We start from the raw sequence: 56,091 nt of genomic DNA, 5'->3' as shown, positions 1-56,091 counted from the left end.
ACCGGATGTCCGTCAAGCCCGCCGCCATCGGGCAGGCCAAGGAGCACGGCCGCCCCGTCTCGGCAGGTGAGCCCGCGAACCTGACGCTGGTCGATCCGGCTTACCGTGGTGTCGTGGACCCCGCCGCCTTCGCCTCCCGCAGCCGCAACACCCCGTACGAGGGCCGCGAGCTTCCGGGGCGCGTCACCCACACGTTCCTGCGGGGCCGCGCAACGCTCGTCGACGGGAAGCTGGCGTGACACCACTCATTCAACTGGCCGAGCAGAAGTCGGCCGAGGTCACCGACTGGGCCGGCCGCCTCGGCTGGGTCGCGGGACTGCTGGTCTTCGTCGTCTTCGTCTACTGGCTGATGCGCCAGGGATGGAAGTGGCGCGGCAGCCTCCAGTCCGGCCTCCCGGCCCTGCCCGAGCCGCCCGCCGAGCCCGGTGAGGCGAGGCTCACGCTGGCCGGCCGCTACCACGGCTCCACCACCGCGGGACAGTGGCTCGACCGGATCGTCGCCCACGGCCTGGGCGTCCGCAGCCGGGCCGAGCTCACCCTGACGGACCAGGGCATCGCGGTCGTACGCCCCGGGGCGAACGACTTCTTCATCCCGGCCGCCGCCCTGCGCGAGGCCCGCCTCGACAAGGGCATCGCCGGCAAGGTCCTCACCGAGGGCGGCCTGCTGGTCGTCACCTGGGAGCACGGCGACACGCCGCTCGACTCCGGCTTCCGCTCCGACCGCGCGGCCGACCACGCCGCCTGGGTCGAGGCCATCAACTCCATGAGCTCCACGAGCTCCTCGAACCACGCAAGCACGACGGAAGGCACCGCACGATGACGACCTCCACCAGGGGAGCTGCCAAGGTTCCCGCCGTACTCGTCCTGGAGGACGGCCGCATCTTCCGCGGCCGCGCCTACGGGGCCGTGGGGGAGACCTTCGGCGAGGCCGTGTTCTCCACCGGCATGACCGGCTACCAGGAGACCCTCACCGACCCGTCGTACCACCGCCAGGTCGTCGTGATGACCGCCCCGCACGTGGGCAACACCGGCGTCAACGACGAGGACCCCGAGTCGGCCCGCATCTGGGTCTCCGGCTATGTCGTCCGCGACCCCGCACGCGTCTCCTCCAACTGGCGCGCCCAGCGCTCGCTCGACGAGGAGCTGCGGCAGCAGGGCGTCGTCGGCATCCAGGGCATCGACACCCGCGCCCTCACCCGCCACCTGCGCGAGAGCGGCGCCATGCGCGTCGGCATCTTCTCCGGCAGCGCGCTCCCCGACGAGGGCACCATGCTCGCCGAGGTCCGCCAGGCGCCCGAGATGAAGGGCGCCGACCTCTCCGCCGAGGTCGCCACCAAGGAGACGTACGTCGTCCCCGCGATCGGCGAGAAGAAGTTCACCGTCGCCGCCGTCGACCTCGGCATCAAGGGCATGACCCCGCACCGGATGGCCGAGCGCGGCATCGAGGTGCACGTGCTGCCCGCCACCGCCACCGTCGAGGACGTCTACGCGGTCCGGCCCGACGGCGTGTTCTTCTCCAACGGCCCGGGCGACCCGGCCACCGCCGACCACGCGGTCTCCGTCATGCAGGGCGTCCTCGCCCGCAAGACCCCGCTCTTCGGCATCTGCTTCGGCAACCAGATCCTGGGCCGCGCGCTCGGCTTCGGCACGTACAAGCTGAAGTACGGCCACCGCGGCATCAACCAGCCGGTGCAGGACCGCACCACCGGCAAGGTCGAGATCACCGCGCACAACCACGGCTTCGCCGTCGACGCGCCGCTCGACAAGGTCTCCGAGACGCCCTACGGGCGCGCCGAGGTCTCCCACGTCTGCCTGAACGACGACGTCGTGGAAGGCCTCCAGCTGCTCGACCAGCCGGCCTTCTCCGTCCAGTACCACCCCGAGGCGGCCGCGGGCCCGCACGACGCCGCGTACCTCTTCGACCGCTTCGTATCCCTGATGGAGGCCGAGCGTGCCTAAGCGCACCGATATCCAGTCCGTCCTGGTCATCGGCTCCGGCCCGATCGTCATCGGCCAGGCCGCCGAGTTCGACTACTCCGGTACCCAGGCGTGCCGCATCCTCAAGGCCGAGGGCCTGCGGGTCATCCTGGTGAACTCCAACCCGGCCACGATCATGACCGACCCGGAGATCGCCGACGCCACGTACGTCGAGCCGATCACCCCCGAGTTCGTCGAGAAGATCATCGCCAAGGAGCGCCCCGACGCCCTCCTGCCCACCCTCGGCGGCCAGACCGCGCTCAACACCGCGATCTCCATGCACGAGCAGGGCGTCCTGGAGAAGTACGGCGTGGAGCTCATCGGCGCCAACGTCGAGGCCATCCACAAGGGCGAGGACCGCGACCTCTTCAAGGGCGTCGTCGAGGCCGTCAAGGCCAAGATCGGCTACGGCGAGTCCGCCCGCTCGGTCATCTGCCACTCCATGGACGACGTCCTCAAGGGCGTCGACACCCTCGGCGGCTACCCCGTCGTCGTGCGCCCCTCCTTCACCATGGGCGGCGCCGGCTCCGGCTTCGCCCACGACGAGGAGGAGCTGCGCCGCATCGCCGGCCAGGGCCTGACGCTCTCCCCGACCACCGAGGTGCTCCTGGAGGAGTCCATCCTCGGCTGGAAGGAGTACGAGCTGGAGCTGATGCGCGACAAGAACGACAACGTCGTGGTCGTCTGCTCCATCGAGAACTTCGACCCGATGGGCGTCCACACCGGCGACTCGATCACCGTCGCCCCGGCGATGACGCTGACCGACCGCGAGTACCAGCGGCTGCGCGACATCGGCATCGCGATCATCCGCGAGGTCGGCGTCGACACCGGCGGCTGCAACATCCAGTTCGCGATCGACCCGACCGACGGCCGGATCATCGTCATCGAGATGAACCCGCGCGTCTCCCGCTCCTCCGCGCTCGCCTCCAAGGCCACCGGCTTCCCGATCGCGAAGATCGCGGCCCGGCTCGCCGTCGGCTACACGCTGGACGAGATCCCCAACGACATCACCGAGAAGACGCCGGCCTCCTTCGAGCCGACCCTCGACTACGTCGTCGTCAAGGCCCCGCGCTTCGCCTTCGAGAAGTTCCCGGCCGCCGACTCCACGCTGACCACGACCATGAAGTCGGTCGGCGAGGCCATGGCGATCGGCCGCAACTTCACCGAGGCGCTCCAGAAGGCCCTGCGCTCGCTGGAGAAGAAGGGCTCGCAGTTCGCCTTCACCGGCGAGACCGGCGACAAGGCCGAGCTGCTCCGCGAGGCCGTCCGCCCCACCGACGGGCGCATCAACACCGTCATGCAGGCCATCCGCGCGGGCGCCACCCCCGAGGAGGTCTTCGAGGCCACCAAGATCGACCCCTGGTTCGTCGACCAGCTCTTCCTCATCAAGGAGATCGCCGACGACCTGGCCTCCGCCGAGAAGCTGGAGCCGGAGCTGCTCGCCGAGGCCAAGCGCCACGGCTTCTCCGACCAGCAGATCGCCGAGATCCGCGGCCTGCGCGAGGACGTCGTCCGCGAGGTCCGGCACGCCCTCGGTGTCCGCCCGGTCTACAAGACGGTCGACACCTGCGCCGCCGAGTTCGCCGCGAAGACGCCGTACTTCTACTCCTCGTACGACGAGGAGACCGAGGTCGCGCCGCGCGAGAAGCCCGCGGTGATCATCCTGGGCTCCGGCCCGAACCGCATCGGCCAGGGCATCGAGTTCGACTACTCCTGCGTCCACGCCTCCTTCGCGCTCAGCGACGCGGGCTACGAGACCGTGATGGTCAACTGCAACCCCGAGACCGTCTCGACGGACTACGACACCTCCGACCGCCTGTACTTCGAGCCGCTGACGCTTGAAGACGTCCTGGAGATCGTCCACGCCGAGTCCCTCGCGGGCCCGATCGCCGGTGTCGTCGTCCAGCTCGGCGGCCAGACCCCGCTGGGCCTCGCCCAGGCGCTCAAGGACAACGGCGTGCCGGTCGTCGGCACCTCCCCGGAGGCCATCCACGCCGCCGAGGACCGCGGCGCCTTCGGCCAGGTGCTCGCCGACGCCGGGCTGCCCGCGCCGAAGCACGGCACCGCCACCACCTTCGCCGGTGCCAAGGCCATCGCCGACGAGATCGGCTACCCCGTCCTCGTACGCCCCTCGTACGTGCTCGGCGGCCGCGGCATGGAGATCGTCTACGACGAGGCGCGCCTGGAGGCGTACATCGCCGAGTCCACCGAGATCTCCCCGACCCGCCCGGTCCTGGTCGACCGCTTCCTCGACGACGCCATCGAGATCGACGTCGACGCGCTCTACGACGGCGAGGAGCTCTACCTCGGCGGTGTCATGGAGCACATCGAGGAGGCCGGCATCCACTCCGGCGACTCGGCCTGCGCCCTGCCCCCGATCACCCTCGGCGGCTTCGACATCAAGCGCCTGCGCGCCTCCACCGAGGCCATCGCCAAGGGCGTCGGCGTGCGCGGTCTGATCAACATCCAGTTCGCGATGGCCGGCGACATCCTGTACGTCCTGGAGGCCAACCCGCGCGCCTCCCGCACGGTCCCCTTCACCTCGAAGGCGACCGCCGTGCCGCTCGCGAAGGCCGCCGCCCGCATCTCGCTGGGCGCCACCATCGCCGAGCTGCGCGCCGAGGGCCTGCTGCCGAAGACCGGCGACGGCGGCACCCTGCCGCTGGATGCGCCGATCTCCGTCAAGGAGGCCGTGATGCCGTGGTCGCGCTTCCGCGACATCCACGGCCGCGGCGTGGACACCGTCCTCGGCCCGGAGATGCGCTCCACCGGCGAGGTCATGGGCATCGACAAGGTCTTCGGCACGGCGTACGCCAAGTCGCAGGCCGGCGCCTACGGCCCGCTGCCCACCAAGGGCCGCGCCTTCATCTCCGTCGCCAACCGCGACAAGCGCTCGATGATCTTCCCGGCCCGTGAGCTCGTCGCCCACGGCTTCGAGCTGATGGCCACCTCCGGCACCGCCGAGGTCCTCAAGCGCAACGGCATCAACGCCACCGTCGTGCGCAAGCAGTCCGAGGGCGAGGGGCCGAACGGTGAGAAGACCATCGTCCAGCTCATCCACGACGGCCAGGTCGACCTGATCGTCAACACCCCGTACGGCACCGGCGGCCGCCTCGACGGCTACGAGATCCGTACGGCGGCGGTGGCCCGCTCCGTCCCCTGCCTGACCACGGTCCAGGCGCTGGCGGCGGCGGTCCAGGGCATCGACGCCCTCAACCACGGCGACGTGGGCGTCCGCTCGCTCCAGGAGCACGCGGAACACCTGACCGCGGCCCGCGACTAGCAGCCCGTACGAAGCAGGGGGACACCGGCAACACCCGCGGTGTCCCCCTCTTCATGAGCGCAGAAGGATATTTCGGACGAATGTACAAGCTGTTCTTCACCCTGTTCTTCAAGCGGATGGACCCCGAGAAGGCCCACTACCTGGCCTTCCGCTGGATCCGCCTGGCCGCTCGCACCCCGGTCCTGCGCACCCTCGTCGCGGCCGTCCTCGCCCCCCGCCGCAAGGAGCTGCGCACCGAGGCCCTGGGCCTGCGGATGCATGGCCCCTTCGGCCTCGCCGCGGGCTTCGACAAGAACGCCGTCGCCATCGACGGCATGGCCATGCTCGGCTTCGACCACGTCGAGATCGGCACCGTCACCGGCGAGGCCCAGCCCGGCAACCCCAAGAAGCGCCTCTTCCGGCTCGTCCCGGACCGCGCCCTGATCAACCGCATGGGCTTCAACAACGAGGGCTCCGCCGCCGTCGCCGACCGCCTCGCGGCCCGCAACCCGGTCTTCCGGACCGTCGTCGGCGTCAACATCGGCAAGACCAAGGTCGTCCCCGAGGCCGAGGCCGCCGCCGACTACGTGAAGTCCACCGAGCGGCTCGCCGGCCACGCCGACTACCTGGTCGTCAACGTCTCCTCGCCGAACACCCCGGGCCTGCGCAACCTCCAGGCCACCGAGTCGCTGCGCCCGCTCCTGACCGCCGTCCGCGAGGCCGCCGACCGCTCCGTCACCGGCCGCCGCGTCCCGCTCCTGGTCAAGATCGCCCCCGACCTCGCCGACGAGGACGTGGACGCCGTCGCCGACCTGGCCCTGGAGCTCGGTCTCGACGGCATCATCGCCACCAACACCACCATCGCGCGCGAGGGCCTGGGCCTGACCTCCGACCCCGCGCTGATCAAGGAGACCGGCGGCCTGTCCGGCGCCCCCGTCAAGCAGCGCTCCCTGGAGGTCCTGAGCCGCCTCTACGCGCGCGTGGGCGACCGGATCGTCCTGATCGGCGTCGGCGGCATCGAGAACGCCGAGGACGCCTGGCAGCGGATCCTCGCGGGCGCCACCCTGATCCAGGGCTACAGCGCCTTCATCTACGAGGGCCCGTTCTACGCCCGCGCCATCAACAAGGGCCTGGCCGCGCGGCTGGCCGCCTCCCCGTACGCCACCCTCGCCGAGGCCGTCGGCGCCGACCACCGGAAGGACGCGAAGTGACCGACGCGACCCTGGAGAACCTGGCGCCGTTCGGCGCCCGCCTGCGCGCCGCCATGGACGAGCGCGGCCCCCTGTGCGTCGGCATCGACCCGCACGCGGCCCTGCTGAGCTCCTGGGGCCTGGCCGACGACATCGCGGGCCTGGAGCGCTTCACGTACACCGTCGTGGAGGCCCTGGCCGGCACCGTGGCGGTCTTCAAGCCCCAGGCGGCCTTCTTCGAGCGCTTCGGCTCGCGCGGTGTCGCCGTCCTGGAGCGCGCCGTCGCCGATCTGCGGGCGGCCGGCGGCCTGGTGGTCATGGACGCCAAGCGCGGCGACATCGGCTCCACGATGGGCGCCTACGCGGAGGCCTTCCTGCGCAAGGACTCCCCGCTGTTCTCGGACGCGCTCACGGTCTCCCCGTACCTCGGCTACGGCTCCCTGAAGCCGGCCGTCGACCTGGCCCGCGAGTCGGGCGCGGGCCTCTTCGTGCTGGCCCTCACCTCGAACCCGGAGGGCGCGGAGGTCCAGCGGGCCGTCCGCGAGGACGGCCGGACGGTCGGCGCGACCATGCTGGCCCACCTGGCGGCCGAGAACGCGGGGGAGGCCCCCATGGGCTCCTTCGGCGCGGTCGTCGGCGCCACGCTCGGCGATCTGTCCGCCTTCGACCTGGACATCGCCGGGCCGCTGCTGGCCCCCGGCATCGGCGCCCAGGGCGCGACCCCGGCCGACCTTCCCCGGGTCTTCGGCGCGGCGGTCCGCAACGTGGTCCCGAACGTCAGCCGGGGCGTCCTGAAGGAGGGCCCGGACGCGGCCTCGCTGCGCGCCGCGGCGGAGCGTTACGCGACCGAGATCCGCGAGGCGGTCGAGGGCCGCTAGCCCCCGCGAGGTCGATTTCGGCCGGTTCTCGCCAACCCGCAGGTCGGGTGGCGTGTCCCGGCCGTCTCACTCCTTGACAAAAGTTGGCCCAAAACCGCGTCGTTATGCCGGAAATGTCCTGGTCGGTCGATGCTGACCAGGACTTTTCGTCTGTTCTCGCTGACTGGAGCGGCCATGGCCGCTAGTCTCCGGGGCAGAGGCGGCGTTCGGCGTACTCCACGTCGGTCGCTGCTCCACTGGTGTGGGGCGCACAGCTTCCCACCGGGTCCGTATCCGACAGTTCGACATCCGAGGTGACGTAGGCGTGGCTCTTCCGCCCCTTACCCCTGAACAGCGCGCAGCCGCGCTCGAGAAGGCCGCCGCGGCTCGCCGGGAGCGGGCCGAGGTCAAGAATCGACTCAAGCACTCCGGCGCTTCCCTCCACGAGGTCATCAAGACGGGCCAGGAGAACGACGTCATCGGCAAGATGAAGGTCTCCGCCCTGCTCGAGTCCCTCCCGGGCGTGGGCAAGGTCCGCGCCAAGCAGATCATGGAGCGCCTGGGCATCTCCGAGAGCCGCCGGGTCCGCGGCCTCGGCTCCAACCAGATCGCCTCCCTGGAGCGCGAGTTCGGCAGCACCGGCGCCTGACCCGGGGTCCCGCGTCCCGGTCCTCCCGGGGCGCGGGTCCCGGGCACTCCGGTAAAGCTGGAATAATCGCTGCATGGCAGCAGAGGTACGTCCGCGGCTGACCGTGCTCTCCGGCCCCTCCGGGGTGGGCAAGAGCACGGTCGTCGCTCATATGCGCAAGGTCCACCCCGAGGTCTGGCTCTCGGTGTCGGCGACGACACGGAAGCCCCGCCCCGGCGAGAAGCACGGCGTCCACTACTTCTTCGTGACGGACGACGAGTTCGACAAGCTGATCGCCAACGGTGAGCTCCTCGAATGGGCCGAGTTCGCGGGCAACCGCTACGGCACCCCGCGCGGCGCGGTCATCGAGCGCCTGGAGGCCGGCGAGCCGGTCCTCCTGGAGATCGACCTCCAGGGCGCCCGCCAGGTCAAGGAGTCCATGGACGACTCCCAGCTGGTCTTCCTGGCCCCGCCGAGCTGGGACGAGCTGGTCCGCCGGCTCACCGGCCGCGGGACCGAGTCGCCCGAGGTGATCGAGCGCCGGCTGACCGCCGCGAAGGTCGAACTGGCCGCCGAGTCGGAGTTCGACACCACGCTCGTCAACACCTCGGTCGAGGACGTCGCTCGCGAGCTGCTAACGTTGATGAACGTTGTCTGATCTTTTTTCCATCTTCGGAAGGTAGAGCGTGTCCTCTTCCATCACCGCGCCCGAGGGCATCATCAACCCGCCGATCGACGAGCTGCTCGAGGCGACGGACTCCAAGTACAGCCTCGTGATCTACGCGGCCAAGCGTGCGCGCCAGATCAACGCGTACTACTCGCAGCTGGGCGAGGGCCTGCTCGAGTACGTCGGTCCGCTCGTCGACACGCACGTCCACGAGAAGCCCCTCTCGATCGCGCTGCGCGAGATCAACGCGGGCCTGCTGACCTCCGAGGCCATCGCGGACCCGGCGCAGTAGAGCACCAGATCTTGTAACGGTTGTCACCACAGGCCCGGCGGAACATCCGCCGGGCCTGTGGTGTCTCATGGAGTCGTACGCATCCGAGTACGCAGCCGAGCACGCATCCGCATGCGGGGAGCAGGGGAAGTCGTGGCCAAGCCGAAGGTCGTCCTGGGAGTGAGCGGCGGCATCGCCGCGTACAAGGCGTGCGAGCTGCTGCGGCGGCTGACCGAGTCGGGCCACGACGTCCGGGTCGTGCCCACCGACGCCGCCCTGCACTTCGTCGGCGCGGCCACCTGGTCCGCGCTCTCCGGCAACCCCGTCTCCACCGAGGTGTGGGAGTCCGTCCACGAGGTCCCGCACGTCCGCATCGGGCAGGCCGCCGACCTGGTCGTGGTCGCCCCCGCCACCGCCGACATGCTGGCCAAGGCCGCCCACGGCCTCGCCGACGACCTGCTCACCAACACCCTGCTCACCGCGCGCTGCCCGGTCGTCTTCGCCCCGGCCATGCACACCGAGATGTGGGAGCACCCCGCCACCCAGGAGAACGTGGCGACGCTGCGCCGGCGCGGCGCCGTCGTCATCGAGCCCGCCGTCGGACGTCTGACCGGTGTCGACACCGGCAAGGGCCGGCTCCCCGACCCCGGCGAGATCTTCGAGGTCTGCCGCAACGTGCTGGCCCGCGGGGTCGCCGCCCCCGACCTGGCCGGCCGCCATGTCGTGGTCAGCGCGGGCGGCACCCGGGAGCCCCTGGACCCGGTCCGCTACCTGGGCAACCGCTCCTCCGGCAAGCAGGGCTACGCCCTCGCCAAGGCCGCCGCCGCCCGTGGCGCCCGGGTCACGCTGGTGGAGGCCAACACCGGCCTGCCCGACCCGGCGGGCGTCGACGTCGTGCACGTCGGCACCGCCGTCCAGCTGCGCGAGGCGGTCCTCAAGGCCGTCGCCGACGCCGACGCGGTCGTGATGGCGGCCGCGGTCGCCGACTTCCGGCCCGCCGCCTACGCCACCGGCAAGATCAAGAAGACGGACGACGGCGGCGCCCCGACCATCGAGCTGGTCCGCAACCCCGACATCCTCGCCGAGCTCTCCGCCGAGCGCGCCCTGCCCGGCCAGGTCGTGGCCGGCTTCGCCGCCGAGACCGACGACGTCCTCGCCAACGGGCGCGTGAAGCTGCGCCGCAAGGGCTGCGACCTGCTCGTCGTCAACGAGGTGGGGGAGCGCAAGACCTTCGGCTCCGAGGAGAACGAGGCCGTGGTCCTCGCCTCCGACGGCACCGAGACCCCCGTCCCGTACGGCCCGAAGGAGGCGCTCGCGGAGACGGTGTGGGACCTGGTGCTGCCGCGACTGCGCGTCCAGCCCTCCTGACAGAGTCGGGTGTGACGTGAGTGGCAGACGTGGCGTGGCGGAGGGGCCGTCAAGGGAACTGACCGTCCGGTTTTCGTCGCAACGGCGTACCCAAATCAACTGATACCGGACAATCCCCTGGTGGTGACGGGTGATTTCCCCCCTCCTCCGGGAATCACGTGCCAGGAGTCCTGGCCAGATACCCGATCGTGACCGATAGACTGTTCTCGGAACGTCGCGGGGCGCAGCCCCCTGCCGGTCCGCATACGAGTAGCCAGCAGCCGCTGCAACCCCAGGGAGCGTTGTGTCCCGTCGTCTGTTCACCTCGGAGTCCGTCACCGAGGGTCACCCCGACAAGATCGCTGACCAGATCAGTGACACCATCCTCGACGCGCTGCTCAAGGAGGACCCCACCTCCCGCGTCGCCGTCGAGACCCTGATCACCACCGGCCTCGTGCACGTGGCCGGCGAGGTCACCACGAAGGCCTGGGCGGACATCCCGACCCTCGTCCGCAACAAGATCCTCGACATCGGGTACGACTCCTCGAAGAAGGGCTTCGACGGCGCCTCCTGCGGCGTCTCGGTCTCCATCGGGTCGCAGTCCCCCGACATCGCGCAGGGCGTCGACACCGCCTACGAGTCGCGCGTCGAGGGCGACGAGGACGAGCTCGACAAGCAGGGCGCCGGCGACCAGGGCCTGATGTTCGGCTACGCGTCGGACGAGACCCCGGAGCTCATGCCGCTCCCGATCCACGTCGCGCACCGCCTCTCCCGCCGCCTGACCGAGGTCCGCAAGAACGGGACGATCCCGTACCTGCGCCCCGACGGCAAGACCCAGGTCACCATCGAGTACGACGGCGACAAGGCCGTCCGCCTCGACACGGTCGTCGTCTCCTCGCAGCACGCCTCCGACATCGACCTCGAGTCGCTGCTCGCGCCCGACATCCGCGAGTTCGTCGTCGAGTACGTGCTGAAGCAGCTCGTCGAGGACGGCATCAAGCTGGACACCGAGGGCTACCGCCTCCTGGTCAACCCGACCGGCCGCTTCGAGATCGGCGGCCCGATGGGCGACGCCGGCCTCACCGGTCGCAAGATCATCATCGACACCTACGGCGGCATGGCCCGCCACGGTGGCGGCGCCTTCTCCGGCAAGGACCCGTCGAAGGTCGACCGCTCGGCCGCCTACGCCATGCGCTGGGTCGCCAAGAACGTCGTCGCCGCGGGCCTCGCCTCCCGCTGCGAGGTCCAGGTCGCGTACGCGATCGGCAAGGCGGAGCCCGTCGGCCTCTTCGTCGAGACCTTCGGCACCAACACCATCGAGACCGAGAAGATCGAGCACGCCATCGCCGAGGTCTTCGACCTCCGCCCGGCCGCGATCATCCGCGACCTCGACCTGCTCCGCCCGATCTACTCCCAGACCGCCGCCTACGGCCACTTCGGCCGCGAGCTGCCGGACTTCACCTGGGAGCGCACCGACCGCGTGGACGCCCTGAAGAAGGCCGCGGGCGTCTGAGCCCCAGCCCCACGGCAGCCGTAGCAGGGCCCGGGACCCCTTGGGGGGTGCCGGGCCTTCGCCGTGCCCGGGGGAGGCGGACTACCAGCGCCCGTCGTCGTAGCCGCCGTCGTCGAACGGGCCGTCCGACGACGGGCCCGTCCCGGGATTCCCGTCGTCGCCCTCCTTGGGCGGGTCCTCGCCCGGCGTCCGCTCCTGGAAACCGCGCTCCAGGTCGTCGGCCAGGTCCGCCAGGGTCTGTGCTCCGGGCACACCGGTGGCCATCGCGTCGTCGGCGACCCTCCGGGCGAACAGGAGCCACCTCGGGTCGTCCTCGTCGAGACCGGCATCCTGCATCAGCCGGGTGAAGCGGTCGGCGAACGTCTCCTCCGCGTCCTCTCCGGCAGCTCCGGCGTCCACGAAGGCGCCCGCGTCCCCTTCCTTCTTCGGGGCGTCGGCAAGGAAACCGTGCAGCCGCTCGGGCACCGGCTCGTCGTTGGCGACCGCGGTGAGCTGGGCCAGCAGACCGATGTCCGCCACAGCCTTGTCGACCTTGTCGTCGTTCTTCGCGAGCCACCACACCACCGCGCTGCCCGTGGAGGTCAGCACGTCCTCACCGAGATACGCCCGCTTGCTCTGCTCCCATTTGCGCTCGTGCTCCCAGACCGCCTCGTCCTTCCGGACCGTGGCCAGCTTCTCCAGTCGCTCCCGGTCGGCGTCGGAGAGCGTCACCACCAGGTTCTCCGCCATCGCGAGGACCCGGCCGCTCGGATCGGGGAGCATCGTCGCCAGCTCGCCGCTGAGCTGGTGCTGCACCAGGCTGCTGCGCTCCGGCGGCTGCCCGGCCGTGACCGCCCGGGCCCGGGACAGCACGGCGTCCACCGCGAGCCCCGCGCTGCTCACCTCCGGCGCGCCGTGGGGCACGTCGACGGGGACCCAGCGGACGAGGGCGGTGACGAGGAAGTCGTAGTTGGGGGAGAGGCTCGGCAGAGCGACGTTGCGCACGACCTTCTCCCAGCGCTCGACCGGCGGGATGGGCAGGTCCGGTTCGAGGGCGAACTCGCGGGGGATCAGTGGTCGTCGTCTGCGTACGCCGACGAGCGCGGCGCCGGCCACGGCCAGGAGCGCGCCGAGGGCGGCGGGCCAGGCCCACCAGGGCCATCGGACGCAGAGCCCGGTGATCACGATCACCAGGGCGCCGATGAGCGTGAGGAAGGCCGTCATGGTCTTGTGTCCAGAACTCATGGGGTGTCTCCGATACGAGCGTCAGAAGCGGGGTCGGCCGGTCGGCCGGAGCCCTTGCACGGCGTCCAGCCGTCGGCGCAGGCGCAGGCTGCACGAGTGCCGCAGGGACAGGACGTAGAGCCGCGCCACCACGGACGGGCTGGGCCGGGCGGCCCGCGCGAGGACATCGAGCAGCACATCCGCGTACCGGCCGTCCGCGCCGGCGGCGCTCAGCCAGTCCTCCGCCTGGGGCGACCAGTCGGCCTCGGGGCGCCGGGTGAACAGCGAGCCCCAGGCCGAGACGAGGGTGTCGCGGACGTCGTCGCGGGCGAGGAGCGGCGGGCGGTCCTCGCGGGCTGTAGTGAGGAGTGGCGGTGCGGCGCAGGAGCGGAAGAGCGTGGCGTCGGCCTGCCAGGTGTGCTGGGACAGGCCGGCGTCCAGGCGGTGGAGCATCTTCCGGTGCAGGCGCTCCTCGGACAGAGCCAGCTCGTACAGGCGGGCGTCGGCCTGCTGCCGGGGTCCGGCGGCTTGCCGCGCCAGGTGGTGCAGGCGTACGAGTGCCTGGTCCGGAAAGCTCGGCGCGATGACCTCGGCCGAGACGGAGACGAGTGCGCTGAGGAGCCCGGAGGAGATCCGCTGCTCCAAGGACCAGCCGTACACCTGTACGCGGAAGTGGCGCCCGGCACGCGTATCGCTCAGCCCGTGGCCGAGGGCCTGGACGGCGGCCTGGATCAGCCGGGGGTCTTCCCGGTCGGCCCACCGCCGCGCCGCGGTCAGCAGACTCCGGTACTGGCCGGTCCGCAGGGATTGCTCGGCGAAGCCCGCGATCAGCACGTCACGGTCGCCGCTGGCCAGCGCGGGCAGGAGCACGGCTCGCTCCACCCACTTCCCGAACTGGGCCCACATCCCGGGCCGGTGCGCCCAGAAGTGCTGGCGGACGGCGGCGGCGTAGTCGGGACGGTCGAAGGCGACCGACCCGTCGGGGCGAAGCTCCGCCTCGATCTCCTTGAGCCGCCGCGACAGGTCCTCGCGCTCGAGGACGGGCCGCTCGTCCGCCGGATGCCCGACGATCCTCAGGAGTGCCTCGCTCGCGGCGTGCAGCGCGTTCGGGCTCGCACCGGGCAGCATCGCGGTGGTGAGCAGGAGGGCGCGCTGGCCGCCTTGAGTCAGTTTCTCCACGTGCTCGGCGACGTGGCCGCCCAGTTTGCGGAGGCTCGTGAGGGCGACGTCGCACCAGTGCTCCGGGGGCGTGTCCGGCCGGGCGCGGCGGGCTTCGGCGAGGAGCCGCGCGAGTGCCGCGATGTCCCGGACCGGAGGGTCGCCGGCGACGTACGCGTGGATCGGCTCCGCCAGCCCGTCGGGCCCGTCGGGGTCGTCGCCGAACGGGAAGCCTTCGCGACGGAGGTTCCGTCGCAGCACGGACATCCCGTCCGGTCGGACGATCGGGTGCCGGTGCGCCTCCAGTTCATTGCTCAGCCCCTGGGAGCCGTGCGGGACGATCACCACCAGGAGGGACCGGCGCTCCCTCACGACCTGGTGGAGGGCGGACAGCTTCGTGCGCACCTGGCTCCACGCCGGGCCGTCCGCGTCGGCGAGGTCGAGCAGCAGCCGGTCCCCCTCACCGAACTGATCGGGCCGCAGATCCAGGCCGCCCGCGTCGTTCTCCGCGAGGAGCTGACGCGGGGCGCGGGAACCCGGGGCCTTGTACAGCAGCATCCGGGCGGCGGCGTTGCGCCCGCTGCCCGGTGCGGCGTCCAGCAGCAGCGTGCCCATGTCCTTGAGGCGTTCGCGGGCGGTCGCCATGCCACCGGGTTCCACGAACCGGTGGTACAGCCACAGCAGGTGGTCCACCGCCAACGGCCGGATGGGAGGTGCACCCGGCGGGTGCTCGTAGTGGAAGTGGTAGTCGACGTACTGCGGACCCGGGCCGGTGTGCACCGGCCCGCCCTCGCTCCGCACCCCCGTGAAGAACGCACCGTTCATCGGCCGTCGGCCTCGTCCCTCTCCGCGCGGCCGAAGCGGTGCGAGATGCCTCCGTGGTTGTCACCCGCCACGTACGCGGCCCCGTCGCCGGACAAGTGCGGACGGTGAGTGTGGTTGTGCTGGGCGCCCGAGCCGGTGTGGACCGGGCCGGTCGGGCCGGTGATGACCGTGCCGGTCGTGCCCGTGACGTTCGTGCCCGTGACGTTCGTGCCGGTGCTGATCGTGCCGATCTCGCCGACGTTGCCCGCCTGCAGGCTGATGCCGCTGTTGTCGCCGGTGATCGAGTTGTGCGTCGTGTCCGGGGCTCCCGTGGCGGGGGCGGAGGGCCGGGTGTCGAGAGCGGCGAGCCGGGGCACCAGCTCGGCCACCGCGTCGCCGATGTCCCGCAGGTCCCGGTCGTGCGTGGGTGAGTCGATGCGCAGCGACTGCAGCTCCGCCAGGTGGGCCAGCTCCGGCGGCAGGTCCACGGCGCTCAGCCGGTCGGTGCGGCGGCCCCGGATGACCGGGATCACCGGGATGCCGCACTGCCAGGCCTCCAGGAGCTCCCTGCGGACCCAGTCGGTCTCCTTGTGGAGGTCCGGGTGGCTCGCCCAGTCCGGACCCATGACGGAGAGCACGACGCCGCTCCGCCGGACGTGCGTCAGTAGCTCACGCGAGAAGGTCTGGCTGGGGCGGATGGACAGCCCGGCGAAGAACACGGCGTCCTGCCCGAAACGGTGGGAAAGGCCCTGCTTGAGCAGCGCGGCGATCTCGTTTCCGTCACCGGTCCGGTAGTTGATGAAGATCTCAGACACGCGGTACTGCCTCTCGTACGACGACGGGGTGGACGGTGTCGTGCAGTGCGGCCGTGAGCTGCGGCGAGAGCGCGCGCACGGCGGCGTTCCTGTGGTGGCGGGCGAGGACGCGGGAGAGCCGGTGCAGATCGACGCGGATCGTCGCGAAGGCGAGCGCCTCGCCGCCGGCCAGCAGCGGCTGGGCGATCACGCACGCGTGGTCCACCTCGCCCGCCACGGCGTGGGCCAGCGCGCGGCGCGCCCCGTAGCGCACCCGGGTACGCAGGGCGTGCTCCGGGATCCTGGCGACCTCACGGTCGAGGGCCTCCGCCGCCTGCCTCGGCAGGCCGAGGTCGAGCAGGCACCAGCCCGTCGTCATCGCTGTGGGGTCGCCGAGGTGGGTGCTGCCGACCACTGGCAGGCCGTCGGAGCCGGCGGTCGCGGCGCGGTCGAGCAGGGTGCGGGCCCTGTCCAGGGCACGGAAGCAGGCGTCACGGTCGCCCGCGAGCGCATGGCCCTGGGCTTCGCGCTGCGCGGCCAGCCCCCGGATGCGCGCGGGTAACCGGCCTGCCTGCGCGCCCTGGACCAGCTCGATGGTGGCTTTGGCGTCGCCGCCGTAGAACGTGATCAGCCCCCGACGCACCAGGGCGTACGCCGCCAGGTCCCGGTCGCCCGCCGCCTCTGCGAGCCGCACCGCCGCGTCCGTCCATTCGAGGGCGGACCTGTCGTCGCCGCTCTCCTGCGCCATCCAGCCCGTGAACTCCGCGTACCGGGAGGCGAGGACGTACAGGCCGCGCGCGGTGCGCGCCCCGGAGGTGCGGGCGAGCGAGGGAAGCGCGCGGGCCTGGGCGGCGAGTCCGGGCAGGACGAGCGCCGCCGGGGCGCTCTGGCCGAGCCGGCGGAACTCCGCGAAGAGGGCCAGCACACCGTCGAGCAGCGGCCCGCCGACCGCGTCGGCCGTCCCTGCGGGGTCCGCAGCCCCGAACGCCGCCGGCTGCCCGGCGGTTCCCGCTCGTGAGGCGGGCTCCGTCGCGGCGGAGGGCGGCGCGCCGAGCGCGAGCGCGGACGCGGCGCCGGCCGCCATCACCAGGCGACGGCTCGGCCGGGGTACACCCGGCCCGTACGGCACCAGGGCGGCCAGCTCGCCGCCTGCTCCGACCGCGCCGTCGCACAGCCGGGCCAGCTCGGGGCTCGGCTGCTGCCGGCCCGTGTCCACCTTGCTCAACTGCCCTTTGCTGTAGTGCACGCGTGCCGCGAGACCGTCCAGCGTCATACCGGCCGCCAGCCGCCTGCGCCGCAGCTCGGGGCCGAACTTCGCCAAGCCGTCCACCTTCGCTCCCCTCCTCGTTCCGCGTGACAGCCTGGGTCCGGTGGCGAGGCGGCAACAAGGCGGTCGGAGCTGTTTCACGTTTCCATTCGCGTCGGCGTGGCGGACAGAGCGCCGATTCGGCCAGCGAGTGGCCGATCCCTTGCCGCCGGGACTTGTCGGTGCCGTCTGGTAGGTATGAGGCTGTGAGCAGCGAGAACGAGAAGGTCGGGGGCGGGGGCGGGCAGGGGGAGCCTGAGCAGCTCGCGTTCCTTCGGGAGACCGTGCGGAAGGCTAAGGCGCCGCGGGCCAAGCCGCGGACGTGGCGGGGGGCCGCGCTGGCCAAGGAGCTGCCGGTGGCGCGGGTGGTCGTGAACAAGGGGGTGCTCCACCTCGACCAGTTCTTCGACTACGCCGTGCCCGAGGAGCTCGACGAGGCCGCGCGGCCGGGGGTGCGGGTGCGGGTCCGGTTCGGGGCCGGGGCGCATCAGGTCAGGGGCGGGCGGCGGGAGGGCGGCAGGCTCATCGACGGGTTTCTCGTCGAGCGGCTCGCCCAGTCGGACTACAACGGGCCGCTCGCCGCGCTCGCCGACGTCGTCTCGCCCGAGCCCGTGCTCGGCGCCGAACAGCTCGGGCTCGCCCGCGCGGTGGCCGACCGCTACGCCGGAAGCCTCGCCGACGTGCTCCAGCTCGCCGTGCCGCCGCGCAGCGCCCGCGCCGAGAGCAGGCCCTCGCCCGCGCCGCTGTCGCCGCCCGCCGCGCCCGAGGCGGGCAGCTGGGGGCGGTACGAGCGGGGGGCGGCCTTCCTGGAGTCGCTGGCGCGCGGCGGGACGCCCCGGGCCGTCTGGAACGTGCTGCCGGGGCCGCACTGGGCCGAGGAGATCGCCCGTGCCGTCGGCGCCACCCTCGCCTCCGGGCGCGGCGCCCTCGTCGTCGTGCCCGACGGGCGCGCCGTCGACCGCGTGGACCAGGCGCTGACGGCGCTCCTCGGAGAGGGGCGGCACGCCGTCCTGACCGCCGAGGCCGGGCCCGAGAAGCGGTACGCCCAGTGGCTCGCCGTCCGGCGCGGCGCCGTCCGGGCCGTCGTCGGCACCCGGGCCGCCATGTTCGCGCCCGTCCACGACCTCGGGCTCGCCGTCATCTGGGACGACGGCGACACCAGCCACAGCGAACCGCACGCCCCCCAGCCGCACGCCCGCGACGTCCTGCTGCTGCGCGCCGCCCACGACCGCTGCGCCTTCCTGCTCGGCTCCACCAGCTGCACCGTCGAGGCCGCCCAGCTCGTCGAGTCCGGCTGGGCCCAGCCGCTCGCGGCCGGCCGCGAGCAGGTGCGGGCCGCCGCCCCCCTCGTACGGACCGTCGGCGACACCGACCTCGCCCGCGACGAGGCCGCCCGGGCCGCCCGGCTGCCCACCCTCGCCTGGCAGGTCGTGAGGGAGGGGCTCAAGACCGGCCCGGTGCTCGTGCAGGTGCCGCGCCGCGGATACGTGCCCCGCCTCGCCTGCGAGCGCTGCCGCACGCCCGCCCGCTGCCGGCACTGCTCCGGGCCCCTGGAGGCGCCCGAGCAGCAGGAGCTGCGCTGCGGCTGGTGCGGGCGGGGCGCGGACGACTGGCACTGCCTCGAGTGCGGCTCGAACCGGCTGCGGGCCCAGGTCGTCGGCGCCCGGCGCACCGCCGAGGAGCTCGGCCGGGCCTTCCCCGCCGTGCCCGTACGCACCTCAGGGCGCGACCACGTCCTCGACCGGGTGCCCGGACGCCCGGCCCTGGTCGTGTCCACCCCCGGCGCCGAGCCGGTCGCCGAGGGCGGCTACGCCGCCGCGCTGCTCCTCGACGGCTGGGCCATGCTCGGCCGCCCCGACCTGCGCGCGGGCGAGGAGGCGCTGCGCCGTTGGATCGACGCGGCCTCCCTCGTCCGGGGCCAGCCGGACGGCGGCACCGTCGTCGTGGTCGCCGAACCGACCCTCCGGCCGGTCCAGGCCCTGGTCCGCTGGGACCCCGTCGGCCACGCCCGGCGCGAGCTCGCCGAGCGGGCCGAGCTGGGCTTCCCGCCGGTCTCCCGGATGGCCGCCGTGGCCGGCCCGCCGGACGCCCTCGCGGCCTTCCTGTCCGGCGCGGGCCTGCCCCCCGACGCCGAGATCCTCGGACCTGTCCCGCTCCCCGTCACCCGCCCCGGCGGCCCCCGCCGCCCCGGCGACACCCCACCCGGCGAGCAGTGGGACCGCGCCCTGATCCGGGTCCCGCCGGGCAGCGGTGCGGTTCTCGCCCTCGCCCTCAAGCAGGCCCAGGCCTCCCGCCTCGCCCGGGGCGGCGGCGAGCCGGTGCGGGTGCGGGTGGATCCGCCCGACATCGGCTGAGAGGGGAGGGCAGCCCCCAGGCGCGCCGAAAGGCCGCCCGTCGCGTTCCGTACGCGACCGGCGGCCTTCCGTGGCCGACGGTGGAGGTCAGCCGTTGCGCGGGGCCGGGAAGGCCGGCGGGCGCTGCTCCTCGCGGAGGGTCTGGCTGCCCGAGGTGGGCTGCGGCGGCATGCTCCGGGCCGGGGGCACCACCGGCAGCGTGCGGGTCGTACCCGGCTCGGCCGGGCGCTCCGCCTCCAGGGCCGCGCCCGGCTGCGGGGCACGGCGGGAACCGTAACGGCGGTGCACCGCCTGCTTGGTGACTCCGAGCGCGGAGCCCACCGCGTCCCACGAGAACCCGAGCGAGCGGTCGAAGTCCACCGCCGCCGTCACCAGGGTCTCGACGCTGTCCCGCAGCTCCTGGGCGAGGCGGACGGTCGGGGCGGGGGCGCGTCCGTAGACGACGAAGCCCGTGGAAGGGGCGGAGCGGCGAGGGCGGTAGACATTGCCCAGCTGGGCCGTCAGCGTGCGCAGTGCGTCCACCTGCCGCCGGACCCGCTCGATGTCCCGCACCAGCAGGTGCAGACTCGCCCGGGCCTGGGCGTCGTGGGTTGCGTGGTCGGCCATGGATAAGCCTCTCGAACCGGCGTGAAAAGGGGCGGGCCGCTGGGGGAGGGGCGACCCGATTCGGTCAATCTCCTTTGACCAACGCGCCACCGGGGGTTGGGTCACGCTGCGGGGGCGTACACGCATATGCGCAGGGCGCTCGCCCACGCGTACGCCCCCCGCGAGCGGGCGCCGGACACCCCACGGGACACCGCCTAGACTGGTGCGCTGCCCTCCCGCGCGCTCTCGGCTCCCCGTGAGCGGGGAGGTACGCCCACCGCCCCGAGATGCGAGGTTTTCCCGCGTGAAGCTCGTCTTCGCTGGTACCCCCGAGGTCGCCGTACCCGCCCTGGACGCCCTGCTCGCCTCCGGGCGGCACGAGGTGGCCGCCGTCGTCACCCGCCCCGACGCGCCCGCGGGCCGAGGCCGGCGGCTCGTCGCCAGCCCCGTCGCCGAGCGCGCGGAGGAGGCCGGGATCGAGATCCTCAAGCCGGAGCGCCCGCGCGACGAGGCCTTCCTCGCCCGGCTGCGCGAGATCGCGCCCGACTGCTGCCCCGTCGTCGCGTACGGCGCGCTGCTGCCCCGCGTGGCCCTCGACATCCCCGCCCACGGCTGGGTCAACCTGCACTTCTCGCTGCTGCCCGCGTGGCGCGGCGCGGCGCCCGTGCAGCACGCGGTGATGTCCGGGGACCAGGTCACCGGCGCCTCCACCTTCCAGATCGAGGAGGGACTGGACTCCGGCCCCGTCTACGGCGTCGTCACCGAGGACGTCCGCCCCACCGACACCAGTGGCGACCTGCTCACCCGGCTCGCCTTCGCGGGCGCCGGGCTGCTCGCCGCCACCATGGACGGCATCGAGGACGGCACCCTCAAGGCCGTGCCGCAGCCCGCCGACGGCATCACGCTCGCCCCGAAGATCCAGGTCGAGGACGCGCACGTCGACTTCGCGGCCCCGGCGCTCCGGGTCGACCGCGTCGTCCGCGGCTGCACCCCGGCCCCCGGCGCCTGGACCCTCTTCCGCGGCGAGCGGCTCAAGCTGATCCAGGCCGCCCTCGTCCAGGACCGCACCGACCTCACCCCGGGCGAGCTCGCCGTCGGCAAGAACAACGTGTACGTCGGCACCGGCTCCCACGCGGTCGAGCTGCTGTGGGTCCAGCCCCAGGGCAAGAAGCCGATGAAGGCGGCGGACTGGGCGCGCGGCGTCCGCATCGCGCCCGGGGAGCGGGTGGGGGCGTAGCGCCTGCCCGGCGGACGTAGGCTGGGAGGGTTCGGCCGCGCGGGCCGGACCCCCACCCCTTCTTCACCCCCCTCACCCCTCACCCCTCTCCACCCGTTCACTTCTCACGCGGAGCACCTTTGAGCGAGCAGGCACGTCCCCGTACCCCCAAGCCCTACCGGCGCCCCAAGAAGGACCCGGTCCGGATGCTGGCCTTCGAGGCCCTGCGGGCGGTCGACGAGCGGGACGCTTACGCGAACCTCGTGCTGCCGCCGCTGCTGAAGAAGGCCCGCGAGAAGGAGGGGCCCGAGAAGTTCGACGGGCGGGACGCGGCCCTCGCGACCGAGCTCGTCTACGGGACGCTGCGCCGCCAGGGCACGTACGACGCGATCATCGCCGCCTGCATCGACCGGCCGCTGCGCGAGGTCGACCCGCCCGTGCTCGACGTGCTCGCGCTCGGCGCGCACCAGCTCCTGGGCACCCGTATCCCGAGCCACGCCGCCGTCTCCGCCAGCGTCGAGCTGGCCCGGGTGGTGCTGGGCGACGGACGGGCCAAGTTCGTCAACGCGGTGCTCCGCAAGATCGCGCAGGACGACTTCGACACCTGGGTGCAGCGGGTCGCGCCGCCGTACGACGCCGACGCCGAGGACCACCTCGCCGTCGTCCACTCGCACCCCCGCTGGGTCGTCTCGGCGCTGTGGGACTCCCTCGGCGGCGGGCGCGCCGGCATCGAGGCGCTCCTGGAGGCCGACAACGAGCGGCCCGCCGTGACCCTCGTGGCCCGGCCCGGCCGCTCCACCACCGAGGAGCTGGCGGCCGCCGCCGAGACCGAGCCCGGCCGCTGGTCGCCGTACGCCCTCACGCTGGCCGAGGGAGGCGAGCCCGGCGCCCTCCAGGCCGTCGCGGAGGGTCGCGCGGGCGTCCAGGACGAGGGCAGCCAGCTGGTCGCCATCGCCCTCGCCAACGCCCCCCTCGACGGCTCCGACGCCCGCTGGCTCGACGGCTGCGCGGGCCCCGGCGGAAAGGCGTCCCTGCTGGGCGCCCTGGCTGCCGAGCGCGGCGCCGCCCTGCTCGCCTCCGAGAAGCAGCCGCACCGCGCCCGGCTCGTCGAGCGCGCGCTGGCCGGCAACCCCGGCCCGTACCAGGTCATCGCCGCCGACGGCACCCGCCCGCCGTGGCGCGAGGGCGTCTTCGACCGGGTCCTGATGGACGTGCCCTGCTCCGGGCTCGGCGCGCTGCGCCGCCGCCCCGAGGCCCGCTGGCGCCGCCGCCCGTCCGACCTGGACGGCTTCGCCCCGCTCCAGCGCGGGCTGCTCACCGAGGCGCTGCGGGCCGTGCGCGTCGGCGGCGTCGTCGGATACGCGACCTGCTCCCCGCACCTGGCCGAGACCCGGGTGGTAGTCGACGACGTCCTGAAGAAGGTGGGCGGCGCCGAGCTGATCGACGCCCGGCCGCTGCTGCCCGGGGTCCCGGACCTCGGCGACGGGCCCGACGTACAGCTGTGGCCGCATCTGCACGGTACGGACGCCATGTACCTGGCGCTGATCCGCCGTACCGCCTGACACCCGGGCGGCGGAATCACCTGGTCTGTACCAGTACGGGACCCACTCCTCGGCACACGAACCGCTTCGCGGCAAAGAAGTGCCCAAGAACATGGCAGGCTTGGCACATGGCGCAGATCAATCCCAGCATCCTGTCCGCGGATTTCGCCCGGCTCGCCGAGGAGGCGAAGGCGGTCGACGGGGCCGACTGGCTGCACGTCGACGTGATGGACAACCACTTCGTGCCCAACCTGACGCTGGGCGTGCCGGTGGTCGAGTCGCTCAGCCGGGCGACGGACACCCCGCTCGACTGCCACCTCATGATCGAGGACCCGGACCGCTGGGCCCCGCAGTACGTGGAGGCCGGCGCCGGGTCGGTCACCTTCCACGTGGAGGCGGCCGCCGCGCCGGTGCGCCTGGCGCGGGAGATCCGGGCCAAGGGGGCCAGGGCGTCCATGGCGCTCAAGCCGGCCACGCCGATCGAGCCCTACGAGGACCTGCTGCCCGAGCTGGACATGCTCCTGATCATGACGGTCGAGCCCGGCTTCGGCGGACAGTCCTTCCTCGACATCATGCTGCCGAAGATCCGCCGCACCCGTGAGCTGATCTCCAAGCACGGTCTGGAGCTGTGGCTCCAGGTCGACGGCGGGGTCGCGGAGTCCACGATCGAGCGGTGCGCCGAGGCCGGCGCCGACGTCTTCGTGGCCGGTTCCGCCGTCTACGGCGCCGCCGACCCGGCCGCCGCCGTCCGCTCCCTGCGGGCCGCCGCGGAGACCGCGACCGCCTCGGCGGCCTGGGCGTGTGGCCACTGAGCCGCCATCGGGCCTCCGGTACATGAACGCGGCCCGTCGGGCCGCCGACAGAACCGAACAGGACCCACCGGATCTGACAGGATGAACGGTGAGTCCAGAGTGTGAACACCAGCAAGCGCGGTAGAGCAGCCGTACGTGAACAGCAGTGAGGAGATCGCGGTGGCGGGTATGTCGGCGGGACGGTCAGCCCTGCGGATGGGACCCGCGGAGCTCGTGCAGGCGGCGGCCATGGCCCGCCGCTTCTACCTCGAGGGCAAGTCCAAGATCCAGATCGCCGAGGAGTTCGGCGTGAGCCGCTTCAAGGTGGCCCGGGTCCTGGAGACCGCCCTGGAGCGCGACCTCGTGCGCATCGAGATCCGCGTACCGGCGGAGCTGGACGCCGAGCGCTCCGACGCGCTCCGCGCCCGCTACGGGCTCCGCCACGCCGTCGTCGTCGAGTCGCCGGCGGAGGGCGAGGACGAGTCGCCCGACCCGGAGAACCTCGGCGAGGTCGCGGCCGACCTGCTCGGCGAGCTGGTCACCGAGGGGGACGTCCTGGGCCTGGCCTGGGGCCGCTCCACCATCCACATGGCGGCCGCCCTCGACCGGCTGCCGCCCTGCACCGTCGTCCAGCTCACCGGCGTGTACGACGCGGGCACGGCCGAGCGTGGCTCGGTCGAGGCGGTACGGCGGGCCGCCCAGGTCTCCGGCGGCGAGGCGCACCCGATCTACGCGCCCATGCTGCTGCCGGACCCGGCCACCGCGGCCGCGCTGCGCAGCCAGACCGGCATCGCGCGGGCCTTCGAGTACTTCGACAAGGTCACGGTCGCCTGTGTCTCCATCGGCTCCTGGGAGCCGGGCATCTCGACCGTCCACGACATGCTCTCGGACGAGGAGCGCGCCCACTACGCGTCGCTGGGCGTCGCCGCCGAGATGTCCGCGCACCTCTTCGACACGGAGGGCCGCCGGGTCGGCCGCGACCTGGGCGAGCGGTGCATCACCGTCGAGGCGGACCGGCTGCGCCGGATCCCCGAGGTCGTCGCCATCGCGGGCGGTCAGCGCAAGGCGGCGGCGATCGGCGCGGTGCTCCGCTCGGGTCTGGTCACCAGCCTCGTGACGGACCGCTCGGCGGCCGACTACCTGCTCAGCGAGTCCAGCCCCGGCCCACGCCCGGCCCTGGAGCGCGCGGACCCGGACGGCATCTGATCCGGATCCCCGCCCCGACAGGCCCGACACGCCCCGCCGCTCACCCGGCGGGGCGTTCGTGTCGGCGGCGGCGGTGGATGGCAGCATCGGGGGCATGATCACGCGATGCGCCCGGCTCGGGCTCGCCCTGCTGGCCGGGCTCTCGCTGCTGCTGACCGGCTGCTCGAACGGCACCGACGGCGCGGGTACGGGCGCCGGACCGAGCACCTCCCGCACCACGGCGGCCGCACCGCCCCAGAGCACCCAAGGCACCCAGAGCACCCGGAGCCCCGGCGCCGCCCCGACCCGCTTCTCCCGGCTTCCCGTCGTCCAGGAGAGCGCGCTGCCCGCCGAGGCCCGCCGGACCCTCGTGCTCATCCGGGACGGCGGGCCCTTCCCGTACGCCAAGGACGGCACCGTGTTCGGGAACTTCGAGCGGGTGCTGCCGCCGCACAAGCGCGGCTACTACCACGAGTACACGGTCAAGACGCCCGGCTCGCGGGACCGGGGCGCCCGCCGGATCGTGACCGGAGGGGACGGCGACGTGTACTACACCGACGACCACTACGAGAGCTTCCGGGAGGTGGTCGCGGATGAGGCTCGATGAGCTCGGCGACCCCGTCGTCCTCGACCTGTACGGGGTCGCCGACAAGGCCGCCTTCATGGAGCGCTGCGCCACCGCGCTCGCCCTGCCCGACTGGTTCGGGCGCAACTGGGACGCCCTCGCCGACTGTCTGACCGACCTGCCGGAGCCCGTCGCGCTCGTCGTCACCGGCTGGCAGGAGTACGCGAGGACCCGGCCCCGCGAGTGGTCGCTGGCCCAGGAGGTCTTCGCCACGGCCGTCGAGGAGAGCCCCACGCGCCTCACCGTCCTCCTCTCCCTCGGGGAGATCTTCGGAGGAAACGACGAAAGGTCCCCCGCGAGCCTCGGATGAATCGCCCGGGGCTGGTATTCGTACAGGCGTGGGACAATGAACTACGTGCTTTTTCCCCTGGCTGAAATGCCTAGGGGCCGATCCGAACGACTGGGATGTCAGCACGTGCGTTTCCTCAATGACGTCAAGCCGCCGTACGACCTCACGTACGACGATGTGTTCATGGTGCCGAGCCGCTCGGCCGTGGGTTCCCGCCAGGCCGTGGACCTCTCCTCGCCCGACGGGACCGGGACGACGATCCCGCTGGTCGTCGCCAACATGACCGCCATCGCCGGCCGCCGCATGGCCGAGACCGTCGCCCGTCGGGGCGGCCTGGTCGTCATCCCCCAGGACATCCCGATCGAGGTCGTCACCGACGTCATCGGCTGGGTCAAGAGCCGCCACCACGTCCTGGACACCCCCATCGTCCTGGAGCCGCACCAGACCGTCGCCGACGCGCTGTCCCTGCTGCCCAAGCGGGCGCACGACGCCGGTGTCGTCGTCGACGAGGACCGGCGCCCGATCGGTGTCGTCACCGACGCCGACCTGTCCGGCGTGGACCGCTTCACCCAGCTGTCCGAGGTCATGTCGAAGGACCTGCTGCTCCTCGACGCCGACATCGAGCCGCGCGAGGCCTTCAACACCCTCGACGCCGCCAACCGCCGCTACGCCCCGGCCGTCGACAAGGACGGGCGCCTCGTCGGCATCCTGACCCGCAAGGGCGCCCTGCGCGCGACCCTGTACAGCCCCGCCGTGGACGCCAAGGGCGGCCTGCGCATCGCCGCCGCCGTCGGCATCAACGGCGACGTGGCGGGCAAGGCCAAGCAGCTGCTCGACGCGGGCGTGGACACGCTCGTCATCGACACCGCGCACGGCCACCAGGAGTCGATGATCAGCGCGATCAGGACCGTCCGGGCGCTCGACCCGCAGGTCCCGATCGTGGCGGGCAACATCGTCGCCGCCGAGGGCGTCAAGGACCTCATCGAGGCCGGCGCCGACATCATCAAGGTCGGTGTGGGCCCCGGCGCCATGTGCACCACCCGCATGATGACCGGTGTGGGCCGCCCGCAGTTCTCCGCCGTCCTGGAGTGCGCCGCCGAGGCGAAGAAGTACGGCAAGCACGTCTGGGCCGACGGCGGCGTCCGCCACCCGCGCGACGTGGCCATGGCGCTCGCCGCCGGTGCCTCCAACGTCATGATCGGCTCCTGGTTCGCCGGGACCTACGAGTCCCCGGGCGACCTCCAGCACGACGCCCAGGGCCGCGCGTACAAGGAGTCCTTCGGCATGGCCTCGGCCCGCGCCGTCCGGAACCGTACGAGCGACGAGTCCTCCTACGACCGCGCCCGCAAGGCGCTGTTCGAGGAGGGCATCTCCACCTCGCGCATGTTCCTCGACCCGCAGCGCCCGGGTGTCGAGGACCTGATCGACTCGATCATCGCGGGTGTCCGCTCCTCCTGCACCTACGCGGGTGCCAGCTCGCTGGCCGAGTTCGAGGAGAAGGCCACCGTCGGCATCCAGTCCGCCGCCGGTTACGCGGAGGGCAAGCCGCTGCACGCCAGCTGGAGCTGACGCTCCCCGGCTCCTGAGGAGCCCAGCAGCCGGCCGAGGGCCCCCGGGAGACCGCTCCCGGGGGCCCTCGGCGTTTCCGCGCCCCCGCGTCAGGCCGTCCGGCCCACGAAGTGCTCCGCCCGCAGCGCCTCGGCCACCGCCGCCGCGATCCGCCGATGGCCCCGGTCGTTGGGGTGGAGCCCGTCGGCGAGGTCCTGCGGGCCCAGCAGCGGCCGGCCGGGCAGCAGGGCCAGCCGGGCGTCACCGGCCGCCTGGAGGTCCCGTACGGCCTCCTCCATGGCCGTCCGCAGCTCCGCGAGGGTGGCGCCCAGGGCGTTGCCGGTCCGCTCGGCCGCCGGGCGCAGCACGGGGGAGAGGAGCAGCAGCGGGGTGCCGGGGTGCCCGCGGCGGACCAGGGCGACGAAGGCGCGGGTGGTCTCGTAGAGCAGCGGGGCCGAACAGGGCACGGCGGACCAGCAGTTGGTGCCGAAGGCGAGGGTGATCAGCTCGCCGGGGAGCCGGGCGAGGTGCTCGGCGAGCGGGAGTTCGCCGCGCGCGCCGCCCGCGAAGCCGAGGTTGACGGGGTCGAGGCCGAGCGTCCGGCCCGCCGTCGCGGGCCAGGAGTGCGCGGGGCGGGTCGACCACCAGCCCTCGGTGATCGAGTCGCCGTGGACCAGCCAGCGGGGGCGGCGGGGCGCGGGGGACAGGGCGCCGCCGACCGGCCGCAGACCGCGCAGGACCGGCGCCTGGTCCTCCGGCAGATGGACCGTGAACTCGCCGCCGGTGGGCGGGAGTTCGAGCGTCACGGCGCTCTCCTCGGCCGGTTCCGCGAACACCTCGGCGAGGCAGTGCCGGCCCTGCCACAGCGCGAAGCCGTGCCGCAGCGCGCCCAGCGCGTCCCCGGGCCGGGGGGCCGCCGCCCGGTAGCGCAGCTCCACCGCGCGGGTGCCGGGTGCCGCCGTGAACTCGACCCGCACCCCGATCGGCAGCGCGGCCCGCTCGGCGATGTCCCAGGGCAGCCGCTCCAGGTCGGCGGGGTCGGCGCGCACCGGCCGGTCGCCGTCCAGCCAGGCCGTGCCGCGAAGGAAGGGTGCGGGCTCCAGCCAGCTCACGAGGACCTCCGTTCAGGCGGGTGCAGCGTGGGTCATCCGCCCCGAGGAGTCAAGGTGCGCGCGGGGCCCGTGCGAGAGAGGGCCCGATGCCCCCGATGTGTCGATTCATGCAGGGGGGCGCAATGTTTCCCCGTCTGCGCCGCAAGCGCGCAATGATCATCTGCCGGTGCGCAACAACCCTGCATTACGAGTGCGAAGCTCCAGCCCTTAGGCTCATGCCCCGTACCAGGAGTGGCGGCGACCGCCTGCTCGGCGGTTCCCCCTTCCCCCGTGGGCTGTTCAGTCATGCCCGCGTACCGCCGCGGTCCCCGCCCCATCGTCAGGCAGCGATAAGGAGCCCCCGCAGTGCTGGACCACGGCGCAGCCCCACCGGTCGAGGAAACGACCGTCCGCAAGACCTCCGGGCTCTCCGCCCTGACCCGCCGCAAGCCGGTAGAGAACCTGGTCGCGGAGGGTGGACAGGGAGAAGGCGGCACGCTCCGCCGCACCCTCGGCATGTGGCAGCTGACGATGATCAGCATCGGTGCGACGCTCGGCACCGGCATCTTCGTCGTGCTCGGCTCCGCCGTCCCCAAGGCCGGCCCCGCCGTCACCCTCTCCTTCGTGATCGCCGGTCTCACGGCGCTCTTCTCGGCCCTCTCGTACGCCGAGCTGGCCGGCTCCATCCCGGTCGCGGGCTCCTCGTACTCGTACGCGTACGCAACGATGGGTGAACTCGTCGCCTGGGTCTGCGGCTGGTGTCTGGTCCTGGAGTACGGCGTCTCCGTGGCCGCCGTGGCGGTCGGCTGGGGCGAGTACCTCAACGAACTGCTCGACGGCACCATCGGTGTCACCCTCCCCGACGTGGTGTCCTCCGCCCCGGGCGAGGGCGGCGTCATCAACCTGCCCGGCCTGATCGTCGTCCTGCTGGCCATGGTCTTCCTGCTCGGCGGCGCCCGTGAGTCCGCCGTGGTCAACACGATCATGGTCGTGGTGAAGATCGCCGCGCTCGTGCTCTTCTGCGCCATCGGCTTCATGGGCTTCAAGTCCGGCAACTACAAGGACTTCATGCCGCTCGGCATGGCGGGCGTCGGCGCCGCCAGCGCCAGCCTGTTCTTCTCCTACATCGGCTTCGACGCCGCCTCCACGGCGGGCGAGGAGGCCAAGGACCCCAAGCGCGACCTGCCGCGGGCGATCATGCTCTCGCTGCTCATCGTGACCGTCCTGTACGTGCTGGTCGCCGCGGTCGCCGTCGGCGCCTGGCACTGGAAGGACTTCGCGGGCTCCGAGGCCACCCTCGCCGCGATCATGAACGACGTCACGGGCCAGACCTTCTGGGGCACGATGCTCGCCGCCGGCGCCGTCATCTCCATCGCCAGCGTCGTCCTGACCGTGCTCTACGGCCAGACCCGCGTCCTGTTCGCGATGTCCCGCGACGGCCTCGTCCCCAAGGTCTTCGGCAAGGTCAGCCCCAAGACCGGCACGCCGCGCGTCAACACGGTGATCGTCTCCCTGTTCTGCGCCGCGCTCGCCTCGGTCATCCCGCTGGGCAAGCTGGTCGACGCGACCAGCATCGGCACCCTCTTCGCCTTCGGCCTGGTCAACATCGCGGTCATCGTGCTCCGCTACACGCGCCCCGACATGCCGCGCACCTTCAAGGTGGCGCTCGGCCCGGTCTTCCCGGTGCTCGGCTTCGCCTTCTGCGCGTACAACATGTTCAGCCTCGACGCGATCACCTGGGTGGTCTTCGGTTGCTGGATGGCCGCGGGACTCGTGTTCTACTTCCTGTACGGCATGCGCCGCTCCCGACTGGCATCAGCAGAGAAGTGATCCACCCGTAGTGCGACTCAACGACCTCGACGAACGCATCGTCCACGCCCTCGCGGAGGACGCCCGCCGCAGCTACGCCGACATCGGCTCGCTGGTCGGTCTCTCCGCCCCCGCCGTCAAGCGGCGCGTGGACAGGCTCCGGGCCGAGGGTGCCATCACCGGCTTCACCGTACGGGTGGACCCGGCGGCGCTCGGCTGGGAGACCGAGGGGTTCGTCGAGATCTACTGCCGCCACAACACCTCGCCGGAGGACATCCGGCGAGGTCTGGAGCGGTATCCGGAGGTGGTGTCCGCGTCGACCGTCACCGGTGACGCGGACGCCGTCGTCCAGGTCTTCGCCTCCGACATGCGCCACTTCGAGCGCGTCCTGGAGCGCATCGCGGGCGAGCCCTTCGTGGAGCGCACCAAGTCCGTCCTGGTGCTCTCGCCGCTGCTGCGGCGCTTCTCCTCGGGCTCGCCCGCGTAAAGCCGTGCCCGGGGCCTACTCGGTCGGGTACTCGAAGAGCCAGGGCAGCACCGTGAAGTCGCCGGTGCCGGCCTTGACCCGCTCGAACGGCGCGACGCTGTTGCAGAGGGGGACCTCGCCCTTCGTCATGTCGGAGGCCGCCCAGCTGTAGCCCAGGCGGTCGCGCTCGCCGTTGTCGTGCACCGACACGCCGACCCGCTTGTGCAGGAGGCCGGGCACATCGGTCTTGGTGACGATGCCGGTGACCGTGGCGACCTTGCCGCCCGTCGCGAGGCAGTCGACCTTCACCTCGGCGGCGCCGCCCCAGTCCCCCTTGTAGTGGCTGTAGCGGAAGGTGCCGGTCGCGGCCGCCGGGTTGTTGCGGTCCTTCGTCGCCAGGTGCGTGTCGAAGGAGAAGGTGATGTCGTCCCCGGCAGGCCGGTACAGCTTCGCGGTGCCGGTCAGCGCCGCCGCCTCCCGGCGCGGGCCCTTCCCGTCGCCCGACGCGGTGGCGGAGCCCGCGGCCCCCGCGGTGATCAGCAGAGCGGCGGCCACGGCGACGATCCTCGTACGGCGGTTCATGTCGTTTCGGTCCTTTCGGCAGGTCAACCGGACGACCACCACTCTTCCGCCCGGCCGCCCTCCGGACATCGCGCCGTGGAACGGTCCCGCTCTCCGCCGCGCGGCGGGGGAGCCGTACACCCCCGGTCGGAGCCGTGCGCAACGAATCGCCGCCCCACCCGTCCATCGCGCAACACTTCGACGGTCGGTCCGCAACGGTCCCGCCTTGTCCGCGGCGAGCGCGAAACCGTACCGTTTTTGACGTCTTCTCCTTTTACTCCGAACCCCCGAGGATCGCCGATGGCCGCGCTGCGCACCGCCCTGCTCCAGAGCTCCGGTGAGCTCGGTGACGTGGCCGCCAATCTGAAGCTGCTCGACGAGGCCGCCGCCCGCGCGGCCGCCGCGGGCGCCGGTGTGCTGCTCGCCCCCGAGCTCTTCCTCACCGGCTACGCGATCGGCGACGACATCGCCCGCCTCGCCGAGCCCGCCGACGGTCCCTCCGCGCGGGCCGTCGCCGCCATCGCCGCCCGCCACGGCCTGGCCGTCGGCTACGGCTACCCGGAGCGCGACACCGAGCGACACGGGGTGCTGTACAACTCCGCCCAGCTCTTCGGCGCCGACGGCGAGACGCTCGCGCACTACCGGAAGACCCACCTCTTCGGCGACTTCGAACTCCAGTGGTTCACGCCCGGCGACCGGGCCGTGGTCCAGGCGGAGCTCGGCGGCCTCACCGTCGGCCTCATGATCTGCTACGACGTCGAGTTCCCGGAGAACGTACGGGCGCAGGCGCTGGCCGGCACGGACCTCCTCCTCGTGCCGACCGCGCTGATGCACCCCGCCGAGATCGTCCCCGAGTCCGTCGTCCCGGTGCGCGCCTTCGAGAACCAGCTCTACATCGCGTATGCCAACCGGACCGGCCCCGAGGGCGACTTCGAGTTCGTCGGCCTGTCCACGCTCGCCGCGCCCGACGGCACCGCCCGGGTCCGCGCCGGGCGGGGCGAGGACCTCGTCGTCGGCGACGTCGACCCGGCCGCCCTCGCGGCCTCCCGCGCGCTCAACCCCTACCTCCGGGACCGGCGCCCCGGCCTCTACGGCTCCCTCGTGTGACCTGAGCCCGAGCCCTCCCCGCCCGTCCCGCCTGCCTCACCCTTTTTCCGTGCAAGGAGTCCGTACCCCATGACGTCCACGGTGCCCAATGCCGTCCAGCACACCGACGCCCAGCCGCCGATCACCATGTTCGGTCCGGACTTCCCGTACGCCTACGACGACTTCCTGGCCCACCCGGCCGGGCTCGGCCAGATACCCGCGACCGAGCACGGCACCGAGGTCGCCGTCATCGGCGGCGGTCTGTCCGGCGTCATCGCCGCGTACGAGCTGATGAAGATGGGCCTCAAGCCCGTCGTCTACGAGGCCGACCAGATCGGCGGCCGGCTGCGCACCGTCGGTTTCCAGGGCCCGGAGACCGAGGGTCTGACGGCCGAGATGGGCGCCATGCGCTTCCCGCCCTCCTCGACCGCGCTCCAGCACTACATCGACCTGGTCGGCCTGGAGACCACGCCGTTCCCGAACCCGCTGGCCGAGGCCACCCCGTCGACCGTCGTCGACCTCAAGGGCGAGAGCCACTACGCCGAGACCATCGCCGACCTCCCGCAGATCTACCGGGACGTCGCCGACGCGTGGAACGCCTGCCTCGACGAGGGCGCCGACTTCACCGACATGAACCGGGCGATGCGCGAGCGCGACGTCCCGCGCATCCGGGAGATCTGGGCCAAGCTGGTCGAGAAGCTGGACGACGAGACCTTCTACGGCTTCCTCTGCAAGTCCGAGGCCTTCCAGTCCTTCCGCAAGCGCGAGATCTTCGGCCAGGTCGGCTTCGGCACCGGCGGCTGGGACACCGACTTCCCGAACTCCATCCTGGAGATCCTCCGGGTCGTCTACACCGAGGCGGACGACCACCACCGCGGTATCGTCGGCGGCTCGCAGCAGCTGCCGCTGCGCCTGTGGGAGCGCGAGCCGGAGAAGATCGTCCACTGGGCCCAGGGCACCTCGCTCAGCTCCCTGCACGAGGGCGCCCCGCGCGGGGCCGTGACCCGCCTGACCCGCGCGGCCGGCAACCGGATCACCGTCACCGACGCGTCCGGCGACATCCGCACGTACCAGGCGGCGATCTTCACCGCCCAGTCCTGGATGCTGCTGTCCAAGATCGCGTGCGACGACTCGCTCTTCCCGATCGACCACTGGACGGCGATGGAGCGGACCCACTACATGGAGTCCTCCAAGCTGTTCGTCCCCGTGGACCGGCCGTTCTGGCTCGACAAGGACGAGGAGACCGGGCGCGACGTCATGTCGATGACGCTCACCGACCGCATGACCCGCGGCACGTACCTCCTGGACGACGGCCCGGACAAGCCGGCCACCATCTGCCTCTCGTACACGTGGTGCGACGACAGCCTCAAGTGGCTGCCGCTCTCCGCCAACGAGCGGATGGAGGTCATGCTGAAGTCGCTCGGCGAGATCTACCCGAAGGTCGACATCCGCAAGCACATCATCGGCAACCCGGTCACCGTCTCCTGGGAGAACGAGCCCTACTTCATGGGCGCGTTCAAGGCCAACCTGCCGGGCCACTACCGCTACCAGCGGCGCCTGTTCACCCACTTCATGCAGGACCGTCTGCCGGAGGACAAGCGCGGCATCTTCCTCGCGGGCGACGACATCTCCTGGACGGCCGGCTGGGCCGAGGGCGCGGTGCAGACGGCGCTCAACGCGGTGTGGGGCGTGATGCACCACTTCGGCGGCGCGACGGACGGCACCAACCCGGGTCCGGGCGACGTGTACGACGAGATCGCCCCGGTCGAGCTGCCGGAGGACTGAGCCTCCAGCGGGTCTAAGGGCGGGCCAGTGGGGTGAGCAGCATCCGCCCCACCAGGCCCACCGACCGGTCGAGGCGTTCGGTGAACTCCTCGGCCAGGTCGGGCAGCCGCCGCAGCTGCCACAGCGAGCGGGCGGCGAGCCAGGCCCCGTCGCGGGCCCGGTCCAGGCTCCAGCAGCCGAGCAGATGCGTCAGCGGGTCCGCGACCTCCAGGAGGTCCGGGCCCGGCATCAGTTCCTCCCGGATGCGCTCCTCCAGGAGCACGAGGATGTCGCCGACCCGGTCGAACTCGTCCTCAAGGTCCGCCGGCGCGCAGTCCAGCGTCCGGCAGGTGTCGACCACGGCGAGGGCCAGGTCGTGCCCGATGTGCGCGTTGATCCCGGCGAGCGCGAACTGCAGCGGCCGTACGCCGGGATGCCGGCGGTAGTGGAAGAGCGGGCGCCAGCAGGCGGGGGCCCGGGCGCCGGCGCCGACGGCGTCGACGACGGCGAGATAGCGCTGGGCGAAGCGCACGTCCAGGGTGGCGGCGGCCCGCCGGTCGGCGAAGGCGCCCGCCTCGATGGCGTGGCCGATCTCCTCGGTGACGGTCAGATAGACCCGGTTGAACACGGCGACCCCGTCGGCCGGGTGCCAGGCCGCGCGGAAGGCCCGCATCCGGTCCACCACGGGGTCGACGGCGGTGAAGGGCCCGACGGGGAAGTGCTGCGTCTGCGCCATGGACGCAGCGTGGCAGCCGCGGAGCCGGACGGAGGGGTTCCGCCGCCCGGCTTCCCCAGATCGGGCGAATCAGCTACCGCTCGGCGGACTTCTCGTCGCCCGCCGTGCCTTCGCGCGGCGTGCCTTCGTAGGAGCTGGTGCCCGAGTCCAGCAGGGGCTCCTGCTGCTTCAGATGGGCCGGGGCGAAGGCGCGCAGCACGTGGTAGCCGGTGATGACCACGATCGTGCCGAGCGCGATGCCGCCGAGCTCGAAGGTGTCGGTGAAGGTGAGCTTGACCCCGCCGACGCCGATGATGATGCCGGCCGCGGCGGGCACCAGGTTGAGCGGGTTGCGCAGGTCGACCTTGGCGTTGATCCAGATCTGGGCGCCGAGCAGGCCGATCATGCCGTACAGGATCACGGTGATGCCGCCGAGCACGCCGCCCGGGATGGCGGCCACGATCGCGCCGAACTTCGGGCAGAGGCCGAAGAGCAGGGCGAAGCCGGCCGCGGCCCAGTAGGCGGCGGTGGAGTAGACGCGGGTGGCGGCCATGACGCCGATGTTCTCGGAGTACGTGGTGTTCGGCGGGCCGCCCACGGCGGTGGAGAGCATCGAGGCGGCGCCGTCCGCGGCGATGGCGGTGCCCAGCTTGTCGTCCAGGGAGTCGCCGGTCATCTCGCCGACGGCCTTCACGTGTCCGGCGTTCTCGGCGATCAGCGCGATGACGACCGGCAGCGCGACCAGGATCGCGGACCACTCGAAGCTGGGGCCGTGGAAGCTGGGCAGGCCGATCCAGTCGGCCGTCGAGACGCCGGAGAGGTCGAGCCGCCAGTGGTCGGTGACCTGGCCGCTCGGGGACATCGAGTGGATCTTGCCGAAGACCAGGTCGAAGACCCAGGAGATGGCGTAGCCGAAGATCAGGCCGAGGAAGATCGCGATCCGCGACCAGAAGCCGCGCAGACAGACCACGGCGAGCCCGGTGAAGAGCATCACGAGCAGGGCCGTCCACTGGTCCTGCGGCCAGTACGTGGACGCCGTCACCGGGGCCAGGTTGAAGCCGATCAGCATGACCACGGCGCCGGTGACCACCGGCGGCATCGCCGCGTGGATGATCCGCGCGCCGAACTTCCGCACCGCGAGGCCGGCCAGGAACAGCACCGCGCCGACCACGAACACCGCGCCGGTCACGGTGGCGCTGGTGCCGCCGGAGGCCCGGATCGCGGCGGCGACGCCCACGAAGGAGAGCGAGCAGCCCAGGTACGAGGGGACCGTGCCCCGGGTCGCGAGCAGGAAGATCACGGTCGCGACACCGGACATCATGATCGCGAGGTTCGGGTCCAGCCCCATGAGTACCGGCGCGACGAACGAGGCGCCGAACATGGCGACCACGTGCTGGGCGCCGAGCCCGACCGTACGGGGCCAGGAGAGGCGTTCGTCCGGCCGGACGACGGCTCCGGGAGCGGGTGTCTTCCCGTCGCCGTGCAGTTTCCAGCGCACGCCGAGGCTCATGTGGTCGCTCCAGTTCTCCGGGTCCGACGGCCAGGGCATGGCCGAAAAAGATCAGCCACATGGTAATGCGCCCGGGGTCAGTGGACCCCTTCCCGGGATTCCGCGCCGGTCCCGGCGGTCCCCGCGGCCCCGGCCGTGGCCCGGGAGCGGCCCCGCAGCACGCCCGCGCCCAGCACCAGGCCGAAGGCGAGCAGCGTGACCAGGCCGAAGGAGACGACCAGGGAGGTCGCGTGCGCGATGCCGCCGATCGCCGAGGGGGCGATGAGACCCGAGGTGTACGTGATGGTGGCCACGCCCGCGATGGCCTGGCTCGGGTTCGGCCCGCTGCGCGCGGCGGCGGCGAAGGCGAGCGGGACGACGACCGCCACCCCGAGCCCGATCAGTCCGAATCCGGCCATCGCCAGGGCCGCGTGCGGGGCGAAGACCACGAGCAGTCCGCCGACCGTGGCGGCGAGACCTCCGACCCGTACCGTGCGCTCCGCGCCGAAGCGGTCCACGACCCGGTCGCCGGCCAGCCGGGCGACGGCCATGGTCAGCGCGAAGGCGGTGGTGGAGGCGGCCGCGAGTCCGGCCGAGGTGCCCAGCTCGTCCTTGAGGTAGACCGCCGACCAGTCCAGGCTCGCGCCCTCCGCGAAGACCGCGCAGAAGCCGATCGCGCCGATCACCAGGGCCGACTTCGGGGGCAGCGCGAAGCGCGGCGGCGGCTCCTCCTCGGGGGTGCTGCGCAGGTCGAGGACGCCCTGGCAGAAGACCAGGCCCAGGGCGGTGAGGACCAGGGCGGCGATCAGGTGGTGCACCCGGGCGTCGCCGCCGAGGTGGGCCGCGAGGGTGCCGGCCGCGGAGCCGAGCAGGGCGCCCACGCTCCACATGCCGTGCAGGCTGGACATGATCGAGCGGCCGAGCCGGTTCTCGACCTCGACGCCGAGGGCGTTCATGGCCACGTCGGACATGCCGGCGGTGGCCCCGTAGACGAAGAGCAGGGCGCACAGCCCGTACACGTTCGGCGCCAGCGACGGCAGGGTCAGCGCGAGCGTCCAGAGCGCGAGCAGGCCGCGCAGGGCGGTGCGGGCGCCGAAGCGGTGGCTGATGGCCCCGGCGAGCGGCATCGCCAGCGAGGCGCCGATCGCCGGGAAGGCGAGAGCGAGCCCGAGCTGGCCCGCGCTGACGCCGGCGTGCTCCTGGATCCACGGGATCCGGGTCGCGAAGCTGCCCGTGACCGCGCCGTGCACGCAGAAGACGGCGGCGATGGCGAAGCGGGCCCGCCGTAGCCGCTGGGTGGTGAAGACGGTTGCGTCCGCCATGTGAAGCCCTCCCCGGAGCTGATGTGTGCTGCTGGTCGCGTAAACTATCAGGAACCCTCCCTGATAAATAGTGGGGCGGGCGGAACCGCCACCCGGACGTCTGAGAGGATCACCGCATGGCCGCATCCCCGAGCACCGCCCGGGCCATCAACGACCGGCTCGCCCTGCGCCTGCTCCAGGACGAGGGCCCGTTGACGGCGACCCAGCTCAAGACGCTCACCGGACTCTCCCGGCCCACCGTCGCCGACCTCGTCGACCGGCTCAGCGGCTCCGGGCTCGTCCATGTCGTCGGCGAGGCCGGCGCCGAACGCCGGGGCCCCAACGCCAAGCTGTACGGGATCGTCGCCGACCGCGCGCACCTCGCCGCGCTCGACGTGCGCACCCGCTCGGTCTCCGTCGTCGTCTCCGACCTCCTCGGCGCCACCCTCGCCGAGGCCACCGTCCCCATCGGCGACGGCACCGCGCCGGAACCGGCCGTGGACCAGGCGGTCGCGCTCCTCGAACGCACGGTGCGGGAGGCGGGCGCGGGCCGGCTGCACAGCGTGGCCGTCGGCGCCCCCGGGCTCATCGACCCGGCCACCCGGGAGCTGGGGGACACCGCCAAGCTGCCCGCCTGGCACCGGCGGCTCGTGACCGTGCTCCGGCGGCGGCTGCCCGCCGCCGTCCTGGTGGAGAACGAGGTCAACCTGGCCGCCGTCGCGGAACTGCGCGAGGGCGCCGCCCGCGCCGCCCACGACACCTTCGTGCTGCTCTGGCTCGGCCAGGGCATCGGCGCCGCCGTCGTCCTCGACGGGCGGCTGCGCCGCGGGGCCTCCGGCGGAGCGGGCGAGATCGGCTTCCTGCCGGTGCCGGGCACCTCCGGGCTGCCCTCCGCCTACGGCTGCGACGGCGGCTTCCACGAGCTGGCCTGCGCCGCGGCGGTCGACGCGCTCGCCGTCTCGTACGGCCTCGACCCCGCCACCGCGCTCGAATCCGGCGACGGGCGCTTCCTGGACGCCCTCGCCGCCCGGCTGGCCATCGGCGCCGCCTCGGTCGCCGCCGTCCTCGACCCCGGCTGCGTGGTGCTCGGCGGCGAGACCGGCCACCGGGGCGGCGACGCGCTCGCCGCCCGCGTCCAGGCCCGGCTCGCCACCCTCTCGCCGCTGCGCACCGAGGTGCGCGCCACCACCCTGGGCGACGCGGGCATCCTGCGCGGGGCGCTGCTCACGGCCCGCGACGCGGCGCAGGACGCGCTCTTCCCGTAACGGGCCATCCGGCCCCGTAACCCCTGACCCGCCTCCGGAGCCCGGGAACGCGGCCGCGCCGCGCCCCGGACAGGGGGGCGCGGCGCGGTGGGAGGCCCGGCGGCGGCCAAGGGCCGTGAGACCGCCGCCGGGGGTTTCTCAGGTGGTGCGGACTAGCAGGGGCCCTGGTCCTTCCAGACGCCCCAGTCGCCGGTCGTGCCCGGCTCCTCGTTCTGCGTCCACCACTGGGCCTTCCAGCTGCGGCCCTTGTGGGAGACGAGGCTGCCCGCGTTGTAGACCGTGCCGGCCACGTACGCCGGGGCGGTGCAGCCCGTGGGCGGCGTCGTCGGAGGCGTGGTGGGCGGGGTGGTCGGGGGAGTCGTCGGCGGGGTCGTGGGCGGCGTCGTCGGGGGAGTGGTCGGGGGCGTGGTCGCGCCCGGCTCCACCGTGGTCGTGCCGCGCGCCAGGTCACCGGCGAGGGCGTACGCGGTGCCGTTGATGGTGACGGTCCAGTTCGACGGCGTGGAGACCGGCAGGTAGTAGTTGAAGGCCAGGTCCACGGTCGCGCCGGGGGCGAGCGACTGCCAGGCCGGCAGCTTCAGGGAGACCCGGTGGAAGTCGCCCTTCAGGCCGCCCACGTTGCTGCCCGTGTGGTCGCTGCTGATCACCTTGGTGCCGAAGCCGGACTGGTCGGAGGCGTTGTTCGGGGCCGAGGTGCCGTAGTCGAACTGGAACTCGGTGCCGCCGGGCAGGGCCGTCTGCGTGTTGTTGGTGATCTTGATCTTCGGGGTGATCGGGTAGTTGGAGTCGCCCAGCTTGAACTCGGCGAACTCCACGCCCACGTTCACGGCCTGGGTCGGCAGCGTCGCGTTGGACTTCTTCGCGCCGTACGGGGTGGCCGCCTTGAACTTGTCGTACATCAGCGAGGTGAGCGTGGAGCCCATCTCGTACTGGCCCTTGCCGGCGTTCCAGGCGTAGTCGCCCGCCATCTCCCAGACCATGGTGCCGCCGATGCCGCGGCTGACCACGTAGTCGGCCTTGGCGGCCACGGACTGCTCGTCCTCGGTGGAGAGGAAGACCTTCTTCTGGGCGTTCCACAGCCACGGGGCGACCAGCGTGGAGTCGTACTTCCGGGCGTAGGTGCCGGTCAGCGTGGTGTTCGCGGGGAAGCCGTACTGGGTGACGTAGTCGCCGACGATCCCCTTCTCCAGGTTCTTGGCGTGCCACATCGGGTTGGAGCCCGCGGGCGACTCCTGCCCGTTGGTGTCCTTGTCGTGCCACAGGTTGTCGATGCCGGAGGCGCCGTCACCGCACTTGGTCAGGCCGGAGCCGGCCGGGCAGGTGGTCGCGGTGGCCTTGCCCCACAGACCGTCGGTGCCGCCCTGCACGTTCTTGTGGCCGCGGGTGTAGTAGGGCAGGCCGATGTTGATCCGGCCGGCCGGCATCGAGCCGCGGAAGTAGTGGTAGGCCCAGTCGGTGTTGAGGTACCCGATGTTGCCGTACTGCGCGGAGCCGTAGACGTTGGCGGCGGCGAGCTCGCCGTCCTTGCCGTCGTCGAAGAGCGAGGCGTTGGGGCCGACGTACTCGTTCCAGGCGCCGTGCAGGTCGTAGGACATGATGTTGACGTAGTCCAGATACTTCTGCATCTGGAAGGTCTCCATGCCGCGCAGCAGGTAGCCCGAGGAGGGCGCGGCGACGGTCAGCATGTAGTGCTTGCCGTCGGTGGCGCCGGCCCGGTCCAGCTTCTCGCGCAGGGACTTCATCAGGACCGCGTAGCTCTGCACGAGACCCGCGCGGCGCCCGTTGGCGAGCTGCCAGTCGAGCGGGTTGCCCGCGTCCTTCATGGTGGTCGGGTACTCGTAGTCGATGTCGACGCCGTTGAAGCCGTACTTCCGGATGAAGTCGACGGCGGAGGTGGCGAACGTGTCGATCCCGGCCTGGTTGACCGACCCGTCGGCGTTGGTCGCCATCGAGTAGAAGCCGCCGGAGTTCACCCGGGCGCCGTTGTCGTCGAAGTACCCGCCGGTCTCCGCCCAGCCGCCGACCGAGATCAGCGTCTTGACGTTCGGGTGCTGCTTCTTGAACTTGTTCAGGAGGTTGAAATGGCCTTTGTAGGCGTACGCCGGGTCCATCTCGGCGCCCGCGACACCGGGCCAGGTCATCCCGGTGGCGGCGTTGTTCGGCCCGTCGGTGCCGACGGACAGCTTGTTGTCACTGCCGATGTGGCCGAAGGCGTAGTTGATGTGGGTGATCTTGTCCCACGGGATGTCCTTGGCGAGGTAGGCGGGCTCGCCGTTCTTTCCGGTGCGCCAGCCGGTGAAGTAGCCGATGACGCGGCGCTGGTGGTCCGCGCCCATCTTCTCGCGGCCCTCGGTGTCGTAGACCGAGCAGTACGGGACGTCGACGCCGGGCGTCTTGTAGAGCCCGTCGGGGCGACAGGACTCGTTGTCGGCCGCGTAGGAGACGCCGCCGGAGGCGAGGGAGCTGATCAGCAGTCCGGCGACGGCGGCGCCGGAGGCGAGCAGACTCGCCCTCTTCTTTGTGGGGGACAACACGATCGTTTCCTCCTGGGGTGGGGGAGCCACCACGCCCGCAGGGCGTAGGGGGAGTTCAGGAAACACAACGAACAAGGGGGTGGGTCGTGTTGGGCCCGTGGAGTGCGCACACCGGCGGGCCGTTGCCTCGGAGGTGACACGGACATTAAGAGGACTAGACCAGTGCGTCAATAGGTCTGGACCAACGAAGGAATACGTGGGATGCTCATGCCAGCCTGTGAGTCAGGCCACAGGAGCGGGCCTGTCGGGCCGCTTCCCGGCCGTGGCACACTGGCCCTGTATCAGCAGCAGCGCACTCCGGGGTCGGTGTAATTCCGAACCGGCGGTATAGTCCGCGACCCGTCCGCAAGCCAGCGGCCGGTTGACCAGGTGAGATTCCTGGACCGACGGTGAAAGTCCGGATGGGAGGCAGTGCGCGGCGGGCGACCCCTACCAGGGGTGTGCCGGCCGTACGTCCGCTGGTCGCCGCGACGCCGTATTCCGGCATCGATCGGCGTCCCCAGGGGACCTCCGGCCTCGGCGCACCCTGCGTGAGACGTCGTACCCGCTCTCTGTCGTCATCGACAGGCCCCGGAGTCCGTGCCCGAAGAGGCAGGAGGACCCGGTGGCCACGCCCGCCGACATCACCGCCATGCGGAGCGCCATCGCGCTCGCCGCCCGCGGACTCGGCTCCACCAGCCCCAACCCCGTCGTCGGCTGCGTCATCACCGACGCCTCCGGCCACCCGGTCGGCCGCGGCTACCACCAGCGCGCCGGCGGCCCGCACGCCGAGATCCACGCCCTGCGCGAGGCCGGCGTCCTGGCCCGCGGCGGCACCGCGTACGTCACCCTCGAACCCTGCAACCACACCGGTCGCACCGGCCCCTGCGCCCAGGCCCTGATCGAGGCCGGGATCAGCCGGGTGGAGTACGCGGTCGGCGACCCGAACCCGCAGGCCACCGGCGGTGCCGACACCCTGCGCGCGGCCGGCGTCGAGGTCGGGCAGGGCCTCCTGGAGGCCGAGGCCGAGACCGGCAACCTCGCCTGGCTCACCTCCGTCCGCCGCGGCCGCCCCTTCGTCCGCTGGAAGTACGCCGCCACCCTCGACGGCCGCGTCGCCGCCGCCGACGGCACCTCCCGCTGGATCAGCTCCGCCGAGTCCCGCTCCGACGTCCACCGGCTGCGCGCCGAGTCCGACGCCGTCGTCGTCGGCGGCGGCACCCTGCGCGCCGACGACCCGCACCTCGCGGTCCGCGGCATCGACGACGTCACCCAGCCCCTGCGCGTCGCGCTCGACACCCGCGCCACGGTCCCGCCGACCGCCCACGTCCTCGACGACGCCGCGCCCACCCTCCTCGTCGTGGGCGAGCAGGCCGACACCCGGCACCTGCCCGGCGTCGAACTGCTCCGGCTGCCCCTGCGCGACGGCCGCGTCGACGTCCACGACCTCCTCGCCGGTCTGTACGAGCGGGGCGTCCGCTCCGTCCTCCTCGAAGGCGGCCCCACCCTCGCGGGCTCCTTCGTCGCCGCCGACGCCGTCGACCAGGTCGTCGGCTACCTCGCCCCGGTCCTCCTCGGCGCGGGCCCCGCGGCCCTCGTCGACGCCGGAATCAGCACCCTTACCGAAGCGTTGCGGCTCGACATCACCGACATCGAGCGCATCGGACCCGACCTCCGCGTCACCGCCGTCCCCACCACCACCCCCAAGGGAGCCTGACCGTGTTCACCGGAATCGTCGAAGAGCTGGGCGAGGTCGTAGCCGTCGAGCAGCTGCCGGACGCCTCCCGCTTCCGGCTGCGCGGCCCCCTGGTCACGCGGGACGCCAAGCACGGCGACTCGATCGCGGTCAACGGCGTCTGTCTCACGGTCGTCGAACACGGCGACGGCGAGTTCACCGCCGACGTGATGGCCGAGACCCTCAACCGCTCCTCGCTCGGCGCCCTGGAGACCGGCTCCCGGGTCAACCTGGAGCGCCCGATGGCCGTCGGCGACCGCCTCGGCGGCCACATCGTCCAGGGCCACGTGGACGGCACCGGCACCGTCCTGGAGCGGACCCCCTCCGAGCACTGGGAGCTCGTGAAGGTCGGCCTGCCCGCCCACCTCTCCCGCTATGTCGTCGAGAAGGGCTCGATCACGGTCGACGGCGTCAGCCTCACCGTCGTCGACGCCGCCGCCGACTACTTCACCATCAGCCTCATCCCCACCACCCTCGCCCTGACCACGCTCGGCATCAAGCAGCCCGGCGACCCGGTCAACCTCGAGGTCGACGTCATCGCCAAGTACGTCGAGCGCCTGCTCGGCCCGAACGCTCAGGAGAACGTCAAGTGAACTGGCTCAACTCCGAGGCGTTCACCGTCTTCGGCCAGCACATCATGTGGTCCGACATGATCGGCAACACGATCGGCCTGATCGCCCTGGCCCTCGGCTGGCGCCGCTCCGTCCTCACCTGGCCCGCGCAGCTGCTCTCCGGCGTCATCCTCGTCGGCGCCTACGCCTCCGCCCACCTCAGCGGCGGCGTCGGCAAGCAGCTCCTGGTCATCGGCGTCGCCGCCTGGGGCTGGCGCCAGTGGAGCCGCGGCCGGCAGCAGGCCCAGGACGGCTCCATCGCCGTCCGCTTCGCCAGCTGGAAGGAGCGCGGCGTCCTCCTCGGCGGCGCGGTCCTCGGCACCCTCGCCGTCGGCGGCCTCTTCACCCTCTACCCGTCGCTCTCCTGGAGCCCGTGGGCCGACGCGTACATCTTCGTCGGCACCCTCGTCGCGATGGTCGCCCAGGCCCGCGGCCTGGTCGAGTTCTGGTTCGCCTGGCTCCTCGTCGACCTGGTCGGCGTCCCGCTCGCCTTCAACAGCGGCCTCGCCTTCTCCGGCCTGGTCTACGTCATCTACTTCGCCCTCGTCATCTGGGGCATGCGCGACTGGTGGCTCCGGACGCGTACCGCCCCCGCTCTGGAAGGAGCCCACGCATGAGTGCGCTGCCTCTCTGGGACGCCACCGACCTCGCCCTCGACCCGGTCGAGCAGGCCATCCGCGACATCGCCGCCGGGCGCCCGGTCGTCGTCGTGGACGACGAGGACCGCGAGAACGAGGGCGACCTGGTCATCGCCGCCGAGAAGGCCACCCCCGAGGTCGTCGCCTTCATGATGAGCGAGTGCCGCGGCCTGATCTGCGCCCCCATGGAGCCGGAGGAGCTGGAACGGCTCCGGCTGCCGCAGATGGTCGACCACAACACCGAGTCCATGCGGACGGCCTTCACCGTCTCCGTGGACGCGAGCTCCGCCCACGGCGTCACCACCGGCATCTCCGCCGCCGACCGGGCCACCACCCTGCGGATGCTCGCGAGCGGCACCCACGAGCCCGGCGACTTCGTCCGCCCCGGCCATGTCTTCCCGCTGCGCGCCAAGCCCGGCGGCGTCCTGGTCCGCAACGGGCACACCGAGGCCGCCGTCGACCTCGCCCGCCTTGCGGGCCTGCGCCCGGCCGGCGCGATCGTCGAGATCGCCGGCGAGGACGGGGTGATGCTGCGGCTGCCCGAGCTGATCCCCTTCGCCCGCAAGCACGGCCTGACGATCATCTCCATCGAGGACCTGATCGCCTACCGCCGCTCCGCCGAGCCCACCGTCCGCCGCGAGGCCGAGGTCCAGCTGCCGACCGCGCACGGCGAGTTCACCGCGTACGGCTACCGTTCCACCGTCGACGGCGTCGAGCACGTCGCCCTCGTGCACGGGGAGATCGGCGACGGCGAGGACGTCCTGGTCCGGGTCCACTCCGAGTGCCTGACCGGCGACATCTTCCACTCCCTGCGCTGCGACTGCGGCCCCCAGCTCCAGGCCTCCATGGACCGGATCACCGAGGCCGGCCGGGGCGTCGTCGTCTATCTGCGCGGCCACGAGGGCCGCGGCATCGGCCTGCTGTCCAAGCTGCGCGCGTACGAGCTCCAGGAGCGCGGCCGCGACACCCTCGACGCCAACCTGGAGCTCGGGCTGCCCGCCGACGCCCGCGACTACGCGGCCGGCGCGCAGATCCTCGTCGACCTCGGGGTCCGCGGCCTGCGCCTGATGACCAACAACCCCGACAAGATCGACGCCCTCACCCGCCACGGCCTCACCGTCGAGGGCCGCGAGCCCATGCCGGTCCAGGCGGGCGAGCACAACCTCCGCTACCTGCGCACCAAGCGCGACCGGATGGGCCACGACCTGCCCTGGCTGGACGGGTCCACCGGCTCCACCTGCGACAACCAGTAATCCCGTACGTACGACCGGCCATCGGCAAGGAGAACCATGAGCGGCAAGGGCGCACCCGTCCTCAGCGTGAAGAACTGCGGCGACCTCCGGGTCGCGGTCATCGCGGCCCAGTGGCACGAGAAGATCATGGACGGTCTCGTCGACGGCGCCCTGCGGGCCCTCAGCGAGCTCGGCATCGACGAGCCCACCCTGCTCCGCGTCCCCGGCAGCTTCGAGCTCCCGGTCGTGGCGAAGGTACTCGCCGGTCGCGGTTACGATGCCATCGTGGCGCTCGGCGTCGTCATCCGCGGCGGAACGCCGCACTTCGAGTACGTGTGCCAGGGCGTCACCCACGGCCTCACCCAGGTCTCGATCGACACCGGCGTACCCGTCGGATTCGGCGTCCTGACCGTCGACAACGAGGAGCAGGCCCTGGACCGGGCCGGCCTTGAGGGATCCACCGAGGACAAGGGCCACGAGGCCGTCACCGCCGCCGTCGCCACCGCGACCACGCTGCGCACGGTCAGCGAACCCTGGCGCTGAGGCGCCCCGGCTCACCCCGTACCCTGAGGACATCATGGCGAACAAAACCTTCGAAGAGCTCTTCGCCGAGCTCAAGCTCAAGGCCGAGACCGGCGACCCGGCGACCTCCCGCACCGCGGAACTGGTCGGCAAGGGCGTCCATGCCATCGGCAAGAAGGTCGTCGAGGAGGCCGCCGAGGTCTGGATGGCCGCCGAGTACGAGGGCAAGGAAGCCGCCGCCGAGGAGATCTCGCAGCTGCTGTACCACGTCCAGGTGATGATGGTCGCCCGCGGGATCTCGCTCGACGACGTCTACTCCCATCTCTGAGCGTGCCCCCTCCGGGGCCCGCCGAGCACTTCTGAGCACGTGAGCACCGAAACACTCCCTTACACCTGAGGCAAAGGAAGCCCGTCCCATGCTGCGCATCGCCGTCCCCAACAAGGGTTCTCTCTCCGGACCTGCGATGGAGATGCTCCATGAGGCGGGCTACCGGCAGCGCAAGGAGTCCAAGGAACTCGTCGTCGTCGACCCGGACAACGAGGTGGAGTTCTTCTACCTCCGCCCCAAGGACATCGCGATCTACGTGGCGTCCGGCCGGCTCGACATCGGCATCACCGGCCGCGACCTGCTGCTGGACTCCGGCGCCAACGCCGAGGAGATCCTGCCGCTCAACTTCGGCCGGTCCACCTTCCGTTACGCCACCCGCCCGGGCACCGCGAAGGGCCCCGAGGACTTCCAGGGCATGACGATCGCCACCTCCTACGAGGGCATCGTCGCCAAGCACCTCGCCGAGCAGGGCGTCGACGCCTCCGTCGTGCACCTCGACGGCGCCGTCGAGACCGCGATCCAGCTGGGCGTCGCCCAGATCATCGCGGACGTCGTCGAGACCGGCACCAGCCTGCGCAACGCGGGCCTGGAGGTCATCGGCGAGCCGATCCTCACCTCCGAGGCCACCGTCATCCGCCGCACCGGCGCCGCCGACGACGACCCGAAGGTCCAGCAGTTCCTGCGCCGCCTCCAGGGCGTCCTCGTCGCCCGCTCGTACGTGATGATGGACTACGACTGCCGCGCCGAGCACCTGGAGCAGGCCGTCGCCCTCACCCCCGGCCTCGAGTCGCCCACCGTCTCGCCGCTGCACAACGAGGGCTGGGTCGCCGTCCGCGCCATGGTCCCCTCCAAGGAGGCGCAGAAGGTCATGGACGACCTGTACGAGATCGGCGCCCGCGCCATCCTCACCACGGCCATCCACGCCTGCCGCCTCTGACCCCGACCCGCCGGCGGGCGCCCGACCGGGTGCCCGCAGGAATCGCGCAAGGAACCCGTATGTCCGACTCCTCCGTATCCGTCGCCCCCGCCTCCGGCCTCCCGGTCACCTTCCGGCCGGGCCGCACCCGGGTCGTGCTGCTGACCGTCGGCGTGGCGATGTTCGTCGTCATCAGCGCCGTCGGCATGATGCTGGAGAAGCTGGGGCCGGGGGAGCGGGCCAGCTTCGTCTTCACCGCCGCGCTCTTCCTGGGCGTCCTCGTGCTGCTGAGCCGCCCCAAGGTCGTCGCCGACGCCCAGGGCGTGACGGTCGTCAACATCACCCGGACGCGCCGACTCGCGTGGGCCGAGATCCTCAAGGTCAACCTGCGCCCCGGCGACCCCTGGGTGTTCCTCGACCTGAGCGACGGCACGAGCATGCCCGTGCTCGGCATCCAGCCCGGAATCGCCAAGGAATCGGCCATCCGCGACGCCCGCGCGCTGCGTGCCCTCGCCGACAGCCACGGCAGCGGCGACGAGGCGTCCTGACACCCTGATCCGTCCCCCATACGGGGCCGACCCCCTGCCCCCGGCGGCACGGGCGTGACTACTCTTGAGGCGGCGGTGCCGAGCGGCACCGCCGCCTCGCGCGTGCAGGGCCGCCCGCCGGCGGCCCGCGGGGCAGCCCTTCGACCCGAGGAGTGACTCCCTCCGGCAATGGACGGATCGTCCGGTAGTACCCGCGCCGCCCCCTCACCCGAGGCGGCGGCATGATCGTCTCGCTTCTGCTGCTCGCCGCGGCCTTCCTGCTCATCCTCGCCAACGGCTTCTTCGTGGCGGCCGAGTTCGGCCTCGTCACCGTGGAACGCCCCGAGGCCGAACGGGCCGCCGCCGAGGGCGACCGCCGGGCCCGCACCGTCGTCAAGGCGCTGCGCGAGCTCTCCTTCCAGCTCTCCGGCACCCAGCTCGGCATCACCATCACCTCGCTCGTCACCGGCATGCTCGCCGAGCCCGCGCTCGCCGGGCTGCTCCGCGGGCCGCTCACCGCGACCGGCCTCCCCGGGGGAGCCGTCTCCGGCATCGCGGTGGTCGTCGGCATGCTGCTGGCCTCCGCCCTCCAGATGGTGGTCGGCGAGCTCGTCCCCAAGAACTGGGCGGTCTCCCGGCCGCTCCAGGTGGCCCGCTTCGTCGCCGGACCGCAGCATGTCTTCGCCACGCTGTTCCGGCCCGTGATCACCCTGCTCAACCGGGTCGCCAACCGGCTGGTCCGGCTGTTCGGCGTGGAGCCGACCGACGAGCTCGACTCGGTCCGCACCCCCGGGGAGCTGGTCTCCCTCGCCCGGCATTCGGCCCTCGCCGGCGCCCTCGAACAGGACACCGCCGACCTCTTCGTACGGACCCTGTCGCTCGGCGGGCTCACCGCCGAGCAGGTGATGACCCCGCGGGTGAAGATGAGCGCCCTCCAGTCGGACGCCACCGCGGCCGACGTCCTCAACCTCACCCGGGCCACCGGGCTCTCCCGCTTCCCCGTCTACCGCGAGCGGATCGACGAGATCGTCGGCATGGTCCACCTCAAGGACGCCCTCGCCGTCGTCCCGCACGAGCGGCACCGGGTCCCCGTGGGCCGGATCGCCGTCCCGCCGCTGCTCGTCCCCGAGTCGCTGCCCGCCCAGGCGCTCCTGGAGCGGCTGCGCCGCGAACAGCCGATCGCGGTCGTCGTCGACGAGTACGGCGGCACCGCCGGGGTCGTCACCCTGGAGGACATCGTCGAGGAGCTCGTCGGCGAGGTGCGCGACGAGCACGACACCGCCGCCGACGAGCGGCCCGAACTGGCCGCCGTCCCCTCGGAGGACGGCCAGCCGGCCTGGGAGGCCGACGGCTCCTGCCGGGTGCACACGCTGCACCGGATAGGACTCGACGTGCCCGACGGGCCGTACGAGACGGTCGCCGGGCTCGTCGCCGATCTCCTCGGGCGGATCCCCGCCCCCGGCGACCGGGCCGAACTCCCCGGCTGGCGGCTCTCGGTGCGCCAGGTGGACCGCTACCGCGCCGAACGCGTGCGGATCACCCGCACCGCCCCGGTGCCCGTCGGCGCGGAGGCGGCCCGATGAGCCTGCTCCCGCTGCTCTTCGCCCTGCTGCTCGTGCTGGCCAACGGCTTCTTCGTCGGCGCCGAGTTCGCCCTCGTCTCCGTGCGCCGCAGCCAGATCGAGCCGCTCGGCGGCACCCGCGCCCGCCAGGTCCTGTACGGCCTGGAGCACCTGCCGCAGATGATGGCCGCCGCCCAGTTCGGCATCACCGTCTGCTCGCTCACCCTGGGCGCGGTCGCCGAGCCGACCGTGGCCCGGCTGCTCGAACCGGTCTTCCACGCCGTGGGCGTGCCGGAGGGCCTGATCCATCCCCTCGGGTACGTGCTCGCGCTCGCCGCGGTGGTCTTCCTCCACCTCGTCATCGGCGAGATGGTCCCGAAGAACCTGGCGATGGCCGACCCCGAGCGCACCGCGCTCTGGCTCGGCCCCGGCCTGGTCGGCTTCGCCCGGCTCTGCCGCCCGGTGACCACCGCGCTGGGCGCCTGCGCCCGGCTCGTCCTGAAGGCCTTCCACGTGGAGCCGAAGGACGAGGTGGAGGCCGTCTTCACCCGGGCCCAGCTGGGCCGTCTGGTCGAGGACGCCGGCCAGGCCGGACTGCTCGACCCGGCCGAGCAGGAGCGCCTGGAGGACGCCCTGGAACTGGGCACCCGCCCCGTCACGGACGTCCTGATCCCCTCGGCCTCGCTGGTGACGGTCTCCCCGTCGGTGACCCCGCGCGAGATCGAGGAGCTGACGGTCCGCACCGGCTACTCCCGCTTCCCGGTCTGCGCCTCGGGCCGGGGCACCTTCATGGGCTTCGTGCACGTGAAGGACGTCCTCGACCTGGAGGACCGGGAGCGGGCGGTCCCGCAGCAGATCTGGCGCCCGATGGCCACCCTGCGGGCCGAGCTCCCACTGGACGACGCGCTCACCGTGATGCGCCGGGCCGCCACCCACCTGGCCCAGGTGGCGGACGCCTCCGGCCGGGTGCTTGGCCTGGTCGCCCTGGAGGACGTCCTGGAGATGCTGGTGGGCGAGGTCCGCGACCCGGCCCACCGGGTGCTGGCACCGCCGCAGCATCCGAGGCGGGCGGGGGTGCTGATGGGGTGAGCGGGCGCTGACGGGCCGGTTGGGGTGCTGACGGGCCGGGCGCTGGCCGTTTGACCCGGGGCGCTGGCGGGTTGGTTCGGGACTGCCCGGCCGGTCGGGTCCGGGCGGGCGGCCCGGCGGCCCGTCAGATGCCCGGTGGTTCCTGCGGGCCGCGGTCGACCGGGCCGCGGCCCGACAGGACCTCGCCGTAGGCCTGCATCAGGTCCGGCAGGCGCAGGGTGGCCAGGTCCTCGCGGGTCGGTGTGGCCGGGTATCCGGAGAGCCGCAGATCCCGGTACGCGCAGGACTTCTCGTACAGGGTGCGCAGGAAGCGCCCGTTGCCGAGCTCGTCGATCCAGCCCTGCTCGACGACGTGCGCGCTGATCGAGCGCAGCTCGTCCAGGGCCTCGTCGTCCCAGCCGTCGCCGTTGGAGGCGGCGAGCACCTCGCCGATGGCGGTGAGTTCCAGCGGGCGGTACGAGGGGAAGTCGACCCGCGTGGTGAACCGCGAGGACAGGCCGGGGTTGGCGGCGAGCAGCCGGTCCATGCCCTCGGGATAGCCGGCGAGGATCACCACGAGGTGGTCGCGGTTGTCCTCGGCGCGCTTCAGGAGCACCTGGAGGGCCTCGTCGCCGTAGGCGTCGCCCTTGCTGTAGCCGGAGTTGGAGAGGGAGTAGGCCTCGTCCACGAAGAGCACCCCGCCGACGGCCGAGTCGATCAGCTCGTTGGCCTTGACCGCGGTCTGGCCGAGGAACTCGCCGACCAGGTCGGCCCGTTGGGCCTCCACGAGGTGGTCGCCGCCGAGCAGCCCGAGCGCGTAGAAGACCCGGCCGAGGATGCGGGCGACGGTGGTCTTCCCGGTGCCGGAGGGGCCGGAGAAGACGAAGTGACGTTTCGGGGGCTGGACCGGGAGGCCCTGTCCGGCCCGCAGCCGGGCCATCTCCAGCTGCGCCGAGAGGGCCTTGACCTGGCGCTTGACCGGCTCCATCCCGACCATGCGCTCCAGCTCCGACAGCGCCTCGGCCAGCAGCGCCGGATCCGTGGGACTGGCGGGGAACCGCGGCGGCACCGGCTGCGGCGGCACGACCGCCTTCTGCCGGACGAACTCCGGCGGCTCCGGCGGCGCGGGCGGCGCCACGGACCCGGGTTTGAGCAGCAGCCCGTCCCCGCCCAGGAGCTCCGGATCGGTCGGTACGGAGTCCACCGCGTCCGTCGCGTTCATCGCGTTCATCGCGTCCTGGCCGAGCCCGCCGAGCGCCACCGGGGCGAGGCCGGCCGGGTCGTCCGGGCCCTCGAAGCCGTCGTACTCGGCGATGGCCGTGAGCCGCGCGGCGGTGTCCATGAAGGCGGGGTCGATCCGGTGCACCGCCCGGTACAGCGGCAGCGCGGCGGCGGTCCGGCCGGTGCCCTCGTGCGCGCGGGCCAGCCAGTAGCGCAGCTCCTTGCGCTGCGGCTGTTCGCTGCGACAGCGCATGAGCGCCGTCGACAGCAGCGGCTCGGCCTGGCCGAACATCTCCATGCGCACCCGGGCCATGCCGCCGAAGAGCCCCGCCTCGATGCCAAGCAGCGGATCGTCGACGAGCGGCTCGGTGTGCCGTACCAACTGCTCCCAGTCCTTGACCAGATAGGAGCGGCAGGCGTGCAGGAAGCGGACCTGCGGGTCGGTGTCGACCGGCGGCAGCCCGGCGAGCGCCCGGTCGAGCTCGGGCACATGGCGGCCGTCCAGCCAGTGCGAGGCGTGCGCGAGTAGCAGGTCGCGCGGGCTCTCAAGCACCGGCTGCACCCACCAGCCCAGCCAGTACCAGGAGTTGAGGGTCCTGCGATGCCGGGCCCGCTGCTCGCCGAACCGCTCGCGGTTGCGGTACATGCGCAGCAGGGCGGTGGTGGTGTCGACCCGCAGCGCGTGCAGGCCGAGCCAGCCGTCGGCCATGCCGGGATCGACGCGCACCGCCGTACGGAACTCCTCCTCGGCCTGCGGATAGGCGCCCATCGTGTAGGCGTCGACGCCGCGCAGCCAGGCGAGCTCGGCGGGGGCGTGCGCGCCCTGTGTGCCGAAGTCCATCGGGTCCCCCACAACCGTCATCACGTGGACGGGAATTGACCGCACCGAGGGGCATCGTACCTGCGCAGGGGGTGCGTGATGAGGGAGAAGAAGCCGATCCGCGTCGATCCACAGGCATCCGACGTGATCCGTCGCCCGCTCACGGCCGGTGACCCAGGGTGAGGGAGGGGGCAGAACGAAGCCCCCGATCACGGGGGAACAACCGGGGGCTTCGCGTCTGCGGCGACTCCGGAGAGCCGCACATTGAGAACGTAAGACCTCTACGCCCCTTGGGTCAAGCGGAGTTGGGGCACTTGCGGAAGTGGACTTCCGTCCACTCAGTTCGCAGCCAGAGGGTTGTCACGGTGGGTGATGATCTGGTGCGGACTCGCTGTCACAGAGGGCCCGGCGAGCCACTCGTAACCCTCCTCGCGCTCCCGTACCAGGGTGTCGGCGAAGGGCCGGGAAGGGTCCTCGGCGAAATGGCGAGTCTCCGCCACGGTCCAGCCGTCCCAGAAGGAGGCGAGCCCCGGACCGTCGCGGTGCCGGCCGCGTACCCAGGACTCCTCGGGGCCGCGCTCCATCCACAGCAGCCCCGCGAGGAACGGCCTGAGCGCCCGTCGCCCCGCCCCCACGCCCTCCACGAGCACCACCGGCTCGGGCGGCAGCGCGCGGGCCGGGCCGAAGGCGCGCAGATTCCAGTCGTACGGGCGATAGCGCGCCGCCTCGCCCCGGGCGAGCGGCTCGACCACCTCGGCGAGCATCCGGCCGGTCCACTCGAAGAGCTCCTCGTGGGTGGCGAGGTCGTCGAGGCGGAGCACGGGCGCGGAGCCCAGCGCCGTGGACAGGCGGGCGGCCAGCGTGGACTTGCCGGAGCCGGCGTGCCCGTCCACCGCGACGAGCCGCACCGGTCCGCACGAGGGCGGCAGCCGGCGCAGCGCGGCGGCCGCGCGGTCGAGGTCGGTCATGGCCCCAGGGTAGGCGAGCCCGCAGGTCAGCGGGGCGAGGGGCGCCAGTGGACGAGACCAATATTGCTCGGGCGGCACGTGTCGAATCGCTGGCCGAAGCCCTCCGCGAGCCGCGATAGTGGGCGCGCAGCCCCGTTCGTCCGCCTCGTTCTCGACTGGGGGTCCCCGTCCATGCCCAGCTCCACCCCACGCCGAACCGTCCTCGCCGCGGCCCTCGCGGCCGCCGCCGGCTCGGCCGCGGCCACCGCCGCTCCCGCCTCCGCCGCCCCGGCCGACGCGCCGGCGGAGTGCGCCGACGGCTGCGCCGACGCCCGGGGGCACGCCCCGGCACCCGGACTCGTCGACAACCGCTTCTGGAACACGTACACCGACTGGCGCTGCGGCACGCCCGCCGGCACCCGCGCCGTGTCGGGGCACCGCCCCGGCCTGGTCATCGGCACCCCGGCGGGCCGCACCGACTACACCGACCCGCACACGGGGAAGGCGAGCACCTGGGAGTACGCGACCTGGACCTCGCCCGTCCATGTCTCCACCGTGCCCGCCACCGAGGTCATCGCCTCTTGGAACGCCGACACCCCGCCCGGCACCTGGCTCCAGGTGGAGCTGCGCGGCACGTACGGCGACGCCACCGAGACCCCCTGGTTCGTGATGGGCCGCTGGGCGTCCGGGGACGGCGACATCCGGCGCACCTCCGTCGACGGCCAGAGCGACGGCAAGGCCTCCATCTGGACCGACACCTTCTCGGTCGACGACCCGGCGAGCGGCCTCCGGCTCGTCTCGTACCGCCTGCGGATCACCCTCCACCGCACCCCCGGCACCACGCTCACCCCCACCGTCCGGCGGCTCGGCGCGATGGCCTCGGACATCCCCGACCGCTTCACCGTCCCCGCCTCGGCGCCCGGTCTCGACCACGAGCTGACCGTGCCGCGCTACTCGCAGAACGTCCACGTCGGCCAGTACCCCGAGTACGACAACGGCGGCGAGGCCTGGTGCAGCCCCACCTCCTCGCAGATGATCGTCGAGTACTGGGGGCGCGGGCCCGCACCGGAGGAGCTCGCCTGGGTGAACCCGGCCTTCGCCGACCCCCAGGTCTGCCACGCCGCCCGCTTCACCTACGACTACCAGTACGAGGGCTGCGGCAACTGGCCCTTCAACGCCGCCTACGCCGCGAGCTACCGCGACATGAACGCGGTCGTCACCCGGCTGCGCTCGCTCACCGACCTGGAGACCCTGATCCGGGCGGGCATCCCGGCCATAACGTCGCAGTCCTTCCGCAAGGACGAGCTCACCGGCGCGGGCTACGGCACCTCGGGCCACCTGATGACCGTGATCGGCTTCACCGCCGACGGCGACGTGATCGCCAACGACCCGGCCTCACCCAGCAACGAGGCCGTCCGCCGGGTCTACAAGCGGCGCGAGTGGGAGAACATCTGGCTCCGTACCAAGCGGTACAACGCGAGCGGGAAAGTGGTCTCCGGCACAGGAGGGGTCTGCTACCTCTACTACCCCGACCGGCCGACTCCCGCGCAGCGCAGGGCCCTTGAGGCGGTCGGCGTCCTCTGACGGCGGCCTTCGCGGGTCCGGCGGCCCGGGGCGCGGTGACGTACGTCCTACCCCGGGGCGCCGCACGGCGGCAGGGTGGGGCGCATGAGCGCGACCTCCCACGCCGCCGCCCGCTTCCGCGCGCGCACCGGCGGCCCCAAGGAAGACGGCCCCAAGATCCTGGAGCACCTGCTCGGCTGGACGCTGGTCGTCGTCCTCGCCGTGTTCGTCACCCGGGCCGGCCTGATGTGAACCGGCCCAGGGCGAGGGCGACGGCCAGCGCCCCCAGGGCCACGCCCACCGGATAGCCGCCGAGCCAGGTCGCCGCGACCGACAGCGCCGCCAGGGCGGCGGCGTGCCGGGCCGCCCGGGCGGGGGTCGGCGGCAGCCGCCACAGCAGGACCGCCGCCGCCAGCAGGACGAGGCCGGCACCGGCGCCGCCGATCCCGGTGAGACCGAGCGTGGCCAGGGCGACCGGCGGAGCGAGCTGCGCGAGCAGCAGGGCGGCGCCGCACAGCGCGAGGGGCAGGACGAGCCGGAGCGGTGCGGTGGTGCGCATGGGCGGCCTCCTTCCCGTACCCGTGACGCCGGAGCGTGGCTGCGGAGCGTAGGGGCGGGGCGTGGAGGAGTCAACGGGCGCGGCCGGCTGGACGGGCGCGGCCGCGGGCGGCCCCGGGGCGTCCGCGGCGCGATCCGGACACCAGCGTCTCCGGCGCGCCCGGCGCGCGTCGGGTGAGCCCGGTCGTTGCCTTGCGCCCGCCGGGTGAGCCCGGCCCGTCGCGCGGGCATGCTCCACCCGCCACGGCCGCCGGGCGCTCCCCGCGCGCCCCGCCCCGCGCCGGGGCAGCATCGGCAGTGACGAAGGCCCGAGAGGGAGGAGTGCGCCGCCATGTCCGACCGCGCCCCGCAGTCCGTGGAACGCCGGCTGCCCACCGAGGAGGCCCGGGAGCTGATCGCCCTGGTCCGGGAGATCGCCGAGCGGGAGATCGCGCCCCGCGCCGCCGAGGAGGAGGCGGCCGGCCGTTTCCCGCGCGAGCTCTTCTCGCTGCTCTCCGCCTCCGGTCTGCTCGGCCTCCCGTACGACTCCGCCTACGGCGGCGGGGACCAGCCGTACACCGTCTACCTCCAGGTCCTGGAGGAGCTCGCCGCCGCCCGGCTCACCGTGGCCCTCGGGGTCAGCGTCCACAGCCTGTCCTGCCACGCCCTGGCCGCCTTCGGCACCGAGGAGCAG

At 72.6% G+C, this 56,091-nt stretch carries 51 protein-coding genes and 1 riboswitch (2 of these 52 only partly in view); of the genes, 37 read left to right on the top strand and 14 right to left on the bottom strand.

Annotation, left to right across the window (positions count from 1 at the left end):
* From ABTZ54_RS25730 to metK, 11 genes are all read left to right on the top strand, one after another.
* On the top strand, positions 1–239 hold the 3' portion of the coding sequence (locus ABTZ54_RS25730; protein ID WP_351667358.1) for a dihydroorotase. Its footprint begins 1,048 nt before the window's first position; 239 of the gene's 1,287 nt are visible here — the last part of the coding sequence; its start codon lies off the left edge, out of view; its stop codon occupies positions 237–239.
* A complete protein-coding gene (locus tag ABTZ54_RS25725; protein WP_351667356.1) occupies positions 236–820 on the top strand; it encodes a PH-like domain-containing protein in 585 nt (194 codons plus the stop codon). The genes ABTZ54_RS25730 and ABTZ54_RS25725 overlap by 4 nt, the downstream gene beginning before the upstream one ends.
* Complete coding sequence (gene carA, locus ABTZ54_RS25720) at positions 817–1,959, top strand: glutamine-hydrolyzing carbamoyl-phosphate synthase small subunit (protein WP_351667354.1); 1,143 nt, start codon at positions 817–819, stop codon at positions 1,957–1,959. The genes ABTZ54_RS25725 and carA overlap by 4 nt, the downstream gene beginning before the upstream one ends.
* Positions 1,952–5,260, top strand: a complete 3,309-nt coding sequence (gene carB, locus ABTZ54_RS25715) for a carbamoyl-phosphate synthase large subunit (protein WP_351667352.1) — start codon at positions 1,952–1,954, stop codon at positions 5,258–5,260. Before carA ends, carB begins: the two co-directional genes overlap by 8 nt.
* An 80-nt stretch (positions 5,261–5,340) precedes the next feature.
* Positions 5,341–6,450 carry a quinone-dependent dihydroorotate dehydrogenase gene (locus ABTZ54_RS25710; protein WP_351667350.1) on the top strand — a complete coding sequence of 370 codons (1,110 nt, stop codon included), beginning with the start codon at positions 5,341–5,343 and terminating at the stop codon, positions 6,448–6,450.
* Between the two features lie 20 nt (positions 6,451–6,470).
* Complete coding sequence (gene pyrF / locus ABTZ54_RS25705; protein ID WP_502997313.1) at positions 6,471–7,307, top strand: orotidine-5'-phosphate decarboxylase; 837 nt, start codon at positions 6,471–6,473, stop codon at positions 7,305–7,307.
* 304 nt (positions 7,308–7,611) lie between these two features.
* Positions 7,612–7,935 (top strand): integration host factor, encoded by a 324-nt coding sequence (locus ABTZ54_RS25700; protein WP_030204477.1) that lies wholly within the window; start codon positions 7,612–7,614, stop codon positions 7,933–7,935.
* Positions 7,936–8,008: 73 nt separating this feature from the next.
* Positions 8,009–8,572 (top strand): guanylate kinase, encoded by a 564-nt coding sequence (gene gmk / locus ABTZ54_RS25695; RefSeq protein ID WP_351667348.1) that lies wholly within the window; start codon positions 8,009–8,011, stop codon positions 8,570–8,572.
* 28 nt (positions 8,573–8,600) lie between these two features.
* The gene (rpoZ, locus tag ABTZ54_RS25690) at positions 8,601–8,873 is read left to right on the top strand and encodes a DNA-directed RNA polymerase subunit omega (RefSeq protein WP_132914500.1); all 273 of its coding nucleotides are present in this window, start codon (positions 8,601–8,603) and stop codon (positions 8,871–8,873) included.
* A 111-nt stretch (positions 8,874–8,984) separates the two neighbouring features.
* A complete protein-coding gene (gene coaBC, locus ABTZ54_RS25685; protein ID WP_351667345.1) occupies positions 8,985–10,220 on the top strand; it encodes a bifunctional phosphopantothenoylcysteine decarboxylase/phosphopantothenate--cysteine ligase CoaBC in 1,236 nt (411 codons plus the stop codon).
* A gap of 283 nt (positions 10,221–10,503) precedes the next feature.
* Positions 10,504–11,712, top strand: coding sequence for a methionine adenosyltransferase (metK, locus tag ABTZ54_RS25680; protein WP_351667343.1), 1,209 nt, complete (start codon positions 10,504–10,506; stop codon positions 11,710–11,712).
* An 81-nt stretch (positions 11,713–11,793) separates the two neighbouring features.
* Here metK and ABTZ54_RS25675 read toward each other — a convergent pair whose 3' ends face one another.
* From ABTZ54_RS25675 to ABTZ54_RS25660, 4 genes are read right to left on the bottom strand one after another with little or no spacing between them, the layout of a single operon-like run.
* Positions 11,794–12,936 carry a hypothetical protein gene (locus ABTZ54_RS25675; RefSeq protein WP_351667341.1) on the bottom strand — a complete coding sequence of 381 codons (1,143 nt, stop codon included), beginning with the start codon at positions 12,934–12,936 and terminating at the stop codon, positions 11,794–11,796.
* 21 nt (positions 12,937–12,957) lie between these two features.
* Positions 12,958–14,898, bottom strand: coding sequence for a hypothetical protein (locus ABTZ54_RS25670; protein WP_351667321.1), 1,941 nt, complete (start codon positions 14,896–14,898; stop codon positions 12,958–12,960).
* Entirely contained in the window at positions 14,895–15,692 is a 798-nt protein-coding gene (locus ABTZ54_RS25665; RefSeq protein ID WP_351667320.1) for a toll/interleukin-1 receptor domain-containing protein, read from the bottom strand. Before ABTZ54_RS25665 ends, ABTZ54_RS25670 begins: the two co-directional genes overlap by 4 nt.
* Positions 15,685–16,992, bottom strand: a complete 1,308-nt coding sequence (locus ABTZ54_RS25660) for an NsdA family TPR-like regulatory protein (RefSeq protein ID WP_351667318.1) — start codon at positions 16,990–16,992, stop codon at positions 15,685–15,687. The genes ABTZ54_RS25665 and ABTZ54_RS25660 overlap by 8 nt, the downstream gene beginning before the upstream one ends.
* A 191-nt stretch (positions 16,993–17,183) precedes the next feature.
* Between ABTZ54_RS25660 and ABTZ54_RS25655 the strand changes: the two genes are divergently transcribed.
* Positions 17,184–19,331: a primosomal protein N' gene (locus tag ABTZ54_RS25655; protein WP_351667316.1), complete on the top strand. Its 2,148-nt coding sequence runs from the start codon at positions 17,184–17,186 to the stop codon at positions 19,329–19,331.
* Between the two features lie 87 nt (positions 19,332–19,418).
* On the opposite strand, the gene ABTZ54_RS25650 is transcribed toward ABTZ54_RS25655, so the two are convergent.
* Positions 19,419–19,937, bottom strand: a complete 519-nt coding sequence (locus tag ABTZ54_RS25650) for a hypothetical protein (protein ID WP_351667314.1) — start codon at positions 19,935–19,937, stop codon at positions 19,419–19,421.
* Between the two features lie 283 nt (positions 19,938–20,220).
* Between ABTZ54_RS25650 and fmt the strand changes: the two genes are divergently transcribed.
* The 7 genes from fmt to ABTZ54_RS25615 all read left to right on the top strand — a co-directional run bounded on the left by fmt (position 20,221) and on the right by ABTZ54_RS25615 (position 27,132).
* Complete coding sequence (gene fmt, locus ABTZ54_RS25645; RefSeq protein WP_351667312.1) at positions 20,221–21,153, top strand: methionyl-tRNA formyltransferase; 933 nt, start codon at positions 20,221–20,223, stop codon at positions 21,151–21,153.
* Positions 21,154–21,272: 119 nt separating this feature from the next.
* Positions 21,273–22,694 (top strand): RsmB/NOP family class I SAM-dependent RNA methyltransferase, encoded by a 1,422-nt coding sequence (locus ABTZ54_RS25640; RefSeq protein WP_351667310.1) that lies wholly within the window; start codon positions 21,273–21,275, stop codon positions 22,692–22,694.
* 107 nt (positions 22,695–22,801) lie between these two features.
* Positions 22,802–23,485, top strand: a complete 684-nt coding sequence (rpe, locus tag ABTZ54_RS25635) for a ribulose-phosphate 3-epimerase (RefSeq protein ID WP_351667308.1) — start codon at positions 22,802–22,804, stop codon at positions 23,483–23,485.
* Positions 23,486–23,620: 135 nt separating this feature from the next.
* Entirely contained in the window at positions 23,621–24,670 is a 1,050-nt protein-coding gene (locus ABTZ54_RS25630; protein WP_351667306.1) for a sugar-binding transcriptional regulator, read from the top strand.
* A 94-nt stretch (positions 24,671–24,764) separates the two neighbouring features.
* Positions 24,765–25,256, top strand: a complete 492-nt coding sequence (locus ABTZ54_RS25625) for a guanyl-specific ribonuclease (RefSeq protein WP_351667304.1) — start codon at positions 24,765–24,767, stop codon at positions 25,254–25,256.
* On the top strand, positions 25,243–25,584 hold the full coding sequence (locus tag ABTZ54_RS25620) for a barstar family protein (protein WP_351667302.1): 342 nt from the start codon (positions 25,243–25,245) through the stop codon (positions 25,582–25,584). The genes ABTZ54_RS25625 and ABTZ54_RS25620 overlap by 14 nt, the downstream gene beginning before the upstream one ends.
* A gap of 105 nt (positions 25,585–25,689) precedes the next feature.
* Positions 25,690–27,132, top strand: a complete 1,443-nt coding sequence (locus ABTZ54_RS25615) for a GuaB1 family IMP dehydrogenase-related protein (RefSeq protein ID WP_351667300.1) — start codon at positions 25,690–25,692, stop codon at positions 27,130–27,132.
* Positions 27,133–27,221: 89 nt separating this feature from the next.
* Here ABTZ54_RS25615 and ABTZ54_RS25610 read toward each other — a convergent pair whose 3' ends face one another.
* Positions 27,222–28,223, bottom strand: a complete 1,002-nt coding sequence (locus ABTZ54_RS25610; RefSeq protein ID WP_351667298.1) for a GDSL-type esterase/lipase family protein — start codon at positions 28,221–28,223, stop codon at positions 27,222–27,224.
* A 345-nt stretch (positions 28,224–28,568) separates the two neighbouring features.
* Here ABTZ54_RS25610 and ABTZ54_RS25605 point away from each other — a divergent pair, with 345 nt between their 5' ends.
* Together ABTZ54_RS25605 and ABTZ54_RS25600 are read left to right on the top strand one after the other, a co-directional pair.
* Positions 28,569–30,032 carry an amino acid permease gene (locus ABTZ54_RS25605; RefSeq protein ID WP_351667296.1) on the top strand — a complete coding sequence of 488 codons (1,464 nt, stop codon included), beginning with the start codon at positions 28,569–28,571 and terminating at the stop codon, positions 30,030–30,032.
* 10 nt (positions 30,033–30,042) lie between these two features.
* Positions 30,043–30,498, top strand: a complete 456-nt coding sequence (locus ABTZ54_RS25600; protein ID WP_030691274.1) for an Lrp/AsnC family transcriptional regulator — start codon at positions 30,043–30,045, stop codon at positions 30,496–30,498.
* Positions 30,499–30,513: 15 nt separating this feature from the next.
* On the opposite strand, the gene ABTZ54_RS25595 is transcribed toward ABTZ54_RS25600, so the two are convergent.
* Positions 30,514–31,059, bottom strand: coding sequence for a Repetin (locus ABTZ54_RS25595; RefSeq protein WP_351667294.1), 546 nt, complete (start codon positions 31,057–31,059; stop codon positions 30,514–30,516).
* A 279-nt stretch (positions 31,060–31,338) separates the two neighbouring features.
* Between ABTZ54_RS25595 and ABTZ54_RS25590 the strand changes: the two genes are divergently transcribed.
* Both ABTZ54_RS25590 and ABTZ54_RS25585 read left to right on the top strand, forming a co-directional pair.
* Entirely contained in the window at positions 31,339–32,145 is an 807-nt protein-coding gene (locus ABTZ54_RS25590) for a carbon-nitrogen hydrolase family protein (RefSeq protein ID WP_351667292.1), read from the top strand.
* Positions 32,146–32,214: 69 nt separating this feature from the next.
* Entirely contained in the window at positions 32,215–33,909 is a 1,695-nt protein-coding gene (locus tag ABTZ54_RS25585) for a flavin monoamine oxidase family protein (protein ID WP_351667290.1), read from the top strand.
* A gap of 13 nt (positions 33,910–33,922) precedes the next feature.
* Here the strand turns inward: ABTZ54_RS25585 and ABTZ54_RS25580 are convergent, their stop codons facing one another.
* From ABTZ54_RS25580 to ABTZ54_RS25570, 3 genes are all read right to left on the bottom strand, one after another.
* Positions 33,923–34,624: a DUF5995 family protein gene (locus ABTZ54_RS25580; RefSeq protein WP_351667288.1), complete on the bottom strand. Its 702-nt coding sequence runs from the start codon at positions 34,622–34,624 to the stop codon at positions 33,923–33,925.
* Between the two features lie 73 nt (positions 34,625–34,697).
* Positions 34,698–36,113 (bottom strand): uracil-xanthine permease family protein, encoded by a 1,416-nt coding sequence (locus ABTZ54_RS25575; RefSeq protein WP_351667436.1) that lies wholly within the window; start codon positions 36,111–36,113, stop codon positions 34,698–34,700.
* 77 nt (positions 36,114–36,190) lie between these two features.
* Complete coding sequence (locus ABTZ54_RS25570; RefSeq protein WP_351667286.1) at positions 36,191–37,414, bottom strand: MFS transporter; 1,224 nt, start codon at positions 37,412–37,414, stop codon at positions 36,191–36,193.
* Between the two features lie 116 nt (positions 37,415–37,530).
* Here ABTZ54_RS25570 and ABTZ54_RS25565 point away from each other — a divergent pair, with 116 nt between their 5' ends.
* The gene (locus ABTZ54_RS25565) at positions 37,531–38,658 is read left to right on the top strand and encodes an ROK family transcriptional regulator (protein WP_351667284.1); all 1,128 of its coding nucleotides are present in this window, start codon (positions 37,531–37,533) and stop codon (positions 38,656–38,658) included.
* Between the two features lie 152 nt (positions 38,659–38,810).
* Here ABTZ54_RS25565 and ABTZ54_RS25560 read toward each other — a convergent pair whose 3' ends face one another.
* Positions 38,811–41,192, bottom strand: coding sequence for a chitinase C-terminal domain-containing protein (locus tag ABTZ54_RS25560; protein WP_351667282.1), 2,382 nt, complete (start codon positions 41,190–41,192; stop codon positions 38,811–38,813).
* 288 nt (positions 41,193–41,480) lie between these two features.
* Positions 41,481–41,611, top strand: a riboswitch (FMN riboswitch).
* 185 nt (positions 41,612–41,796) lie between these two features.
* Between ABTZ54_RS25560 and ribD the strand changes: the two genes are divergently transcribed.
* From ribD to ABTZ54_RS25510, 10 genes are all read left to right on the top strand, one after another.
* Positions 41,797–42,888 carry a bifunctional diaminohydroxyphosphoribosylaminopyrimidine deaminase/5-amino-6-(5-phosphoribosylamino)uracil reductase RibD gene (gene ribD / locus ABTZ54_RS25555; protein ID WP_351667280.1) on the top strand — a complete coding sequence of 364 codons (1,092 nt, stop codon included), beginning with the start codon at positions 41,797–41,799 and terminating at the stop codon, positions 42,886–42,888.
* A 2-nt stretch (positions 42,889–42,890) separates the two neighbouring features.
* The gene (locus ABTZ54_RS25550) at positions 42,891–43,499 is read left to right on the top strand and encodes a riboflavin synthase (protein ID WP_351667278.1); all 609 of its coding nucleotides are present in this window, start codon (positions 42,891–42,893) and stop codon (positions 43,497–43,499) included.
* 44 nt (positions 43,500–43,543) lie between these two features.
* The gene (locus ABTZ54_RS25545) at positions 43,544–44,134 is read left to right on the top strand and encodes a nicotinamide mononucleotide transporter family protein (protein ID WP_351667434.1); all 591 of its coding nucleotides are present in this window, start codon (positions 43,544–43,546) and stop codon (positions 44,132–44,134) included.
* Complete coding sequence (locus tag ABTZ54_RS25540) at positions 44,131–45,408, top strand: bifunctional 3,4-dihydroxy-2-butanone-4-phosphate synthase/GTP cyclohydrolase II (protein ID WP_351667276.1); 1,278 nt, start codon at positions 44,131–44,133, stop codon at positions 45,406–45,408. The genes ABTZ54_RS25545 and ABTZ54_RS25540 overlap by 4 nt, the downstream gene beginning before the upstream one ends.
* A 36-nt stretch (positions 45,409–45,444) precedes the next feature.
* On the top strand, positions 45,445–45,930 hold the full coding sequence (ribH, locus tag ABTZ54_RS25535) for a 6,7-dimethyl-8-ribityllumazine synthase (protein ID WP_189804356.1): 486 nt from the start codon (positions 45,445–45,447) through the stop codon (positions 45,928–45,930).
* A gap of 34 nt (positions 45,931–45,964) precedes the next feature.
* Positions 45,965–46,237, top strand: coding sequence for a phosphoribosyl-ATP diphosphatase (locus ABTZ54_RS25530; RefSeq protein WP_046907435.1), 273 nt, complete (start codon positions 45,965–45,967; stop codon positions 46,235–46,237).
* An 88-nt stretch (positions 46,238–46,325) separates the two neighbouring features.
* On the top strand, positions 46,326–47,174 hold the full coding sequence (gene hisG / locus ABTZ54_RS25525) for an ATP phosphoribosyltransferase (RefSeq protein ID WP_351667273.1): 849 nt from the start codon (positions 46,326–46,328) through the stop codon (positions 47,172–47,174).
* 59 nt (positions 47,175–47,233) lie between these two features.
* Positions 47,234–47,701 (top strand): PH domain-containing protein, encoded by a 468-nt coding sequence (locus ABTZ54_RS25520; protein ID WP_351667271.1) that lies wholly within the window; start codon positions 47,234–47,236, stop codon positions 47,699–47,701.
* A gap of 221 nt (positions 47,702–47,922) precedes the next feature.
* Positions 47,923–49,263: a hemolysin family protein gene (locus ABTZ54_RS25515; protein ID WP_351667269.1), complete on the top strand. Its 1,341-nt coding sequence runs from the start codon at positions 47,923–47,925 to the stop codon at positions 49,261–49,263.
* Positions 49,260–50,330: a hemolysin family protein gene (locus ABTZ54_RS25510; RefSeq protein ID WP_351667267.1), complete on the top strand. Its 1,071-nt coding sequence runs from the start codon at positions 49,260–49,262 to the stop codon at positions 50,328–50,330. The genes ABTZ54_RS25515 and ABTZ54_RS25510 overlap by 4 nt, the downstream gene beginning before the upstream one ends.
* Before the next feature lie 124 nt (positions 50,331–50,454).
* On the opposite strand, the gene ABTZ54_RS25505 is transcribed toward ABTZ54_RS25510, so the two are convergent.
* A complete protein-coding gene (locus ABTZ54_RS25505) occupies positions 50,455–52,371 on the bottom strand; it encodes an AAA family ATPase (RefSeq protein WP_351667432.1) in 1,917 nt (638 codons plus the stop codon).
* Positions 52,372–52,688: 317 nt separating this feature from the next.
* Positions 52,689–53,318, bottom strand: coding sequence for a uridine kinase family protein (locus ABTZ54_RS25500; protein ID WP_351667265.1), 630 nt, complete (start codon positions 53,316–53,318; stop codon positions 52,689–52,691).
* Between the two features lie 171 nt (positions 53,319–53,489).
* Between ABTZ54_RS25500 and ABTZ54_RS25495 the strand changes: the two genes are divergently transcribed.
* A complete protein-coding gene (locus tag ABTZ54_RS25495; protein ID WP_351667263.1) occupies positions 53,490–54,881 on the top strand; it encodes a C39 family peptidase in 1,392 nt (463 codons plus the stop codon).
* Between the two features lie 84 nt (positions 54,882–54,965).
* Positions 54,966–55,112: an SCO1431 family membrane protein gene (locus tag ABTZ54_RS25490; RefSeq protein ID WP_351667261.1), complete on the top strand. Its 147-nt coding sequence runs from the start codon at positions 54,966–54,968 to the stop codon at positions 55,110–55,112.
* On the opposite strand, the gene ABTZ54_RS25485 is transcribed toward ABTZ54_RS25490, so the two are convergent.
* Entirely contained in the window at positions 55,090–55,419 is a 330-nt protein-coding gene (locus tag ABTZ54_RS25485; protein WP_351667259.1) for a DUF6114 domain-containing protein, read from the bottom strand. The genes ABTZ54_RS25490 and ABTZ54_RS25485 overlap by 23 nt on opposite strands.
* 330 nt (positions 55,420–55,749) lie before the next feature.
* Here ABTZ54_RS25485 and ABTZ54_RS25480 point away from each other — a divergent pair, with 330 nt between their 5' ends.
* Positions 55,750–56,091 carry the 5' portion of an acyl-CoA dehydrogenase family protein gene (locus ABTZ54_RS25480; RefSeq protein WP_351667257.1) on the top strand. 831 nt of this gene lie beyond the right edge of the window, so 342 of the gene's 1,173 nt are visible here — the first part of the coding sequence; the start codon lies at positions 55,750–55,752; its stop codon lies off the right edge, out of view.

Origin of the sequence: Streptomyces sp. NPDC094032, assembly GCF_040303965.1 — a bacterium.
Taxonomy (GTDB): Bacteria; Actinomycetota; Actinomycetes; order Streptomycetales; family Streptomycetaceae; genus Streptomyces.
Note: the sequence above shows the minus strand (reverse complement) of the source record. Positions and strands in the feature narration are given on the sequence as shown.

What these genes read in the sequence shown, in the direction of transcription:
- gmk (WP_351667348.1), top strand. Translation starts at nt 8,009, where the DNA reads ATGGCAGCAGAGGTACGTCCGCGGCTGACCGTGCTCTCCGGCCCCTCC.
- ABTZ54_RS25585 (WP_351667290.1), top strand. Translation starts at nt 32,215, where the DNA reads ATGACGTCCACGGTGCCCAATGCCGTCCAGCACACCGACGCCCAGCCG.
- ABTZ54_RS25580 (WP_351667288.1), bottom strand. Translation starts at nt 34,624, where the DNA reads ATGGCGCAGACGCAGCACTTCCCCGTCGGGCCCTTCACCGCCGTCGAC.
- ABTZ54_RS25595 (WP_351667294.1), bottom strand. Translation starts at nt 31,059, where the DNA reads ATGAACCGCCGTACGAGGATCGTCGCCGTGGCCGCCGCTCTGCTGATC.
- ABTZ54_RS25590 (WP_351667292.1), top strand. Translation starts at nt 31,339, where the DNA reads ATGGCCGCGCTGCGCACCGCCCTGCTCCAGAGCTCCGGTGAGCTCGGT.
- coaBC (WP_351667345.1), top strand. Translation starts at nt 8,985, where the DNA reads ATGCGGGGAGCAGGGGAAGTCGTGGCCAAGCCGAAGGTCGTCCTGGGA.
- ABTZ54_RS25515 (WP_351667269.1), top strand. Translation starts at nt 47,923, where the DNA reads ATGATCGTCTCGCTTCTGCTGCTCGCCGCGGCCTTCCTGCTCATCCTC.
- ABTZ54_RS25540 (WP_351667276.1), top strand. Translation starts at nt 44,131, where the DNA reads ATGAGTGCGCTGCCTCTCTGGGACGCCACCGACCTCGCCCTCGACCCG.
- ABTZ54_RS25485 (WP_351667259.1), bottom strand. Translation starts at nt 55,419, where the DNA reads ATGCGCACCACCGCACCGCTCCGGCTCGTCCTGCCCCTCGCGCTGTGC.
- ABTZ54_RS25510 (WP_351667267.1), top strand. Translation starts at nt 49,260, where the DNA reads ATGAGCCTGCTCCCGCTGCTCTTCGCCCTGCTGCTCGTGCTGGCCAAC.
- ABTZ54_RS25570 (WP_351667286.1), bottom strand. Translation starts at nt 37,414, where the DNA reads ATGGCGGACGCAACCGTCTTCACCACCCAGCGGCTACGGCGGGCCCGC.
- ABTZ54_RS25530 (WP_046907435.1), top strand. Translation starts at nt 45,965, where the DNA reads ATGGCGAACAAAACCTTCGAAGAGCTCTTCGCCGAGCTCAAGCTCAAG.
- carA (WP_351667354.1), top strand. Translation starts at nt 817, where the DNA reads ATGACGACCTCCACCAGGGGAGCTGCCAAGGTTCCCGCCGTACTCGTC.
- ABTZ54_RS25545 (WP_351667434.1), top strand. Translation starts at nt 43,544, where the DNA reads ATGTGGTCCGACATGATCGGCAACACGATCGGCCTGATCGCCCTGGCC.
- ABTZ54_RS25620 (WP_351667302.1), top strand. Translation starts at nt 25,243, where the DNA reads ATGAGGCTCGATGAGCTCGGCGACCCCGTCGTCCTCGACCTGTACGGG.
- ABTZ54_RS25625 (WP_351667304.1), top strand. Translation starts at nt 24,765, where the DNA reads ATGATCACGCGATGCGCCCGGCTCGGGCTCGCCCTGCTGGCCGGGCTC.
- ABTZ54_RS25675 (WP_351667341.1), bottom strand. Translation starts at nt 12,936, where the DNA reads ATGAGTTCTGGACACAAGACCATGACGGCCTTCCTCACGCTCATCGGC.
- ABTZ54_RS25520 (WP_351667271.1), top strand. Translation starts at nt 47,234, where the DNA reads ATGTCCGACTCCTCCGTATCCGTCGCCCCCGCCTCCGGCCTCCCGGTC.
- hisG (WP_351667273.1), top strand. Translation starts at nt 46,326, where the DNA reads ATGCTGCGCATCGCCGTCCCCAACAAGGGTTCTCTCTCCGGACCTGCG.
- ribH (WP_189804356.1), top strand. Translation starts at nt 45,445, where the DNA reads ATGAGCGGCAAGGGCGCACCCGTCCTCAGCGTGAAGAACTGCGGCGAC.
- ABTZ54_RS25565 (WP_351667284.1), top strand. Translation starts at nt 37,531, where the DNA reads ATGGCCGCATCCCCGAGCACCGCCCGGGCCATCAACGACCGGCTCGCC.
- rpe (WP_351667308.1), top strand. Translation starts at nt 22,802, where the DNA reads ATGGCGCAGATCAATCCCAGCATCCTGTCCGCGGATTTCGCCCGGCTC.
- ABTZ54_RS25505 (WP_351667432.1), bottom strand. Translation starts at nt 52,371, where the DNA reads ATGGACTTCGGCACACAGGGCGCGCACGCCCCCGCCGAGCTCGCCTGG.
- ABTZ54_RS25495 (WP_351667263.1), top strand. Translation starts at nt 53,490, where the DNA reads ATGCCCAGCTCCACCCCACGCCGAACCGTCCTCGCCGCGGCCCTCGCG.
- ABTZ54_RS25710 (WP_351667350.1), top strand. Translation starts at nt 5,341, where the DNA reads ATGTACAAGCTGTTCTTCACCCTGTTCTTCAAGCGGATGGACCCCGAG.
- ABTZ54_RS25575 (WP_351667436.1), bottom strand. Translation starts at nt 36,113, where the DNA reads ATGAGCCTCGGCGTGCGCTGGAAACTGCACGGCGACGGGAAGACACCC.
- ABTZ54_RS25490 (WP_351667261.1), top strand. Translation starts at nt 54,966, where the DNA reads ATGAGCGCGACCTCCCACGCCGCCGCCCGCTTCCGCGCGCGCACCGGC.
- ABTZ54_RS25500 (WP_351667265.1), bottom strand. Translation starts at nt 53,318, where the DNA reads ATGACCGACCTCGACCGCGCGGCCGCCGCGCTGCGCCGGCTGCCGCCC.
- ABTZ54_RS25670 (WP_351667321.1), bottom strand. Translation starts at nt 14,898, where the DNA reads ATGAACGGTGCGTTCTTCACGGGGGTGCGGAGCGAGGGCGGGCCGGTG.
- ABTZ54_RS25650 (WP_351667314.1), bottom strand. Translation starts at nt 19,937, where the DNA reads ATGGCCGACCACGCAACCCACGACGCCCAGGCCCGGGCGAGTCTGCAC.